49 protein-coding genes (1 of these 49 only partly in view) are annotated in these 57,528 nt (G+C 58.9%); 24 read left to right on the top strand and 25 right to left on the bottom strand.

Features of this window, described 5'->3' with window-relative positions; genetic code table 11:
- The first annotated feature begins 227 nt into the window (after positions 1–227).
- A complete protein-coding gene (locus ABH15_RS09570) occupies positions 228–4,556 on the top strand; it encodes a PAS domain S-box protein (RefSeq protein ID WP_128694110.1) in 4,329 nt (1,442 codons plus the stop codon).
- A gap of 204 nt (positions 4,557–4,760) precedes the next feature.
- Here the strand turns inward: ABH15_RS09570 and ABH15_RS09565 are convergent, their stop codons facing one another.
- Complete coding sequence (locus tag ABH15_RS09565) at positions 4,761–5,300, bottom strand: small multi-drug export protein (RefSeq protein ID WP_128694109.1); 540 nt, start codon at positions 5,298–5,300, stop codon at positions 4,761–4,763.
- A 189-nt stretch (positions 5,301–5,489) separates the two neighbouring features.
- On the opposite strand from ABH15_RS09565, the gene ABH15_RS09560 reads away from it, so the two are divergent.
- The 7 genes from ABH15_RS09560 to ABH15_RS09530 all read left to right on the top strand — a co-directional run bounded on the left by ABH15_RS09560 (position 5,490) and on the right by ABH15_RS09530 (position 11,208).
- The gene (locus ABH15_RS09560) at positions 5,490–6,041 is read left to right on the top strand and encodes an HdeD family acid-resistance protein (protein ID WP_128694108.1); all 552 of its coding nucleotides are present in this window, start codon (positions 5,490–5,492) and stop codon (positions 6,039–6,041) included.
- A gap of 186 nt (positions 6,042–6,227) precedes the next feature.
- Entirely contained in the window at positions 6,228–6,644 is a 417-nt protein-coding gene (locus ABH15_RS09555) for a hypothetical protein (protein ID WP_128694107.1), read from the top strand.
- A gap of 360 nt (positions 6,645–7,004) precedes the next feature.
- On the top strand, positions 7,005–7,361 hold the full coding sequence (locus tag ABH15_RS09550; RefSeq protein WP_128694106.1) for a DUF5518 domain-containing protein: 357 nt from the start codon (positions 7,005–7,007) through the stop codon (positions 7,359–7,361).
- An 838-nt stretch (positions 7,362–8,199) separates the two neighbouring features.
- Positions 8,200–9,051, top strand: a complete 852-nt coding sequence (gene nudC / locus ABH15_RS09545; protein WP_164913704.1) for an NAD(+) diphosphatase — start codon at positions 8,200–8,202, stop codon at positions 9,049–9,051.
- 20 nt (positions 9,052–9,071) lie between these two features.
- A complete protein-coding gene (locus tag ABH15_RS09540) occupies positions 9,072–9,674 on the top strand; it encodes a flavodoxin family protein (protein WP_128694104.1) in 603 nt (200 codons plus the stop codon).
- Entirely contained in the window at positions 9,671–10,471 is an 801-nt protein-coding gene (locus tag ABH15_RS09535; RefSeq protein WP_128694103.1) for an EFR1 family ferrodoxin, read from the top strand. Before ABH15_RS09540 ends, ABH15_RS09535 begins: the two co-directional genes overlap by 4 nt.
- A gap of 17 nt (positions 10,472–10,488) precedes the next feature.
- Entirely contained in the window at positions 10,489–11,208 is a 720-nt protein-coding gene (locus tag ABH15_RS09530; protein WP_128694102.1) for a TetR/AcrR family transcriptional regulator, read from the top strand.
- 61 nt (positions 11,209–11,269) lie between these two features.
- On the opposite strand, the gene ABH15_RS09525 is transcribed toward ABH15_RS09530, so the two are convergent.
- Positions 11,270–11,707, bottom strand: a complete 438-nt coding sequence (locus ABH15_RS09525) for an FKBP-type peptidyl-prolyl cis-trans isomerase (protein ID WP_128694101.1) — start codon at positions 11,705–11,707, stop codon at positions 11,270–11,272.
- Positions 11,708–11,920: 213 nt separating this feature from the next.
- Between ABH15_RS09525 and ABH15_RS09520 the strand changes: the two genes are divergently transcribed.
- Together ABH15_RS09520 and ABH15_RS09515 are read left to right on the top strand one after the other, a co-directional pair.
- Positions 11,921–13,564, top strand: a complete 1,644-nt coding sequence (locus ABH15_RS09520; protein WP_128694100.1) for a restriction endonuclease — start codon at positions 11,921–11,923, stop codon at positions 13,562–13,564.
- 12 nt (positions 13,565–13,576) lie between these two features.
- Positions 13,577–13,816: a winged helix-turn-helix domain-containing protein gene (locus ABH15_RS09515; protein ID WP_128694099.1), complete on the top strand. Its 240-nt coding sequence runs from the start codon at positions 13,577–13,579 to the stop codon at positions 13,814–13,816.
- Positions 13,817–13,974: 158 nt separating this feature from the next.
- Here ABH15_RS09515 and fxsT (ABH15_RS09510) read toward each other — a convergent pair whose 3' ends face one another.
- From fxsT (ABH15_RS09510) to ABH15_RS09500, 3 genes are all read right to left on the bottom strand, one after another.
- Positions 13,975–16,806 (bottom strand): FxSxx-COOH system tetratricopeptide repeat protein, encoded by a 2,832-nt coding sequence (gene fxsT, locus ABH15_RS09510; protein ID WP_128694098.1) that lies wholly within the window; start codon positions 16,804–16,806, stop codon positions 13,975–13,977.
- A 161-nt stretch (positions 16,807–16,967) separates the two neighbouring features.
- Complete coding sequence (locus ABH15_RS09505; protein ID WP_128694097.1) at positions 16,968–17,150, bottom strand: hypothetical protein; 183 nt, start codon at positions 17,148–17,150, stop codon at positions 16,968–16,970.
- A gap of 83 nt (positions 17,151–17,233) precedes the next feature.
- Entirely contained in the window at positions 17,234–17,548 is a 315-nt protein-coding gene (locus ABH15_RS09500) for a hypothetical protein (RefSeq protein ID WP_128694096.1), read from the bottom strand.
- 184 nt (positions 17,549–17,732) lie between these two features.
- Between ABH15_RS09500 and ABH15_RS13670 the strand changes: the two genes are divergently transcribed.
- The 3 genes from ABH15_RS13670 to ABH15_RS14170 all read left to right on the top strand — a co-directional run bounded on the left by ABH15_RS13670 (position 17,733) and on the right by ABH15_RS14170 (position 18,761).
- Positions 17,733–17,903, top strand: a complete 171-nt coding sequence (locus ABH15_RS13670) for a hypothetical protein (RefSeq protein ID WP_164913702.1) — start codon at positions 17,733–17,735, stop codon at positions 17,901–17,903.
- Entirely contained in the window at positions 17,900–18,148 is a 249-nt protein-coding gene (locus ABH15_RS09495; RefSeq protein ID WP_128694095.1) for a hypothetical protein, read from the top strand. Before ABH15_RS13670 ends, ABH15_RS09495 begins: the two co-directional genes overlap by 4 nt.
- A gap of 70 nt (positions 18,149–18,218) precedes the next feature.
- Positions 18,219–18,761, top strand: coding sequence for a RipA family octameric membrane protein (locus tag ABH15_RS14170; protein WP_449288777.1), 543 nt, complete (start codon positions 18,219–18,221; stop codon positions 18,759–18,761).
- Positions 18,762–19,110: 349 nt separating this feature from the next.
- Here the strand turns inward: ABH15_RS14170 and fxsT (ABH15_RS09490) are convergent, their stop codons facing one another.
- The 3 genes from fxsT (ABH15_RS09490) to ABH15_RS09480 form a co-directional block, all read right to left on the bottom strand.
- Complete coding sequence (fxsT, locus tag ABH15_RS09490) at positions 19,111–23,823, bottom strand: FxSxx-COOH system tetratricopeptide repeat protein (protein WP_128694094.1); 4,713 nt, start codon at positions 23,821–23,823, stop codon at positions 19,111–19,113.
- 135 nt (positions 23,824–23,958) lie between these two features.
- Positions 23,959–24,171, bottom strand: coding sequence for a hypothetical protein (locus tag ABH15_RS09485; protein WP_128694093.1), 213 nt, complete (start codon positions 24,169–24,171; stop codon positions 23,959–23,961).
- A gap of 89 nt (positions 24,172–24,260) precedes the next feature.
- The gene (locus ABH15_RS09480) at positions 24,261–24,518 is read right to left on the bottom strand and encodes a hypothetical protein (RefSeq protein WP_128694092.1); all 258 of its coding nucleotides are present in this window, start codon (positions 24,516–24,518) and stop codon (positions 24,261–24,263) included.
- Positions 24,519–24,678: 160 nt separating this feature from the next.
- Between ABH15_RS09480 and ABH15_RS09475 the strand changes: the two genes are divergently transcribed.
- Positions 24,679–25,083 (top strand): hypothetical protein, encoded by a 405-nt coding sequence (locus ABH15_RS09475; RefSeq protein ID WP_128694091.1) that lies wholly within the window; start codon positions 24,679–24,681, stop codon positions 25,081–25,083.
- 95 nt (positions 25,084–25,178) lie between these two features.
- Here the strand turns inward: ABH15_RS09475 and ABH15_RS09470 are convergent, their stop codons facing one another.
- The 3 genes from ABH15_RS09470 to ABH15_RS09460 form a co-directional block, all read right to left on the bottom strand.
- Positions 25,179–25,568: a hypothetical protein gene (locus tag ABH15_RS09470; protein WP_128694090.1), complete on the bottom strand. Its 390-nt coding sequence runs from the start codon at positions 25,566–25,568 to the stop codon at positions 25,179–25,181.
- A 726-nt stretch (positions 25,569–26,294) separates the two neighbouring features.
- Entirely contained in the window at positions 26,295–27,833 is a 1,539-nt protein-coding gene (locus ABH15_RS09465; RefSeq protein WP_128694089.1) for a tetratricopeptide repeat protein, read from the bottom strand.
- A gap of 207 nt (positions 27,834–28,040) precedes the next feature.
- Positions 28,041–28,262, bottom strand: a complete 222-nt coding sequence (locus ABH15_RS09460) for a hypothetical protein (protein ID WP_128694088.1) — start codon at positions 28,260–28,262, stop codon at positions 28,041–28,043.
- 374 nt (positions 28,263–28,636) lie between these two features.
- Between ABH15_RS09460 and ABH15_RS09455 the strand changes: the two genes are divergently transcribed.
- The 3 genes from ABH15_RS09455 (at position 28,637) to ABH15_RS09445 (ending at position 36,485) form a co-directional block, all read left to right on the top strand.
- Complete coding sequence (locus tag ABH15_RS09455; RefSeq protein WP_128694087.1) at positions 28,637–31,717, top strand: PD-(D/E)XK nuclease family protein; 3,081 nt, start codon at positions 28,637–28,639, stop codon at positions 31,715–31,717.
- Positions 31,708–35,166: a UvrD-helicase domain-containing protein gene (locus ABH15_RS09450; protein WP_128694086.1), complete on the top strand. Its 3,459-nt coding sequence runs from the start codon at positions 31,708–31,710 to the stop codon at positions 35,164–35,166. The genes ABH15_RS09455 and ABH15_RS09450 overlap by 10 nt, the downstream gene beginning before the upstream one ends.
- A 269-nt stretch (positions 35,167–35,435) precedes the next feature.
- A complete protein-coding gene (locus ABH15_RS09445) occupies positions 35,436–36,485 on the top strand; it encodes a DUF3089 domain-containing protein (protein WP_128694085.1) in 1,050 nt (349 codons plus the stop codon).
- A gap of 429 nt (positions 36,486–36,914) precedes the next feature.
- Here ABH15_RS09445 and ABH15_RS09440 read toward each other — a convergent pair whose 3' ends face one another.
- Positions 36,915–38,267, bottom strand: coding sequence for a phage tail sheath family protein (locus tag ABH15_RS09440; RefSeq protein ID WP_128694084.1), 1,353 nt, complete (start codon positions 38,265–38,267; stop codon positions 36,915–36,917).
- A gap of 246 nt (positions 38,268–38,513) precedes the next feature.
- On the opposite strand from ABH15_RS09440, the gene ABH15_RS09435 reads away from it, so the two are divergent.
- Both ABH15_RS09435 and ABH15_RS09430 read left to right on the top strand, forming a co-directional pair.
- A complete protein-coding gene (locus ABH15_RS09435; RefSeq protein ID WP_128694083.1) occupies positions 38,514–39,347 on the top strand; it encodes a potassium channel family protein in 834 nt (277 codons plus the stop codon).
- Positions 39,348–39,718: 371 nt separating this feature from the next.
- The gene (locus ABH15_RS09430; protein WP_128694082.1) at positions 39,719–41,329 is read left to right on the top strand and encodes an MFS transporter; all 1,611 of its coding nucleotides are present in this window, start codon (positions 39,719–39,721) and stop codon (positions 41,327–41,329) included.
- On the opposite strand, the gene ABH15_RS09425 is transcribed toward ABH15_RS09430, so the two are convergent.
- From ABH15_RS09425 to ABH15_RS14140, 3 genes are all read right to left on the bottom strand, one after another.
- Entirely contained in the window at positions 41,278–41,571 is a 294-nt protein-coding gene (locus ABH15_RS09425) for a hypothetical protein (protein WP_128694081.1), read from the bottom strand. The genes ABH15_RS09430 and ABH15_RS09425 overlap by 52 nt on opposite strands.
- A gap of 131 nt (positions 41,572–41,702) precedes the next feature.
- Positions 41,703–42,083, bottom strand: a complete 381-nt coding sequence (locus tag ABH15_RS13890; protein ID WP_206633438.1) for a PDDEXK nuclease domain-containing protein — start codon at positions 42,081–42,083, stop codon at positions 41,703–41,705.
- Positions 42,028–42,168 carry a PDDEXK nuclease domain-containing protein gene (locus ABH15_RS14140; RefSeq protein ID WP_206633437.1) on the bottom strand — a complete coding sequence of 47 codons (141 nt, stop codon included), beginning with the start codon at positions 42,166–42,168 and terminating at the stop codon, positions 42,028–42,030. Before ABH15_RS14140 ends, ABH15_RS13890 begins: the two co-directional genes overlap by 56 nt.
- Here ABH15_RS14140 and ABH15_RS13880 point away from each other — a divergent pair.
- The 3 genes from ABH15_RS13880 to ABH15_RS09410 all read left to right on the top strand — a co-directional run bounded on the left by ABH15_RS13880 (position 42,118) and on the right by ABH15_RS09410 (position 45,696).
- Positions 42,118–42,273, top strand: a complete 156-nt coding sequence (locus ABH15_RS13880; RefSeq protein WP_206633451.1) for an SEC-C metal-binding domain-containing protein — start codon at positions 42,118–42,120, stop codon at positions 42,271–42,273. The genes ABH15_RS14140 and ABH15_RS13880 overlap by 51 nt on opposite strands.
- Positions 42,274–42,347: 74 nt before the next feature.
- The gene (locus tag ABH15_RS09415; RefSeq protein WP_128694080.1) at positions 42,348–43,181 is read left to right on the top strand and encodes a potassium channel family protein; all 834 of its coding nucleotides are present in this window, start codon (positions 42,348–42,350) and stop codon (positions 43,179–43,181) included.
- A gap of 163 nt (positions 43,182–43,344) precedes the next feature.
- The gene (locus ABH15_RS09410; RefSeq protein ID WP_128694079.1) at positions 43,345–45,696 is read left to right on the top strand and encodes an arylsulfatase; all 2,352 of its coding nucleotides are present in this window, start codon (positions 43,345–43,347) and stop codon (positions 45,694–45,696) included.
- Between the two features lie 63 nt (positions 45,697–45,759).
- Here the strand turns inward: ABH15_RS09410 and ABH15_RS14005 are convergent, their stop codons facing one another.
- Positions 45,760–46,353, bottom strand: coding sequence for a HEAT repeat domain-containing protein (locus ABH15_RS14005; protein ID WP_128694078.1), 594 nt, complete (start codon positions 46,351–46,353; stop codon positions 45,760–45,762).
- Positions 46,354–46,708: 355 nt separating this feature from the next.
- On the opposite strand from ABH15_RS14005, the gene ABH15_RS09400 reads away from it, so the two are divergent.
- Positions 46,709–47,248, top strand: a complete 540-nt coding sequence (locus tag ABH15_RS09400; protein WP_128694350.1) for an LURP-one-related/scramblase family protein — start codon at positions 46,709–46,711, stop codon at positions 47,246–47,248.
- A 252-nt stretch (positions 47,249–47,500) separates the two neighbouring features.
- Here the strand turns inward: ABH15_RS09400 and ABH15_RS13865 are convergent, their stop codons facing one another.
- Positions 47,501–47,668, bottom strand: a complete 168-nt coding sequence (locus ABH15_RS13865; protein ID WP_206633436.1) for a hypothetical protein — start codon at positions 47,666–47,668, stop codon at positions 47,501–47,503.
- Positions 47,669–47,776: 108 nt separating this feature from the next.
- Positions 47,777–49,570, bottom strand: a complete 1,794-nt coding sequence (locus ABH15_RS09395; protein ID WP_164913701.1) for a DUF3821 domain-containing protein — start codon at positions 49,568–49,570, stop codon at positions 47,777–47,779.
- A gap of 460 nt (positions 49,571–50,030) precedes the next feature.
- Here ABH15_RS09395 and ABH15_RS09390 point away from each other — a divergent pair, with 460 nt between their 5' ends.
- A complete protein-coding gene (locus ABH15_RS09390; protein ID WP_128694076.1) occupies positions 50,031–52,475 on the top strand; it encodes a plasma-membrane proton-efflux P-type ATPase in 2,445 nt (814 codons plus the stop codon).
- A gap of 393 nt (positions 52,476–52,868) precedes the next feature.
- Here ABH15_RS09390 and ABH15_RS09385 read toward each other — a convergent pair whose 3' ends face one another.
- The 7 genes from ABH15_RS09385 to ABH15_RS09355 form a co-directional block, all read right to left on the bottom strand.
- Positions 52,869–53,201 carry a hypothetical protein gene (locus tag ABH15_RS09385; protein WP_128694075.1) on the bottom strand — a complete coding sequence of 111 codons (333 nt, stop codon included), beginning with the start codon at positions 53,199–53,201 and terminating at the stop codon, positions 52,869–52,871.
- Positions 53,198–53,470, bottom strand: a complete 273-nt coding sequence (locus ABH15_RS09380; RefSeq protein ID WP_128694074.1) for a hypothetical protein — start codon at positions 53,468–53,470, stop codon at positions 53,198–53,200. The genes ABH15_RS09385 and ABH15_RS09380 overlap by 4 nt, the downstream gene beginning before the upstream one ends.
- A gap of 239 nt (positions 53,471–53,709) precedes the next feature.
- Positions 53,710–53,958 (bottom strand): type II toxin-antitoxin system HicB family antitoxin, encoded by a 249-nt coding sequence (locus tag ABH15_RS09375; protein WP_128694073.1) that lies wholly within the window; start codon positions 53,956–53,958, stop codon positions 53,710–53,712.
- A complete protein-coding gene (locus tag ABH15_RS09370) occupies positions 53,955–54,314 on the bottom strand; it encodes a HepT-like ribonuclease domain-containing protein (protein WP_128694072.1) in 360 nt (119 codons plus the stop codon). Before ABH15_RS09370 ends, ABH15_RS09375 begins: the two co-directional genes overlap by 4 nt.
- The gene (locus tag ABH15_RS09365) at positions 54,304–54,624 is read right to left on the bottom strand and encodes a nucleotidyltransferase family protein (RefSeq protein ID WP_241648064.1); all 321 of its coding nucleotides are present in this window, start codon (positions 54,622–54,624) and stop codon (positions 54,304–54,306) included. Before ABH15_RS09365 ends, ABH15_RS09370 begins: the two co-directional genes overlap by 11 nt.
- Before the next feature lie 128 nt (positions 54,625–54,752).
- Positions 54,753–57,200, bottom strand: a complete 2,448-nt coding sequence (ppsA, locus tag ABH15_RS09360) for a phosphoenolpyruvate synthase (RefSeq protein WP_206633435.1) — start codon at positions 57,198–57,200, stop codon at positions 54,753–54,755.
- 12 nt (positions 57,201–57,212) lie between these two features.
- On the bottom strand, positions 57,213–57,528 hold the final stretch of the coding sequence (locus ABH15_RS09355; protein ID WP_128694069.1) for an NAD(P)-dependent oxidoreductase. It continues 740 nt past the right edge of the window; 316 of the gene's 1,056 nt are visible here — the last part of the coding sequence; its start codon lies beyond the right edge, outside the window; its stop codon occupies positions 57,213–57,215.

Genomic DNA, 57,528 nt, shown 5'->3' with positions numbered 1-57,528 from the left:
ACCGGGATACACCTGCGGGATGCAGGGCCGGTACACCGTGATCCGGGATACCTTCCGGTATCTCCGTGCTGGAAAGACCGGGCGTGAAGAGCACGACTCTATACGTGCCGTACCCCTCCGATCTCTGATTGTCGAAGGCAGGAGCGGGGGTAGATCCGTCCCGGTTAACGGACGTTCCACAACTATAAATAAACAATAACCACAGGTAATTTTGTGGAGTTCTGCCGATGACCCCGTCCCCCGGCGCTTCTGCCGAACTCTGGCCGGCCTCGCAGATTCTCGACCTGCTTGATGAGGGCGCGCTGCTGGTCGGTCAGGAGAACCGTATCGTCTGGATCAACAGAGCGCTACAGCACTGTCTCGAGGTCGATCGGGACACCCTTATCGGCAGCGACGCCGGGGAGTTCGCAGACCGGTTTCTCCTTCCCCGGATCGTCGAAGAGGAGTGCAGGGGGAAGATCTCCGCATCGCTCCGTGAGCGTGCCGATCTCTTCGACCTTGCCTGCACCATCCTGACCGCAGAAGGCCGAGAGCGGAGTATCCACTTCTCCAGCAGGGTCGAGGGGGATGGCCGCGTGCAGCTCGTCCGGCTGCAGGAACTCACCCGGCCGGAAGGCGAGCAGGAGATGCTCACAACCATCCTCTCCTACCTGCCGGAGACGGTGAACATCCTGGACAGGGATCTGCGGTACGTCTACGTGGACAGGGGGTTCGCCCGCCAGCTCGGCCGCGAACCGCACGAGATGGCGGGAAAGACCTGGGAGGAACTCGGGTTTTCGACGGAGGGGGCAGGCCCGTACTTCGAGAAGGTCAGGGAGGTCTTCACCACCGGACGACGGGTGCGGGGAGAGGTCCGCCACGCCGTCATACGGGATATCGAGTACAGCGAGTACATCTCAGTCCCGATCCCCGGCCCCTCGGGCAGGGTCGAGCGGGTCCTGACGGTCTCTCGCGACATCACCGACCGTAAACGGGCGGAGCGGGAACTGGCGCACAAGCACGAGCTCTTGCAGACGATCATCGATACGATCCCGGTGATGATCGCGATCTATGATCCGAACCTGAAGACGTTCCGGTTCAACCGGGCTCTCCGGGAGACGCTGGGCTGGACGGAGGAGGACGCAACCGGCGGCGATCTCATGGCGCTATGCTATCCCGACCCCGGGTACCGGGAGACGGTCGGGCGGTTCATGCAGTCGCTGAAACCGGGGTGGCGGGATTTTGCATTGACCGCAAAGGACGGTTCCCTCGTCGAGAGCTCCTGGGCAAACATCCGTCTCTCCGACGATACCCAGGTGGGCATTGGGATCGATATCCGGGAACGTACGGCAGGAGAGCGGGCGCTCCGGGAGAGCGAGGAACGGTTCCGCGGCATCTACGAGAGGGCCGGGATCGGTATTGCTCTCGTGGGGCTTGACGGACTTATCATCGATAGCAACCCGGCCTTCCAGGAGATGCTCGGGTACCGTCCGGATCAGCTCCTCGGCAGGCATTTTGCCGACATCACCTACCCCGACGACCTGCCGGAAGATGCGGCGCTCGCAGCGTCTCTCGTTGCCGGAGAGATCGACGCCTACCGGATGGAGAAACGCTACGTGCGAGGAGACGGGCAGATCATCTGGGTAATGCTGACGGTATCCCTCATCAGGAACGAAGAAGGGAGCCCAGAGTCCGCTATCGGCATGGTCGAGAACATCTCCGACCGCAAGCAGATTGAGGACGCCCTCCGGGAGAGCGAGGAGCGCTACCGTTCTCTTGTCGAGGTCATGCCGGATGCCGTCGTCGTGCACCGGCATGACGGCACCATCGTTTACGTGAATCCCGCCGGTGTCCAGATTGCAGGTGGGAAAGGGCCTGAAGAGATCGTGGGCAGATCGATTTATATGTTCGTCCACCCCGAGTACCGTGATTTCGTCGCCGACCGGATCCGCCAGATCTTGCAGGAGGGCACAGCTATCCCGGTATTCGAACAGGTGCTCCTGACCACCGCAGGCCAGACCATCTGGGTCGATATCACGGCGACCCCTATACGCTACCAGGGCCAGCCTTCTATTATGGTAGTTTACCGGGATATCACCGAACGTAAACAGGCCGAAGAGGCTCTGATCCTCGTGAAAGATTACAACCGGGCTCTTATCGAGGCGAGCATCGATCCGCTCGCCACCATCGATCCCGAAGGCCGGATCACCGACGTGAACGCCGCTACCGAGAAGGTGACCGGCTACTCCCGCGACGAGCTGATCGGCACGGATTTTTCCGGGTATACCACCGACCCTGACCGGGCACGTGCGGGATCGCAGAAGGCCTTTGTGGACAGCGAGCTTCGCGACTACCCGATGGAGATCCGGCACCGCGACGGGTGGACGACACCGGCGCTCTTCAATGCCGCCGTCTACCGGGACGCGCAGGGACGGGTGGCCGGCATCTTTGCAGCGGCGCGGGACATCACCGAGCGGAAACAGGCGGAGGCAGCTCTCCGGGAGCAGGCCGAAGAGCTCACCCGGGTGAACCGGGAGCTGGACGAGGCGCACCGGGAGGCGAACCTGTACCTCGATATCCTCACCCACGACGTGCGGAACGCAAACAACGTCTCCACGATGTATGCCGACCTGCTGCTCGACCTGCTGGAAGGCGAGCCGAAGACCTACGCACAGAAACTGCACGAGAGTATCTGGCGGAGCACCGAGATCCTCAGAAACGTCGCAACCATCCGCCGGATCCACCAGGAGTCGGCCGAACTATCGCCGCTGGACCTCGACGCCGTCATACGGGAAGAGATCGGAACGTTTCCGGCGGCGTCAATCCGCTATGACGGCCGGCCGGTTGTGGTCTCCGCGGACGGTCTCCTCTCGATGGTTTTTACGAACCTGATCGGGAACGCCGTCAAGTTCGGCGGCCCGGACGTCCGGATCACCGTCCGGGTGGAGGAACGGGACGGCGAGGTGCTGGTCTCGGTCGAAGACACCGGCCCCGGTATCCCGGACGAGGTGAAAGGGGTGCTCTTCCGCCGGTTCGAGCGGGGACTCGGGCACGGGAGAGGCGAAGGCCTCGGGCTCTACATCGTCCGGACGCTTGTTACGCGCTACGGCGGCAGGGTCAGGGTCGAGGATCGGGTGCCCGGAAAACCAGAGGAAGGGGCGGCGTTCCGGTTCACCCTGGTCAGGGCTCCACGGGACGAGGCGGCAGCAGTACGGATGAACCCCTCGCCACGAGAGGGGAACCCGGCAGGGAGCCATGATACGGCATGCGGCTATCTCCGCTCGATCGTCGAACTCGTGAAAGATGCCGTTCTCGTCGCGGACGATGCCGGATACCTCCGGGAGGCCAATCCTGCGGCCTGTACCCTGCTCGGGTATACCCGGGAAGAGCTGCTGCAGCGGCCGATTTTTGCTATCTGCAGAGATCGGGAAGCAGGCCGCGAGTTCTGGCAGGGGTTCCTGAAAAGAGGCGTACTGCAGGGTGAATGCGAGCTCCTCCGGAAGGACGGCACCATAATCGGCGTGGAATGCAACGCTGTGGCCCGAGTAGCACCCGACATGCATGTGGTCACCATACGGCCGGGACCCGGACAGACAGAGGTTGAGGAGATGCTGCAGTTCGAGCGCGATCAGCTCCTCTCGATCTTCGACGGCCTTGAGGAGATCGTCTACGTCACGGATCCCACAACCCATGAGATCCTGTATGCAAACCCCTTCTTTACAAAAATGCTCGGGAGGAACGTCGTCGGCGGGATATGCTACCGCGAGTTCCAGGGCCTTGAGGCGCCATGTCCGTTCTGCACCAACGATATCATCCTGCGGCAGAAACCGCAGCCCCACCGGTGGGAGTACTATAACCCGATTCTCGACGTCCACCTGGATATCGTCGACCGGATCATCCGGTGGCCCGACGGCCGGGACGTACGGCTCGAGGTTGCGATCGATATCACCGAGCGGAAGAAGACCGAGTTTGCCCTGCAGGAGAGTGAAGAGCAGTTCCGTGCGCTCCTCGATGCGACGCCCGACGCCACGACACTTATCGACCGGGACGGTACCATTCTTGCCCTGAACGAGGCGATGGCCGCACGGGTCGGGAGGACGGTGGAAGAACTCCGCGGAACGTGTGTGTACGACCTCTTCCCGCCCGATCTGGCCGCATCCCGGAGGAGGTGGGTTGACGAGGCCTTCTCCTCAGCAAGACCCGTCCAGATGACCGACGAGCATGCGGGGAGGTTCTTTGATGTCATCCTCTTCCCGGTTCAGAGCGCGGACGGGCAGGTTAAGCGGCTCGCGGTCATCTCCTCCGACGTCACCGACCGAAAGCAGGTCGAGGAGATCCGGCGGGAGGCCTACGACCGGATCGAGCGGAACATGGAGCAGTTCGCGATCCTCGGCGATCACGTCCGCCACCCGCTGCAGGTCATGCTTGCCCGGGCGGATCTTATGGACGATCCGGAGACGGCGGAGAAGATCCGCGAGCAGGTCCGGCGGATCAACGGGTATATCAAGGACCTCGACCGGGGCTGGATTGAGTCCCGAAAGATCCGGGAGTTTCTGCGGCGGAATGAGATGGTGTAGGGGCAATCAGGCCGGGGTGACGGCGACCCTCGAGGACGGGAAGAAGAGGGGAGGCGCTATTCGGCGTTCTGCCCCTATCTGCAAGCCCCGAAGCGATGATCGGGAGATATCTCCCGCGGCACAACGTCCATAACGGACAATGGTACAGAGAAACCCTATCGCCGGCAGGTGAGGCGATAATGGCGCACGCCTCCGCCGCACCCTTCAGAAGACGATACTGATAAACCCGAATGCGAGTAAGAGGACGAAGACGACCACCCCGATCCAGCCGATGGTGATGAAGAGAACCGACTGGAGCCGGTTCCACCGGAGAAGCCAGGCGATCACGATGCTGGTGTAGAGGCCGATTATCGGCAGTGCAGGGAGAACGATGAGCGAAACGGCTCCGTACCGCGATGCCCAGGGGAACTTTCGCATTCTCGCTTCGATCTTTGCGAGGAACCTGCGAACCCGCTCCGATGTCATGGCGAAGGTATCGCAGATCGTCAGGATCCCGAGAACCGCCCCGAGCTCCACCAGGGTCATGATCACGAGAATCTCCCAGGGCGCCATCCCGAGCCCCGCCCCGGCAAAGGCGCCGTTCGCCTGCAGAACGACAGTCGAACCGATCAGCGCCAGCACCCGCCCGACCGGGATGCCGGCCGCGTAGCCGAAGAGGAGCGGCAGGAGCACGGAGAGTACCAGGATGAACGCCAGTGCCTCTGCGGCCTGCCGCAGCCAGATGATCACCCCAGAGAGATTCATGTGCTGGTACCGTCCACACCCCGATCGGATTCTCTTTTCGCAGGTATAGGGAACGGCAGATAGTATAAAAGCATGCCGCATGTCCCGGCCGGGGATCCCGGTTTCGCCCGCAAACAGGCTAACGCTTCTCGGTCGGTGCAGAGCAGATATATTTATATAGCGTCACCGAACCTCTTGCCAGGTATTGTTATGGCTAACGTAAAATTCAGTGCCGGCTCTCCCGGGGCAGGCGCCGTTGCTACGCCGCCCCGCTGGCTCGTGCTGCTGCTCGGCATCATTGCGCTCCTCTTCGGCATTCTCTTCTTCGTCTACCCCATGCAGACGTTGACGTTGCTCATCACATTCCTCGGCATCTACTGGTTATTCAACGGTATCGTCGTGCTCATCAGCCTCTTTACGGATACGACCGGACGGGGCTGGAAACTCCTGATCGGTATCCTTGGTATCCTTGCAGGAGTTCTCGTGCTCGCCTATCCCCTCTACAGCGCAATCCTCATCCCGACCATCCTTGCCATATTCATCGGGGTTGAGGGGCTGATCATCGGGGCAGTCTACCTGATACAGGGTTTCTCCGGCGGCGGGCTGGGAACCGGGATTCTCGGCATCATAAGCATCATCTTCGGGCTGCTCCTGATAGCATACCCGCTCATCGCCGCCGCCGGCCTGATACTGCTCTTTGCGGGACTCGCCATCATCGGCGGCATCGCGGCGATCATCCTCGCGTTCCGGATGCCGGGGTGATAGGAAAGGGCTTTATCTCCCTTTGTATCCGCTCCTCCGGAGGGGGCGCTTCCCGTCCGTGAGGAGACGGGCACGCCCCTCGCCCGATGGGTGGAACACCGAAAAACAGGCATTCAGATACTTTTATATAATAGTCACCATTATCCGCCTCCGGGCAGTAATAGCCATTCTGCTCGGGAGATAGGTATGAAAACGTGGATATTTTTCATCGCTGGAATCCTCATTCTGGTCTGTGCCGCTGCAGGGTGCACCCAGCCGACCGAGGAAGAGGCGGAGGCACAGCTCTGCCAGGATCTTGAAACACTCGGAGTAGCACTTCAGAACATGCAGGACCTCAATGCAACCTCTTCGGTGGGAGATATTCGGGACGCACGAGATGAGGTCGCATCCGCCATGGAGGCCGTCAGGAACTCTGCTTCCGAGCTCGGTGGCGTCCGGGTCGACGAGCTCAACGCGGCGTACGATAACCTCGACCGGACCGTGCAGAGTCTTCCCGACGATGCAAGCGTCGTCGAAGCCATTCAGACCGTCCGCCCGGAGATGCAGGCCGTCCGGGACGCCCGGCGGAACCTCACTGCAGAGCTGAACTGCACACAGCAGTGAGGGGCGGGCAGGAACCCGGAGCCAAGGAACAGATGGAGCCAGCGGCCGGCCGGCGTGAAGACCGATGTACAGCAGGAGAGGTGGAGAGAGATCCGGTGGGTACCAGAGAAAGCGGTGTCCGGGATAACGGAACGCCGGGGCTTCTCTTCTCTCCATGAGCGAAGATCCGTTACGATACCCGGGAACTGCCGGTACAGCGATCCGGCCTCCATGCAGACGGGCACGCCCGTCTCTCCGGATCCCATACCCGCCGGCCGCAACAATTATAACCGCACTTTTATATCTCATTGCGAATATTCAGATTCGGTTCTCATAGCGGCATCCAGCCAGACCCGCGTGGAGAACCGGGAGATACGATAGATGCCAAAAGGGGATCCACGGACCTTCTGGGTCGGGGTGCTTATCGGGCTTGTTGCCGCACTCATCATCAATGTCCTGATAGCGATCGGCGGTGCGTTTGTCGGGGGTATTGTCGCGGGCTGGATCGCCGCGGGAGGAAAGAAGACCGGAGGAAAAGCAGGCGTCTACACCGGCCTCTTAGATGCACTCGTCCTGGCGGTGTACCTCACGGTGCTGGGCATGGAAGCCGCTCCAAGCGACCTCGTCCTTCTTCGCTTCCTCGGATCGACGCTCTTCATCACGCTGATGCTCTTCCCGCTCCTCGGCTTCGTCGGCTACCTGGGAGGGGTGCTGGGAGGTGCCCTGAAGGAGCGCTGAATCCGGAAAACCGCTCAAGGATGTGAAGGGGGTTGCATCCGGTTGGCGATGGTCATCTCCGGGCCGGATCTGCTCTTCGCCGACGGCCTTGCAGACAGGGATCTCCGGGTCACGGAGCATCGGCGTGCTGCCCGCACAGATCCTGCCCCGGGCGGCAGTCGTGATTGAGATTGCCGCAGCGATCTCCTTCATTCTCCGGCCCCTGTTCTCTGGACGAACCCTCACACGCTCTCTGGAGAAGCAGGAGTGACCTGCCGCTTCCGGAGAACCGCCCCTCCGGGAGAGGCGTTCCAGGGTCTCCTATCTGCACCGGAAGGAGAGAACGGAGAGGTTTCCTGAAGAACCCGCCAGCCCCCGTACGACCGATGCGAGAACAGGTATCCCGCATCCCGGCCTGATCGAGAGACCGGAGGATCGAACCGGCCTCGCTCCCGCTTTTTCCCAGGAGATACCTCCCCGGTGCATCTGCCGGATTGATGGATCTACCTTCAGCGGTCTTTTCGCGAGCGTGCCCGGAAGGCGCAGCCTCAATAGTATAACTTTTAGTTACTAAATAACCACAAGTTATAATATAACTCAGAGTTACACCTATCTGGCGGATCTGCCCCCGGGCAGAATCCAGGAGCGTATACCTCCCTATGGGAGAGGGATGAATCAGATGGAGACTCACCAAAAAAGGGGAATCCTGTGGAGAGAAAGGAAAGGCCAGGGCCTGATGGCAGGAAGAGTAGCGTGATACCGCTGTCTTTGATACGAACGAGTCCTGATGATGGGACTCTGCAGGATACCGGACACAGCCCTGCACCAGGGATCGGCGTTACGGGAATTGGAGTCTGCCATGGATCATACGGCGCGGTTTGCAGTCGACTGCCTGCATAAGCAGTACCCGGAACCGGACCTGCTCCCCGAAGATGCATGCCTGATCTTTGTCCGTGACGGAAGCGTCTGCGTCAGGAAAGGGAGCACGCCGACCATCCTTGAAAAGGTATCGGCGGATCTTCCGGAAGGGCTCAAGAGGGATGCCCGGTACCTCGGCCACCGGGGATCGGTTCCCTGCTATGCCGTCGAGGTCGGCGACCTGCCTCTGCCCGAAGGGCTGGCATACTCCGGTGTACGCGAACTTGCCGGGCTCATCCCGGACGAGGAACTTGCCGTTGCCGGGCTTGCGGTTCAGATAATCGACTACGACCGGACCACCCGGTTCTGCGGGAGGTGCGGCATGCCGACAGAACCTGCGAAAACCGAGCGGGCCAAAATCTGTCCGTCCTGCCGCCGGGTCACCTATCCCCGGCTCTCCCCGGCGGTCATCGTCCTCGTACGAAACGACAACGCTGTCCTCATGGTCCGGGGAACCGGGGCGGCACCCGGCAGGTACGGCCTCATCGCCGGTTTTGTCGAGCCCGGCGAGACGATCGAGGATGCCGTACGCCGCGAAGTCCGTGAGGAGGCGGGGATTGCGATCAAAAATATCCGGTATCGTGCAAGCGAACCGTGGCCGTTCCCCGATTCACTCATGCTCGGGTTCGTCGCCGACTACGACGGAGGCGAGACTGCCCCGGACGGCGTTGAGATTGAGAGCGCTGTCTGGTTCGACCGGGACCATCTCCCGGATCTTCCGCCGAAGTTCGGTATCACCCGTGCGCTCATCGACGACTGGGCAGCTGCCGTCAGCGTACCGGAATTGCAGTGAAGGAAAAAGGGTGAACAGAGATGAGAAAACCAAAAGTTGTTGCATTTAATGGGAGCCCCCGGAGAGACGGCAACACGTCCATCCTGATCCGGCATATCTTCGACGAACTTGAGCACGAAGGCATCGAGACGGAACTTGTCCGGGTCGGCGGGCAGCTGATCCGGGGATGCACGGATTGCCGGAGATGTTACGAGAACCGTGACCGCCGGTGCGTCTTTGACGACGATATCGTGAACGACTGCATCGGGAAGATGATCGACGCCGACGGGATCATCCTCGGCTCCCCGGTCTATTTCCTTGACGTCACAGCCGAGATGAAAGCCCTGATCGACCGGGCAGGCGTTGTATCCAGGGCAAACGGCGGGCTGTTCCGGCGCAAGGCGGGGACTGCCGCGGCGGCGGTGCGGCGATCCGGTGCGAACCATACCGTCGATACCCTGCTGCATTTCATGCTCTACAGCGGGATGATCGTCCCGGGAATCCCGGCGATCGGTATCGGCCGGGATATCGGCGACGTCCTGAAGGATGAAGAAGGCATAGCACGGGCAAAAGAGGTCGGAAAGAACATGGCCTGGCTACTGAAGATGATGGCACGCGCTAGTCAGACGGAGGAGATCGTATGAACATAGCATCGGTGAAACTGGTATATTTCTCACCGACGGGAACAACGAAAGCGGTGGTGCAGGGTATTGCACGAGGAATAAACCACAGCACGGTGGAACTCATCGACATTACCCTGCCGGATGCCCGGAAAGAACCGCTCAAGGCATCGGAGGATGAATTGCTGGTTGTTGCCGTGCCGGTGTATATGGGGAGAGTGCCGGCCCTCGTAATGGAGTGGCTGCAGGCACTGCAGGCTCACCATACGCCTGCGGTCTGTGTCGTCGTCTACGGGAATCGGGTCTACGACGATGCACTCCTCGAACTGACGAATACCGTAATGGAACACGGGTGTCTGCCCGTTGCCGGTGCGGCCTATATCGGAGAACACTCATTCTCAAATGCCGAGACACCGACGGCACAGGGGCGTCCCGATGAGGACGACCTGCGCCACGCAGAGATGTTCGGACGGACAATCCGGGAGAAACTGCAGTCTGCCTCGTCGGCCTCCCGGCTTTCAGGGGTGCAGGTTCCGGGCGAGTACCCCTACCGGGGAGACCCAACACTATGGACGGTCGATTTTATCGCCGTCAGTGATGCGTGTTCGCACTGCGGCGTCTGCGCAGCAGTCTGTCCGGTGGGCGCTATCGATGCAGACGATTGTACGGTGATCGATCAGGAGAGATGCATCACCTGCTGTGCGTGTATCAGGAAATGCCCGGAAAACGCCAGAACCATGAAACCAGGCCTGGTTAAGGACGCTTCAAAGAGGCTGCATACCCTGTATCAGGAACGAAAGGATCCGGAATACTTTGTATAGCAAGGTTGGGTGAGAGCATGGGAATCTCCGATAGACGACAACGGGAAAAGGAACAGCGGAAGACCGAGATCATCGATGCGGCCGAACGTCTCTTTTTTTCCCGGCGGTACGAAGACGTCTCCATGGACGATATCGCCCGTGAGGTCGAACTGAATAAGGCTACCATCTACCTCTATTTTAACAGTAAGGAGGCTCTTTTCGCCACTATCGTGCTCCGGGGCGTCCGGATCCTTACGGAAAAATACACGGAGTGCATGGATAAGCAGGTTCCCGGAGTCGTCAAGGTCGCCCTGATGGGCCAGGCGTACTACCAGTTTTCACAGGACCACCCGGAGTATCTTCGGCTGATCCACTTTTACGGATCCGAACGGTTCTCGAAAGAAAACCCGTACACCGCAGAGATCGGAAAGGGGTACGGCACCTGCCGCCTGATCCTGGCGGATGCGATCCGGGAGGGGATCGATGACGGGACGATCCGGGCCGATCTCGATCCGTTCCTGACCTCGATGTACCTTATGATCTCCTTTATGGGTATCCTCTCCCTGGAAAACAGATGGAAACTCGTGATTGAGGCGGAGGGGTTCACCTACGAGCAGTTCGCGAGTGCATTCTTCCGGTTCATTACGCCGGCAATCGCTTCGGGTGAGAAATCTCACGCCATGGATGTCACGGAGTTTGAACCGTTCGGATTCTTTTTGACCGAACCTGCATCGCCTCAGAAGAGAGAAGAATCTTAATTTTTTTTTCGCCTTTCCGCCGTTTTTCCCCGCCTGCGCATACCGGGGCGGGCTCGCCGGTCTACCCGGGACGGGGGAGGATCGCCTCAACCGTGATCGCGTAGGTGATCGTCTCTCCCGCAAGGGGGTGGTTGCCGTCGACGGTGATGCTTTTCTCGTCCACCTCAAGGACGGTTACCCGGCAGGGTTTTCCCAGCACCTCGACCGTGATGAACTCGCCGGGAACCGGTTCGCGGTCGAGTTTGAGCTTTTTGCGTTTTATCGTGACCACGAGTTTTCGCCGAAACTTCCCGTAGGCCTTCTCCGGGGGCAGCACCACGGCCACCGTCTCGCCCGGCTCTCTGCCGATCAGCGCCTCCTCAAAGAGGGGATTGATCTGCTTCGCTCCGAGGGTTACCCGGACCGGCTCGCCCGGCCGGGTATCCTCGAAGACCTCGCCGTCGGGGCGGGTGCTGGTGAAGTGCAGGAGCAGGGTATCGCCGTCTGTCACGGGTGCCATAGATGCCTGATCGGTTTGTCGGGGGGGTGCTTTAATGCACCGGGAATGCGGAGAATCTTCACCATCCCTCGCCAAAGGCTTCCGTGCAACCGCAGTTCCTACGGCAGTGGAGGGATTGTTCCGCCACGTTTACTTTATTTCCGAATTCAACACGCTCAGCTCATTTCGTTAGCTTAAAGGAGATGTAAAAGAAGCCAGATCATGTGATCCACTATGCCGAAGTTCTGTCCTGAATGCGGGACGCCATTACAACAAATGAACGCCAAATTTTGCCCCGAGTGCGGCACCGGACTAATACCCAAAACATCAGCGCCCACCGTTCCCACCATAACCCCTACCGCTCCTCCTGCAGCCGATGACTGGTCAGAGCCTATCGACTGGTCGGAAGAAGAGTATGCAGAAGAGGGATTGCAACCCTCCGTGAAAGCCTACGACCTTGGAACGAAGCTCGAAGAGATCGTCGATTCGATTTACCAGGCGGAGGGCTACAAGACCGAACGAAGGGTTAGAATGCCCGGGCAGGGGGGCTATACAAACGAGATCGATGTCGTCGCCAGGAGAGGAAAGGAGCAGGTCGCCATCGAATGTAAGAATTTTAAAGCCGCAGTCGGCATCAAAGAGTTCCGGGACTTCTCCAAGAAACTTGACGACCTCGGCCGGGGCTGGCGGGGTGTCTTCGTCGCCTTCAACGACTTCACGCTCGACGCTCAGAACTTCGCAGAGAGCAGGAACATCGAGATCCTCGGCCACGAAGACATCATGGAGAAGTGGTTCGCCGTCTCCGCTGGAAGGGTCAGCCGGAAAGGGGATCGCCTGATATTAAAATCCGCTCTGTCCGTCAAGTCCGATTACCTCATGGTAACGACGCTGCCGCTCCTGAACAAACATCTGATTGAGGTCAGTAGCGCCCGGCTCACCTTCCACCCCTATGTCAAAGTGCCGTACGCCTTCAAAGCCAAGGTCTATGATCCGACCAAGAGACTCCACACGTTTTCCGACGACGGCACCGTCGTAATCGACCTGCTCGACGGCAAGGTGCTCAACGGGCAGGCCCGCAAGGGAGGCTCGCTCTTAAACTCACTGAGTTCCTCGAAGCAGAGCGCCGATAATACTCAGACGCTCAGGACCTTCGATGAGGTGCTGAACTCCTCACCCTCGCCCGAATATACCATAACAATAGGTTCAGACTATCAGATCACCGAACTGAAACCCGAAATTACCAAGCGGGCTGTAGAGAGGGCGGCCATCGAGTATATCTCGGCGAGGAATACCGAGGATATGGCGTACACCACTGCAAAAGCGGATACCATTTTTGACACTAAACACCGGACGTTCGTTCCGCGAAGGGGTGATATAAAACTCTTCAAGAGCGAGATGGTCTTCGTTCCCAAATGGGCGATCCACTTCAACGCGTTCGGGACGATTTACACAAAAGAGGTGTTCGCTCACTCCGGCACAGTCCTTGAGAACACCATCGAGTATTGCCCGCTACACTTCAAACTCGGTGCCTTCAACGTCAAGAAAGAAACCACTGCTGTCTGTGAGGTCTGCGGCAAGGCCTATTGCAGTGAGCACATCTCACAGTGTCCTACCTGCGGGAAATGGGTCTGTAAGGATCACGCTTCGGTCTGCAGTTCGTGTGGCAAGACATTCTGCGAAGAGCACGCGAGTAAGATCTGTCGGGGGTGCCACCTGCCACTCTGCTCCGATTGTGAGGTTGAATGCCCGATCTGTCACAAACCGTACGGCGCGAATCATACCCTGATCTGCGATACGTGCGGGGCGGCGGTCTGTCCGGGATGTATCACGACATCCGGGTTATTGCGGAAGACGAGAGTTTGTAAGAATTGTTCATAGGTGAGGATCATCATGAAAATGCTTGATGCAGTGTACACTCTGCTTAAGGACGAAGGAAAGCCTCTTCACTATACTGTTATAGCTGAAGAAATTGTTCGACGAGGACTCTATCAGACGCAAGGCCATACGCTGTCAACGGCGGTGAGTTCGGATATCTCCGAAAATATGACGCTTCTTTCAGAAAAGGGCGAGAACTCTCGATTCTGCCGTGTGAAAACTGGTGTTTACGGGTTGAGTGAGTGGTATAAGTAAGAATTATTCCTTCCAATCTCCCGCTTCGGCCAGACTGCGTAGACCGGCAGCCCCACGGCCATGACCCCGACGGCCACCGCTGGGTATCACGTCGGGCCGGTGAGGCGGTATTGTTGCGGTGAAAGTGTTCTTCTCAATTGCTGTACAGGATTTGATGATCACCAAGTAGTGTGGCGTTTGATGCGGTGCGACCTGGCCTTGCATGAATTAAGCTCTATTTTTACCTGTCGTAGATTTTTTCTGATTTTCTTCACAGTCGGATGTTTTTTTCCGTAGACCTTCTCGTAGATTTGGAGCGCCCGCTCAAAGTGCCCTTTCGCGCCCTGCAGGTCGCCGAGGTCATACAGGACGCTCCCTAGGTTGTTGACAGCTTGTGCAACCTTTGGATGTTCGGTTCCGTAGACCTTCTCGTATATTTTGAGCGCCCGCTCGAAGTGCTCTTTTGCGCCCTGCTGGTCGCCGAGTGCCTTCAGGACAGTCCCGAGGTTGTTGACAGCCCGTGCAACCTCGGGATGTTCTGTTCCGTAGACCTTCTCGTCGATACTGAGCGCCCGCTCGTAGTGCTCTTTCGCGCCCTGCCGGTCGCCGAGGTCTCGTAGGACACCCCCGAGGTTGTTGAGGATCTTTGCAGCCTCTGGATGTTCTGTTCCGTAGGTATTCTCGTATATTTTGAGCGTCCGCTCGAAGCGCTCTTTCGCGCCCTGTCGGTCGCCGAGGTCATACAGGACAGTCCCGAGGTTGTTGACAACACGTGCAAACCCTGGGTGTTCTGTTCCGTAGACCTTCTCGTCGATACTGAGCGCCCGCTCAAAGTGCTCTTTCGCGCCCTGCCTGTCGCCGAGGTCTCGTAGGACACCCCCGAGGTTGTTGACAACCCGTGCAACCTCGGGATGTTCTGTTCCGTAGACCTTCTCGTATATTTTGAGCGCCCGCTCGAAGTGCTCTTTCGCACCCTGCAGATCGCCGAGGTCGTACAGGACACCCCCGAGGTTGTTGACAACCTGTGCAACCTCCGGATGGTCTGTTCCGTAGGTATTCTCGTGTACTATGAGTGCCTGCTCGAAGTGCTTTTTCGCGCCCTGCCTGTCGCCGAGGTCGTACAGGATACTCCCGAGGTTGTTGACAGTCCGTGCAACCTCGGGATGGTCTGTTCCGCAGGTATTCTCGTGTACTATGAGTGCCCGCTTGGTAATCCTCAGGGCTTCTTTGGGTTCAGCCCTCTCTCGTAAATAGGTTCCCGCCTGGTTTAACAGCCGACCGAGTTCCATCTGCGTCGGGTTCAGGTCTTCGGCATGACCTGCTACTGAAAGGACGTGTGGAAGCAGAAGAGAACACTCCGGCCAGGTTTGCGGATTTTCGCAATCGTCCGGAAAAGCAGCATCCAAAATCTGCACAGCAGCCCCGGCCCATTGACGCTGTTCGTCTCTATCCAAGCGGCTCCTGATGACCTCCTGCACCAGCCGGTGAATGGAAAGGAAGTCATCCTGTTTTTCAATGAGGGAGTATTCCCTGATCACTCCAATAGTTTCGTATAGGAGCCATTTGTCTTGGCATGCCTGAGACAGATCCGGAGGGAGATATTCAGAACCTTGAATGATAACATTGAGTGGGATGTCATCCGGGGCGAAAAATGCACAGAGGTTCAGAAGGTCACTGGCGACCTGCCCAACATCAGGTTGTTCCTGGATCTTCTGGAAGGATATTCCCCAGGTCGTTGCCACAGTGGCTGCATAGTCAAAGGCTTTCCTCCTTTCCAGAAGTGCTAGTTTCTTCTTGCGATATGCTTCCAGATAGTCCTGTATCGGCATCCCGGTTTCCTTGATGAAAGCCCCGGCCTGTTCGAGTGCGAGCGGTAGATCCCCGAGTTCACGGGCGAGTTCATCTGCAGCACTTTCGTCGTCCTGTCCTGTTCGTTTCTGAATAAACTCAAGCGACTCGGGACGTTCGAATGTGTCTATCGGGAACTCTGTTGCACATTGCCAATCCTGGTGCCTGGATGTAATGAGGACATGCCCGGTTGTTGTTGCCGGCAGGAATTGGCGGATAGCATCCGGATCGGGTGCGTTGTCAAAGATGAGGAGCCAGCCCGCACAGCGGGCAAGAAAGATCTGCACGGCTTCGATAATTTCGGGAATATTATTAACGTCCTCTACCGGTAGGTAGAGATGCTCGGCAAGCCGAGCATAATCGTCTGCGATTGTTGCAGGATCCTCTGACCGCAGCCACCAGATGATGTCGTAATCTTCCAAATGTCTGTAGGCATACTCAATGGCAAGCTGGGTTTTCCCAACACCGCCGAGACCGTTTATCGTCTGTATCAGGGCGGCATTACGGCTATTCGTCAATGTCTGCCGGAGATCCTGCAAAAGATCCTCGCGTCCCGTGAAGTTCGGGTTTCGAGGATGCTTTATATTTCGAATGGGGTATTCGGGTTCGCGGTTTTTTCCGAAGCCGCGCCTTTCTAATTCTTCTGCAGTTTTTTGGGATATTTCATCGATTTTTCGGGAAGTGTCGGCAACTGCGGCAAGCGTCTCCCCATTCTGGATGGAAAATATCGAAACAACCAGTTTGAGTTCTTCATCTTCTATCGCGTTCTTGAGGGACTCCTCGCAGCCATCAAGTGTTGCCTTCCAAAGTTTTTCAGCCACATCGGGAGATTTGGTATCATCAACGTACCGTGAACACACAGCGTTGAAGTCTTCCTGAATTAACGGTAAACTGTCTTCAGTTCGACGAGCTTTTCCTGCTAAAATCCTTTGAACAAGTTCGGACACGTCATCAGACTTCAGAAAAGCTTCGATACGATCTCGGTTTTCTGAATTTTCCAGATCGTGAACGATGGGTGATATTTGTGCTACAACCGTAGACTGAAGATCATCTATTTTCTCTCGCAGTGATGCATTACGGATATCCCCTGCGGCCCCTTCGAGCATAAAAAAGAGACCGCTTACGATAATCCCGGCAAGAATACTTTCAATGATTGCGCCCACCGCCCGTGACCTTCAAACAAGTTGAACTTGTGAATCAGGGCTGCATTAACCTTCCTAAACGCTTTTGTCTGGTAAATGTATTGGGATTATGGATTCCGGGCATATTCGGGGAGAGTCTAGAATATCTACCTGAGATTAATACTGCTTCTGAATCCGCCGCTTCACCCAGAACCCGTAGACGGGCACCCCACAACCAGCACTGCAGCACAGACCGCCGGGTACCACGTCGGGCCGGTGAGGCAGTACTGCCCGATGGCTACCGCGACCGCCGGCAGGCCGAGCCCGGGGACGAGGGCGGAGAGCCAGAGCTTCCGGGTGATGATCACTTCACAGTGCCAATCCATCACGGTGGAGGGTTGCGGCAGGGAGGGGAAAAGGGTTGTGAAACTGGATTCCGTTGGGCAGGAATTTACTAACCGAAAGAGAGTTAATTGGATTGGATAAATTCCGTCCCCTTGAGTTCTACTACAATCACTTTCCCTGAGGCCATTTTAAGTAACTCCATCATTTGCGATAACATCTTTAAAAGCGGCAATTCATCCTGAGACCTTTCTATTATTTCTATGGAGTCTCCAGAGCTCATGGAGAACAAGAGTTCATAGTAGGCACTATTTCGTTTTCTTTCCTCATCAGAATCATAATCACCAAGCTGGTGTATCTTATGCTTGACTATATGCATCCGCTCCACGTTATCCATATTTATTATCTCATTAAAAATCGGTTTCTTAGTGCTGCTGTCCATAATAGATAATTTGAGATATACCGTCATAGCCAAAAATAGGATTTTAACGGCTTAAATTTTGCTATAGGGCGTTTAAAAATCTCATTCGCAAGAACAATCCACTTTAAGCCCATTTTTAATTCAAAAACCGCGAATCGCTCCTAAAAAGCAAAACCTTATCGAATTGGAGCAAAACCGTATCTTCATGCCCGCCCTTTCCCGCAGCCGCCTCCTCTCCATCATCGCCTGCTGCATGATGATCGGGCTGCTCATCATCGCGTCGGCCTACGTGCTCAGCCCCCGGGAGGCGAACCTGAACGTATCCTTCGAGCCGCCGGGAGATATATCGGGGAGGCCAGCCGGTATGTCGGTGTGACGGTCTTTACCCTGACAAACGGGGACACGATCCCGATCCGGGAGGTTGAGTGCCGGTACCGCTACCTCGACCGGGAGAGCGGCCGGGTCATGAAGAGCGGCATCATCGAGATAGGGGATCTCGAGCCGGGGCAGGCGAAGCACTATGGGATGCCTAGATCTATGTATGACTCAACTGGTGTGAACTCGAACGCCGCAGAAGAAATTCAGATTTACGCTGCCACGCTAGCACCATACGCCGCCTGATAGCGATCTCGAAGAGAGGTGAAAATAGCAACGTATAAGCCCAGGTATCGAGTTACACTTAATTTGTCTCATGGTCAAGCCTCTAGAACTAACCGATTCCGAAATGGAAATGCTTTATTCCCAATTAGTCTCGATAAGGAATGTTGAAATTGACCAGTTCTGGAGACGCTTTATCATACTGATTGGGATTCAAGGAGTGGTTTTTCCGATATTTATCGGCAGTTTTAGCGACATAATTGGCACAAAGCACGATTTTGTCATCTTTTTAGCGATCGTTCTGGGGTTCTTATTGTCGGTGATTATTACTTTGATGGTGAGGTCGAATGCTTTCTGGAAACGCTTTTGGGAAAATAAATTGATAGAATTTGAGGAAACGAATAACTTTAAATTCAGAATCTTTGAAAAAGGACACCCTCCAAAGAAGTACGTCGCCGAAAATAAGAGTATTTCCTCGGGTTATCTCTCGGCCACTGATCTTGCATTTGCGCTTTCCGTCCTTTTTACTCTGTTTTGGCTGGTTTTGCTAGTATATTATAGTATTAAATCGAACTGTTTCAATGACTTGGCTCCGATAAATACCACAATCACATCGATCGCGAGTTCCAATACCTGATGCCGATATTTTTGGGACTTCAAATCCCTTCGAGTCGTTCTTTGAGGATGTTGAATCGGGCTGCTCTCCTACCGTAATATCGAAGATTCGGTAGTGCTCCGGTTTATAATTGAAATTAATTTCAGAGAGTTCAACTGCATTACATTGAGCAATGACCTGCGTTAATCAAAAGATCACACTGGAAGAGCGTATTCAGTATCAGTTACTTCTTAGAGCATTAACCGCGGCCATGACCCTGACGGGCACCGCCGGGTACCACGTTGGGCCGGTGAGGCAGAACTGCTTTGAGGAAAGCGTTCTTCTCAATCGGCGTACAGGATTTATGGTGGTTCAAGCGGTCAACTAGGCCTTATTGCGAATTAAGCTCTGTGTTTACAGATTGTAGATTATTTCTGATAACCTTCACAGTTGGATGTTCTGCTCCATAGGCCTTCTCGTTGATTTTGAGCGCTTGTTCGAAGTGCTCCTTCGCGCTCTGCAGTTCGCCGAGTTCCTTCTGAACACGTCCGAGGTTATTGAGGTAGATTGCAACCCTTGGGTGTTCTGTTCCGTAGACATTCTCGCTGATTTCAAGCGCCAGCTCGATGTGCTCCTTTGCTCCCTGCAGTTTTCCGAGTTCCTGCAGGACATGTCCGAGGTTGTTGAGATTTAGTGCAACATCTGGATGTTCTGTTCCGTAGATCCTTTCGTTGATTTTAACTGCCCGTTCGTAGTACTCCTTCGCCTCCTGCATTTCACCAAGATCACACAGGACACCCCCGAGGTTGCTAACACAGGTTGCAAACATTGGATATTCTGTTCCGTAGATCTCGCCGATTTCAAGCGCCCGCTCGAGGCTTTCCCTCGCTCCCTGCAGATTGCCGAGTTCCTGCTGGACACGTCCGAGGTTATTGAGGTAGAATGCAACCATTGGGTGTTCTGTTCCGCAGGTCTTTTCGACAATTTTGAGCGCCCGGTCGATGCGCTCCTTTGCTCCCTGCAGATCGCCGAGTTCGCGCAGGACGCGCCCAAGGTTGGTGAGGTCGGTGGCGACCGCTGGATGTTCTGATCCATAAACCCTCTCGTCGATTCTGAGCGCCTGCTCATAGTGCTCCTTCGCATCCTGCAGTTTGCCGAGATCCCGCAGGACACTTCCGAGGTTGTTAAGATTTCGTGCAACATCCGGATATTCTGTTCCGTAGACCTTTTCGTTGATTCTGAGCGCCCGCTCGTAGTGCTCCTTCGCGCCCTGCAGGTTGCCGAGTTCCTGCAGGACACCACTGAGGTTGCTAAGGACAGTGGCAACACCTAGATGTTCTGTTCCGTAGGCCTTTTCGAAAATTTTGAGCGCCCGCTCGTAGTGCTCTTTCGCCCCTTGGAGGTCGCCGAGCTCGCATAGGACGCGCCCGAGGTTATTGAGGCAGTTTGCAACCCTTGGGTGTTCTGTTCTGTAGACCTTCTCACCGATTTCAAGTGCCCGCTCGTAGTGCTCCTTCGCGCCCTGCAGGTCGCCGAGTTCCTGCAGGACACTCCCGAGACAGTTGAGATTTAGTGCAACATCTGGATGTTCTGTTCCGTAGGCTTTTTCGTTGATTCTGAGCGCCCGCTCGTAGTGTTCCTTCGCATCCTGCAGTTCGCCGAGATCCTGCAGGACGCTCCCGAGGTTGTCGATGATGGGAGCAACATTTGGATGTTCTGTTCCGTAGGCTTTTTCGTTGATTCTGAGCGCCCGCTCGATGCGTTCCCTCGCTCCCTGCAGGTCGCCGAGTTCCTGCTGGACACGTCCGAGGTTATTGAGGTAGGTTGCAACCATTGGGTGTTCCGTTCCGTAGGCCTTTTCGACAATTTTGAGCGCCCGCTCGTAGCGCTCCTTCGCCCCTTGGAGGTCGCCGAGTTCGCGCAGGACGCGCCCAAGGTTGTTGAGATTGGCTGCAACACTCGGATGGTCATACCCGTAGGTTTTCTCATCAATTCTGAGCGCCTGCTTGATGCGCTCCCTCGCTCCCTGCAGATCGCCGAGTTCCTGCAGGATGCTCCCGGTGTTGTTGAGGCTGGCTGCAACACTCGGATGGTCGCGCCCGTAGGTTTTCTCATTGATTCTGAGCGCCCGCTCGTAGTGTTCCTTCGCATCCTGCAGTTTGCCGAGATCCCGCAGGACACGTCCGAGGTTATTAAGATTTCGTGCAACATCTGGATGTTCTGTTCCGTAGACCTTCACATTGACGTTAAGCGCCCGCTCGTAGTGCTCCTTCGCCCCTTGGAGGTCGCCAAGTTCCTGCAGGGCACTTCCGAGGTTGCTAAGGACGGTGGCAACATTTGGATGTTCTGTTCCGTAGGTCTTTTCGACAATTTCGAGCGCCCACTCGTGGTGCACCTTCGCATCCTGCAGTTTGCCGAGATCCCGCAGGACACTTCCGAGGTTGCTAAGGACGGTGGCACCATCTGGATGTTCTGTTCCGTAGGTCTTTTCGACAATTTTGAGCGCCCGCTCGTAGTGCTCCTTCGCCCCTTGGAGGTCGCCGAGTTCGCGCAGGACGCGCCCGAGGTTGTTGATGGTAAGGGCAACGTCCGGATGTTCTGTTCTGTAGACCTTCACATTGACGTTAAGCGCCCGTTCGAAGTGCTCCTTCGCTCCCTGCAGGTCGCCGAGTTCCTGGCGGACAAGTCCGAGGTTATTGAGGTAGGTTGCAACCGTTGGGTGTTCTGTTCCGTAGGTCTTTTCGACAATTTTGAGCGCCCGCTCGTAGTGCTCCTTCGCTCCCTGCAGGTCGCCGAGACCCTGAAAGATACGTCCAAGGCTGTTGATGTCTCGTGCTATTGTGTGATAGTCATCCCCGTAGGTTTTCTCATCGATTCTGAGCGCCCGCTCGAAGTGCTTCTTCGCTCCCTGCAGGTCGCCGAGATCCCGCAGGACACTCCCAAGATTGTCAAGGTTAGTGGTAATCATCGAATGGTCTTGTCCATAGACTGTCTCATTGATGTTAAGCGCCCGCTCGAAGTGCTCCTTCGCGCCCTGCAGGTCGCCGAGATCCCGAAAGATACGTCCAAGATTATTGAGATATATTGCAATCATTGAATGCTCTGTTCCGTGGAGCTCGGCGATTTCAAGCGCCCGCTCGATGTGTTCCTTTGCTCCCTGCAGGTCGCCGAGCTCCAGTAGGGCACCCCCGAGGTTGTTGATGATATGGGCAACCTCCGGTTGGTCATGCCCGTAGACTTTCTCGCTGATGTTAAGCGCCCGTTCGAGATACTTTTGCGATTCATCGAATTCGGCTCTTGCCCATAAGTAGGATCCCGCATTGTTCAATAACTGACCAAGATCCTTCTGAGCGGTGTTCAACTCTTCAGCATGACCTGCTACGGGAAGAACATGCGGAAGCAGAGAGGAACATTCTGGCCATTTTCGCGGATCGTTGGCATCATTGGGAAAAGCAGCATTCAAGATCCGAACTGCTGCTTCAGCCCACTGCTGTTGTGCATCTCTATCCAAGCGGCTCCTGATGACTTCCTGCACCAGCCGGTGGATGGAAAGAAGATCTTCGTGATTTTCGATGAGAGAATATTTCCTGATTTCTCCAATGGAGTCATACAGGAGTGAAATATCTTGGCACGCCTGAGACAGATCTGGAGGCAGACGTTCGGCGCCTTGAATGATAAGATTGAGGGGGATCTCGTCCGGGGCAAAGAATGCACAGAGGTTCAGAAGACCGCCGGCGACCAGTCCAATCTCAGGCTGGTTCCGGATCTTCTGGAAGGATATTTCCCAGGTCGTCGCTACAGTGGCTCCATAACCTGAGGCCCCTCTCTTTTCCAGCTGTTTTAGTCTCTTTTTCTTATATTCTCTCAGATATGTCCGTATCGGCATCCCGGTTTCCGCGATGTAAGCTCCCGCCTGTTCAAGTGCGAGCGGCAGATTCCCTAGTTCGTCGGCAAGCTTGCCTGCAGCCATTTTGTCGTTCTGCCCTGTCCTATCTTGGATGAAATCAATCGATTCATTACGTTTGAACGGAACTACTTTGATCTCTGTTGCGTATGACCAATGCCGATGCTTGGATGTAATGAGGATGTGCCCTGCTGTGGTTACCGGCAGGAACCGGCGGGTAGCATCTGGATCCGGTGCGTTGTCAAAGATGAGGAGCCATCTGGCACAGCAGGCAAGAAACTCCTGAACTGCTTCTATCACCGACTGAATATTTTCAGGTTCTTTTGGCTGCAGATAGAGACGTTCGGCAAGTCGAGCATAGTCATCTGCGATTGTTGCAGGGTCTTCGGCTCTCAGCCACCAAATGATCTTGTACTCGTTCTTATACCTATACGCATGCTCAACGGCGAGCTGAGTCTTGCCAACCCCGCCAAAGCCACGTATTGTTTGTATCTGGACGGCGTTGCGGCTGTCCCCTAGGGCCTTCTGGAGATTCTCCAGGTGTCCCTTGCGTCCTGTGAAATTCGGGTTGCGGTGATGCTTTACGCCCCAAATAGGGTACTGAGGTTCACGGTATTTTCCGAATCCGCGCCTTGCGAGTTCCTCTGCAGTTCTCCGGGGGAGTTCGTCGATTTTCCGAGAAGTATCGCTAACGGCGGTGAGAATTTCCTCATGCTGGATGGTAAGTATTGAAGCAAGCACCTTCAGCTCTTCATCCTCCATAGCAGCCTTGAGGAACTCCTCGCAGCCGTCGAGTGTTGCCTGCCAGAGTTTTTCAGCCACATCGGGAGATTCGGTATCACCAAAGTACCGTGAACACACCGCGTTGAAGTCCTCCTGAATTGATGGTAAGCTGTTGTCGCTTCGGTGAATTTTCCTTGTTAAAATCCTTTGAACAAGTTCGGACACGTCCTCAGACTTCAGAAGCGCTTCGATACGATCCCGGTTTCCCGATTCTTCCAGATCATGAACGATGGGAAATATTCGTGTTGCAATCGCAGACTGCAGTTCCTCTTTATGGGTGCTTACCTTTTCCCGTAGGTTGAGATTGTGGGTATCTTTTGCAACCCCATCGATGATGTAAAAAAGACTGCTTATGGCAAGCCCGGTAAGATTGCTTACAATAACTTCTGCAAGACTGGCTTCAATGATTGCGCCCACCGCCTGTGACCTTCACACGAATTGAAAATGCGAATTAGGGCTGTATTAAGCTTCCTAAACGGTTTTGTCCGATTAAAGTATTGATATTTATGGATTCCAGGCTTATTCGGGTCGCATCTAGAATTTTACCTGAAATTAATACTGCCTCTCTAACTCCTGCTTCACCCAGACCGCGTAGATGGGCACCCCCACAACCAGCACTGCAGCACAGACCGCCAGGTACCACGTCGGGCCGGTGAGGCAGTACTGCCCGATGGCTAACGCGACCACCGGGAGGGCGAGCCCGGGGACGAGGGCGGAGAGCCAGAGCTTCGGGGTGAAGGTTACCTCCCGGTGCCAGTCTGTCACGATGAAGGATTGCGGCGGGAAGGGAGAAAGGGTTGTGAGACGGGATTTTACAGGACAGGAAGGTATTCCTTTAGAAGCCGGAAAACAGGTTAATTAGACGGAACAAACATCGTTCCGTTGTTTTCTACAACTATCACCGTTCCAGATGCTCTCTGCATAAATTGTATTAGCTGGTACTGCATCTGTTTAAGAGTCACTTCACTATCCGATTCCGCTAAAACTAAAGCGTTATTTTCATGGCTAGATTCAGCCAAAAGCTCAAATTTGTTGCCTGGCTTTGAAATAGAGATTTTCCACGCCAGATCCATATTGATAAGTGTGTTTTTTACTCTTACATAGAGCGTCATATGCAGAAGTAGGATTTCTCCATCATTAAATTTTCCATTCAGTAGCCCTGAATCCCCATTTTGGTTAAAGAATATATTTAAGCTCGCAATTTTCCCCTATTGAAAGCCAAAATGCCTATTTGCAATGAGATTTATTTCACCTAAACCGAATTTTATTGTAATGCCAGCCTTCGCCCGCGGCACCCTCCCGTACCTCGTCGCCGGCTGTGCCCTGGTCGGGCTGCTCGTTATCGCGTCGGCCTACGTGCTCAGCCCCGGAGAGGTGAGTCTGAACGTATCCTTCGATCCGCCGGCGGGATACATCGAAGAGGACGGCCGGTATGTCGGCGTGACGGTCTTTACCCTGACCAACGAGAACACAATCCCGGTCCGGAAGGTCGAGTGCCGGTATCGCTACCTCGACCGGGAGAGCGACCGGGTCGTGAAGAGCGGCATCATCGAGGTCGGGGATCTCGACCCGGGGCAGGCAAAGCACTATGCTGTATCGTGCCCGATGGAGGAGGGGGGGCGGTATGATATACGGCTGGATCTGCGATATTGGCGGGTGTTGAAGATCGAGGTCTAGATCGACAGCAGTACTGGTTGTTACGACGGGGAATCGGAACAGGGAAGGAAAAAGGTTTGTCAATAGACGCCATCTCGGGAACGCCCGATCAAGCTTCAAGACTGTGCTCTTACTATTAACCCCACAATTACAGCCAAAAGTGAAAGAACCATGCTGCCTACTACTGAAGACACAGCTGACGACATTAAGACAGGCGCAGTTAAGGTCATTATTAAAATTAGCCCCACAAGATACCCTACTGTAAATTCAGGCGGTGCCTGAAAACCAATGAGGAAGCAGATTATAAGCCCACCGAGTGCAATTAGAAGAAAACTGAGTGAACCGGCGTTTAGAAATGATTGAGCTGCTTCAGACCCGGGCACGGATGAGAAACTCGTACGAAAAGCATCCAGGAACGTCTTTCCAAAGAATAACTCTAGTTCGGCTCCCAACACCGCGACTCCTGCGACACATCCTGCACTGAATTTAGCAATAATTTCTTTCATATACTTTCCTTATCAGACAATAACCAGGTCTCAAAAGCAGGCATCCAGATGATGGGGGAGTCGATCCCTGATAATAGCACTATTGAAGTATCTCATTTAGTACTCCCTCGCGATTACGTTGCATACTGCTTCTCAATCTCCCTGTTCAGCCAGTCCCAGTAGATCGGCAGCCCCACGGCCACCACTGCCCCGGTCGCCGTTGGTGCCGGTCTGTCACGATGGAGGATTGCGGCGGGGAGGGGAAAAGGGTTATGGAACGGGTTTTGCCTCGAAATAGCTTAACTAATACCGTAACGTTCCGGTTCTGCCACCCGTAATCTTTTTACTTTCATAGTGGTCTTAGGGTGGCGGTGGTGGTGATGGGAAAGAAATGGAAGTGTGCGAATCCGCATTGTGGCTATGAGGGCGAACCTGATGAATATGGACTTTGCCCGAAGTGTGCTTGGGAAATGAAAGAAGGTGTCAATGATCAGGGTTCGGCTGCTAGAGATATCCTTAGGCACGCTCGCCCTAGTTCTCTGGACTTGAGTAAACTTTTAAAATAATTCTGTTGAGGCGCTGTTGAGTTGAAGCGGGGAACTGTTACGGATAGCCCAAATATTTTTCAAGGCCATATGATAAGGGGTATAAACCAATAAAACCCCCAAAAAGGCGAGAACGTCTCACATTTGCTGTAAAACCCTTTCCTCTGCCCCCTTGCTTGATCACTTTCCATTATCAAATAATTTATTTCATTTGAATTGGGGCATATTCAGGGTTTAATTCCTTTTCCATTTTTCCTTTATTTGCAATATCCCCTTCACCGGACTCACCCGGTTCACCACCCGATCCACTCCTATCTGTTGGGACCCATTTTAGCGGGAAGCATACTTTCCTCGGTAATTTATTTATTTCAGGGCATTTTCGAGTGCCTTTTTTATTATCCACGGTGCAATATGTCTCAATCATATGGACGGCTTCTCGCGTAATAGCATGAAGATCTTCATGAACTACTTTAATGTCCTCCCAATCTTGACTTTTACCTTCGTCGGCCTTTTGAGCGAATAACATTTGGGCTGCGTAGAGTGTATATACCCAATCGAAATAAGACATCATCCATTGAGCGAAATCTACTCGATTGTCTTGTATTCTCAGCGGTGATGTAAAGATTGCTGATGTGACAATTGTGAGTCCGCCAGCCGCACCGAGGATATAGGTTAAAGTAGCGCTATATCCGGCCACGTTTAGCAAAACAGCCCCCAGCAATATACCTATTCCCACGACAAACTGGACAATAAACATATATTGGGCGCTGTTTAGTCCGAAGGTGAAGTCACTAAGTACTCTTCCAAGATACTCTTGCGACAGCTCCTGGACTCTCTGTTGTGATTTCAATAAAGATTTCCGGAACTTCTTAAGTTCATCTTTATAGTCTTTGGTTTTCGTTTCGAGCTGCTTTACTGCATCTCGTACTATAAAACATCCTGCATTATGTGGATCTGATGCTAAAGCTTGGTTGAAGCAAATTTGCGCTTCCTCATACTGGCTACTATTTGCAAGCGCGGATCCCTTGTATAAATACAGATCGATATCACTAGGAAGGTAATCTAGTGCCTCATCGAAGAATTCAATTGCCCTGGAGTAATTGCCTGAAGATGCGAGGGCAACTCCTTTATTCCTTAAAGTAACTGCGTATTGTTTTCTTGTAACAGGTTTTGCAGACCAGCCTTCCTTGTTAGTAATTGTGCTAATCGCTTTATCAAATTCAGCAATGGCCCTATCATAGAGATTTTTACGATAAAAGATATATCCTCTATTCATTTGCGAAGGGACATTGTCTGGATCAATGCTTATAGCCTCATTGAGACAATCCAATGCCTCATCGAATCTACCGAATTTTACATACTCATATGCCTTATTGTTCAACGCTTCAACTTTTATGGTTGCATCGCATGCTCCGCACGTTAAGGCTTGATCATAATAGTAGAAAGATAAACCCAAATCATTAAGATCACCTGTAACGCCTCCTAATCCTGAAAGAACTTTGGCGTTATTAGGATCTAGTTTTAAAGCGCTTAGATACAGCTCTTTTGCAGAGATATATTCCTCTAGTCCCCAGAGTGCCTCCCCAAGACCACAATAAATACAGATCTGCTCTTCTTTTGGGTACTGATGACAAGTCGGCAACCATTTTTTAAAAGTAGAATGGGCTTCTAAGTATTCGCCGTTATTGATGTGCATTTTGCCTGTTTCAATATCGGATTGAATGTTTCCAGGGGATACCATAGCGATGCCCCCCTACTGACGCAGGGTATATAATAAGATCTTTGCTTATGCAAATGCAATTTAATGGCGTATCAGAAAATGGCTAGGATGAATTGAAATCGAGTTACCCACAACTTATCCGCACATAATGGTCAAAATCCAGGCGATTTCGATGATTTTATTTCTGCGTCCCGTTTGGATAATTCTGTAAAATAGGTGGAGAATCTATCACACTTTGACGACAGCCTGCGGCATGACAGCAGGTTGTTCGACCTGAATGTTCATGCCGCGTAAGTGGTTTTCGAGGGCGATATTCACCGTGTTGTGCCGATCGAGGCCGCGGAGCTCCATGGCGATCAGGAGCTCCTTCTCGATCCGGATCGGTGCGGTAACCCGGTTCTTCTTCTCAAAGCGGAGAATCCGCCGCATTACCATGCTGCGTACCGACATTCGCCCTCTCTCCTACCACTCAATTTCTGTGCAGGGTACTTAAACCTAGCGCGGCGATTCGCTTAACTTGCGGCTCTTTTTCCGGCGACGGGTGCCGGGTTTGGGCGGTTCTTCCACGATGAGCCGCCGGGCGCCTCTGTTGTTCGCCAGGGTCATGCCTCCTTGAAGATTGCCAAGAGATCCGCCTTCGTCCGGTCGTCGAGGAGGCCGAGGAGATTACTTGAGAGGGTGGGGGCGGCTCCATCGGTCACCTCGCCTTCTTCACGTTTTGATACCCCAAGCCAGGGTAGGGAACTCTGGCGGCAGCCCCCCGGTACAAATAACAACACTCATCGCCCACAAGCCCGCAATCTCTCACCAGGAGAGACCACCGGATGCCCCGCGTCGTTCTGTACCGTCATATCCCGGGAACTCTGCTGGACGAGTTCATCCGGCAATTCACGCACGCCGCCGCCCGCGACCCCTTCGGCACCGTCTTCATCGTCCCGACGTCGCACCTCGCCCGTGAGGTCACCCGCCGCCTCGAGGAGGAGGGCGTCCCCATCGTCGCCGACGCGATCACCACCCTTTCGGGGTTTGCCCGGAAGATCTTCGAGGATCAGCAAGCGGCAGAGACGCTGATCTCGGATGCCGAATCCCGGCTCATCCTCGCCCGGATCCTCACCGCACATCCGGCCAGGTTCCCCCTGCTCGCCGACGCCGGAGCCGTCGACGACCTCGCGACGCTCTTTTCGGTCCTCATCATGCGGAAGGTCGACTACCCGGGCGCCCTCGGCGACCTGCAGAGCGCGAAGAGCGCCGAGATCAGCGACCTCTTCAACGCCTACCTCCGATTCCTGGACGACCACGCCCTCCTCGACGGCGCCACCCTCTTTCCCTGGGCGGCCCGGCGACCAGGGCGGTTCCGGACGGTCTTCGTCTACGGGCTCTTCGAGCCGGTGCCGTGCGAGCGTGACCTCCTCCTCGCTCTCCGGGACTCCGCCGAGGAGTTCCACTACGCCCTGCCCTCCGCGGAGAACCCGGCCGTCTTCGCCGACGACGGTGAGTGGCTGCACCCGGACACTGTCATTCCGGCGGAGACGCCCGACGAGCGGCAGTCAGCCGTCGCCGCCCTCTTCTCCCGGCGACAACCGTGGAACAGCGAGGGATTCGTCCGTATCGCCGAACGCCGCGACCGGAAGGGTGAGGTCAGAGCGATCGCCCAGGAGATCCGCGACCTGATCGCCGGCGGCGTCCGGCCGGGCGATATCGCGGTCGCGTTCCCCGACTTCGAGCCCGCGATCCCGTACGTGGAGGAGGTCTTCACCGACTTCGGGATACCCTACGCCGCATCCAGCGGCGAGGCGCTGCTCCGCTCCCCGCTTGTCCAGGCACTGCTCAACGTGCCGGCCGTCCCGGTCTCCGGCTACCGGCGGGAGGACGTCGTCGCCCTGCTCGCGAGCCCCTATATCCGGTTCTCCTGGCCGGCCCGGGAGGTCGACCTCCTCACCCGCGAAGCCCGGATCGTCGCCGGTGCGGATGCCTGGGATACGAGGCTCGCGGGGCTTGCCGCAGCTCTTGAGGAGGAGCGGGCGCTGCCGGAGACCCCGGAGCACGCCCGGCAGCGGCTCGAAACGAAGATCGCCACTATCGCAGCGGTGCAGGACGGCCTCTGCACCCTCTTCGCCGACCTTGCGAGCCTCGAAGGGAAAAAGACCATCGCCGAACACCTCGCCGCGTACCGCTCAATCCTCGAGCGCCGGCACTGGCCGGCGATGCCGGAGGAGGGGGACGCCGGCGTGCTGGAACGGGAGGGGCGCGACCTCCGGGCGTTTGCCGATCTCCTCGCGACCCTCGAGGGATTCACCCGGGTGCTGCCGGAGGAGAGGATGCCGCTTTCCGAGTTCGCCTCCCTGCTCGGGCTCCTCGCCGCCGAGACCCGCCCGCCCCGGAAGCGGAACCACAGCGCCGTCCAGGTCGTCGGCGTCCGGGAGCTCGCCCACCTCGCTGTCCCCTACCTCTTCGTCGCCGACCTCGTCGAGGGCGTGATGCCGCGGCTGACCACCCGCCTTTCGTTCACCACCGACCTCGAGACCCGGCGGCTCGGGACGCGCTCGAAGGCGGATATCCTGCGGGAAGAACGCTACCACTTCACCGCGGCGCTCCTCGCCGCCACCGAGCGGGTCTACCTCAGCTACCCCTCGGCCGACGGGGGGTCGCCGGTGATACGCTCCGGGTTCGTCGACGCGGTCCGGGCGAGCATCGCCGCCGAGCCCTGGGGGAGCGATGCGTTCCCCGCGTCACGGATCGCGGCAGCCCGGAAGGCAGGCGCCCTGCTCGCCCGGGGGGAGGCTGCGCCGGCTAGCTACGCCGAAGCCGCACGCCGGCTCACCATCGAGAACTGCCACCGCACAGGTGCGTACGATTCGCCCTACGACTGCCTGCTCACCGATGAACCGGCGATCACGGCGGCGCTCGCGGAGCGGTACGGGGCTACCGCCGTCTTCTCCCCGACGGCGCTCGAGACCTACGCCGACTGCCCGTTCCGGTTCTACCTTGCCAGGGTGCTCGGGCTTGCGCCGCTCCCGGCGGTCGACCTCGACCTCACCGCCCTCGAGCGGGGGAGCCTCGTCCACCGGATCGCCTTCCGGTTCTACGCCGGGTGGCGGGGAGACGGGAACGGGGCGATCACCGAGGAGCACTACCCGGAGGCGCTCGGCCGGATCCTCGCGATCGGCCGGGACGAGGCAGACCGGTTCGCCTTCGGCAGCCCGGCGTGGGCTGTGGAACGGGAGCACCTCCTCGGGTCGCCGGCGGCCGGGCGGGGGCTGCTCGAGCGGTTCCTCTCCCACGAGACGGCGACCGCGTCCTCGACCTTCGTCCCGGCAGCCTTCGAGCTCTCGTTCGGCCTCCCGGTGGCGGGAGACTGCGATCCGGCGTCGGCACCGGACGCGGTCGCGATACCCCTTCCCGGGACGGGCGATGAGGTTCTCCGCATCCGGGGCAGGATCGACCGGGTCGACTGTCTGCCCGACGGGCGGTTCCTGATCACCGACTACAAGACCGGAAGTTCGCACCCCTCGCTCAAGGATATCGTGGCGGGCACGGCACTCCAGCTCCCGCTCTACCTCCGGGCGGCCGAGACGCTGACCGGAATGCAGGGGGTCGCGGGGAGCTACTACGCCCTCCGGCACGGGGAGATCCGGAACAAGCCGATCTTCTGGGATGCGAGCCTGAAGGACCGGTTCAAACCGTTCTCGGTATCGTCGCGAAGCAGCGTCGAGGACGTCCGGGCGCTGGTCGACGCCTCCCTCGCCCATGTCTCGCGCTACCTCGAAGGGATACGGGGCGGGCGGTTCGCACCCCGGTCTGACCCAGGCCCCTGCCCCGGCTACTGCGATTTCAAGACGGTCTGCCGGTTCGACAGCCTGCGGCTGCTCGCCGCCGCCGAGGAGGTGGCGTTACAATGGGACTGACCGACCGGCAGAAGCAGGCCGCCCTCGACCACGCGAGGAGCAAGTGCGTCACCGCCGGCGCCGGCACCGGGAAGACGCACGTCCTCGTGCGGAAGTACATCGACCTCCTCGAGAGCCGGGACGACCTCGGCGTCGCCAACATCCTCGCCCTGACCTTCACCGAAAAAGCGGCCGCCGAGATGAAGATCCGCGTCAGGGAGGCGCTCGCAGAGAAGGAGGGGCCTCGGTGGGACAAACTCCGCGACGAGTTCCTCTGGGCGAATATCTCGACTTTCCACTCCTTCTGCGCCCAGGTGCTCCGGGAGTTCCCGCTCGAGAGCGGCGTCGCCCCCGGGTTCGCCGTCCTCGACGAGCGGGAGGCCGGGCGGCTCCGGGACGAGACGATCGAGGCGTTCGTCTACGGCGAGCCGCCGAAAGCCTGCCGGGACGCGCTGATCGGCGTCCTCCGGGCGGTCGGGGCATACGAGCTCAAGAACTCCCTGGAACGGCTCTCCAGGCGGCGCGATGCGGCGGAGCAGTTCTTCGCAGCCCTCGCGGAGAACGAGAAAGCGGTGCTCGACGCCTGGCAGGCGGCCGTGGAACGGTGCCGGGATGAGGAATTCGCGACGTTCGCGGCCGCCGCCGCCCCCTCGCTCGAAACGCTGCAGGACCTCGCCGCCCGCTACCCCGGCGACGCCGACCCGGGCGAGATCTACCTCCGCGCCGTCGAGCCGCTCCTCCCCTCCCTCGCCGCAGGAGAGTCCGGGGCCGCCGCCGCGATTGTGGCGATCCACAGTGAAAAGCAGTTCACTGCCCGGATGGGGAGAAAGCAAAACTGGGCAGGAGACGACCTCGACAGGCTCCGCGAAGCCTACAAAGATCTCAACAACCGCATCAAAGAGCATGGCGGAATCCTCGCGCTCGCGATCGACCCGGACGACCCCTTCACCCGGGCGACGCTCGACTACCTCCGCGACCTCGGCACGGTCTTCCGTGCCTTCTCCGATACGGTCGAGGCCGAGAAGCGGCGGCGGGGCGCACTCGACTTCACCGACCTGATCGACCGCACCCACCGGCTCTTTTGTGACCACGACGGAACCGTAGCGGCGCACTTCCGGGAGCGGTTCCAGTTCGTCCTGGTCGACGAGTTCCAGGACACCGATCCCGTGCAGATCGGGATCGTCTGCGCAATCCTCGGCGATCTTCTGCAGGCGTCGGCGAAGCTCTTCGTCGTCGGCGACCCGAAGCAGTCGATCTACCTCTTCCGGGACGCCGACGTCACGCAGTTTCGGCGCACCCGCGACCTGATCGAGCAGCACCTCGGCGGGGAGGCCGTCCCGCTCGACGTCAACTTCCGGAGCACGCCCGCGGTCGTCGGGTTCGTTAACGCCGTCTTCGGCGCCCTGATGGAAGAGTCGGGGCGCCCCTGGGAGTTTTTGTACGAACCGCTGGAAGCGCACCGGACGGATGATACGGGCTCGGTCGAGCTCCTCCTCGTCCCGAAGGCCGACGACAGGGCGGCCGGCCGGCGCGGTGAGGCGGAGCTGGTCGCCCGGAAGATCAAAAACCTCGTCGAGCACGAACAGCGGCGTGTGTACTGGAACCAGGAGGGAAAGCACCTCGACGAGCCCCGGCCGGCGGAGTACCGCGATATCGCGATCCTCCTCGAGCGGCGGACGAACCTCGCCGCCTACGAGTGGGCGCTCGCCCGCTACGGTATCCCCTACCACGTCCACGCGGGGCTCGGGTTCTACGGGCGGCAGGAGGTCTACGACCTCTACAACATCCTCCGGTTCCTCGAGAACGACCGGGACGACGTCGCGCTCTACGGCCTCTTGCGGTCGCCCTACTGCGGGTTCTCCGACGCCCGGCTCTACACCATCGCCCGGTCGGGTTCCCCGGAAGGCTCTCTCTGGGAGCGGCTGGCAGAGTTCGCGTCCGGGCAGCCTGACCCGGACGTCACGGCTGCGGTGCAGCTCCTTCGGTCCTGGCTCCTGCACGCCCGCCGGGTCCCGCCCGCAGCCCTCCTCGCCCGGGTTGTCGCCGAGTCGGGGATCGCCGTCGTCTTCGGCGGGCTACCGGGCGGCGAGCAGGCGGCTGCGAACGTCGAGAAGGTGATCGCCCTCGTCCGAACTATGGAGGCGAGGGGCGCCGGCACGCTCGCCGGGGTCGTCCGGGAGCTTGGCACCTGCATCGACGACGGCGAGCGGGAGGGCGACGCGGCACTCGACCTGACGAGCGCAAACGCCGTCTCGATCATGACGGTGCACGCCTCAAAGGGGCTCGAGTTCCCGATCGTCGTCGTCCCCGACCTCGCCGAGCCGCCCCGCGCCGGCGGCGGCACCGTCATGGTGGAGGACGCCCTCCGGCTCGGGGTCACCATACCGAACCCGGGAAGCGACCACGAGCGCGAGGAGACGCCCGTCCTCACGATCCTCAAGCGGGAGTACCGGCAGAAGGAGCAGGCCGAGCAGAAACGGCTCTTCTACGTCGCCGCGACGCGGGCGAAGGACCACCTGATCCTCTGCGGCGAGCTGCCGGTCGAGATTCCGGCGACCCTGGAAGACGGGAAGACCCGGATGGCCTGGCTCGCCCGCTGCCTCGGGCTCTGCGGCGACGTCTACGCACGGGGAGCGGCCGCGATCAGCCTCCCGTGTAAGGGCGAAACGCTCTCCATTCCAATCGCCACCGACCCCGCGGCGATCTCCGCCGAACCGCACCGGACCTGCGCACCTCTGCCGGACGGCGGGATTGCGGAGGAGGTGCCGGCAAGCGATCTCCCGGTCGTGGTCGACGAAGAAGAGCACACCTACTCGGCGAGCGAGATCGGCCGATACCTCCGCTGCCCGCTCGAGTACGAACGCATCTACCGGCTCGGCCGTACCGCGCAGCCGATCCGGGCGGCCTTTGGGGCGGAGGACGGAGCGACCCGCGGGCTGATCGTCCACGAGGTCTTCCGCGGCAGAGACCCCGCCGCGGTGCTCCGGCGCTACGGGCTCGAGGACGCCGGCCGGGCGCGGGAATACGCAGGACTCTACGACCGGTTCCGTGCGGCGGAGGTGATGAGAGGGGCGACGAGCGACCACCGCGAGGTGCCGTTCCGGGCGACTATCGGCGGCGTTCCGTTCAAGGGCGCCATCGACCGGCTCGTCCGGCGGCCGGACGGCACCTGGGTGCTCATCGACTACAAGACAGGGGCGGCCGGCGAGGACGCTCTCCCGCGAAAGGTCGAGGAGTACGCGGTCCAGATGACGGTCTACCGCCGCGCCGCCGAGGCGATCCTGGGGCAGGCGGTCACGCCGTACCTCTACTTCGTCGACGCCGACCGCTGGGTGGAGGCCCGGGTGGACGAAGAAAGGGTTCTCGACGCTATCCGCAGTGCGGTAGACGGGATCGAGCGGCAGCGGTTCCGGCTGCCGGCGTGCGAGGGGTGCGGGGGAGCGACTGCCGGGCGGTGCCGTGGGGCGTGATGCTCTCCGGGAGTGCAGGAGTGATCGCCGGTCTCAAGGCCAGCTCCAGTGATATGGACATCTGTTGTGGAGCATAATCGCACGGATCGCGGCGCCTGCATTGCAGCCGCGATACACAACGGCTCCATCCCCACTCACAGAGGTTCACGGGGGAAAAGAGTCTCTCCTGCCGGGTCAACGGTGAAAAGGAGCCCCGGGACAATCTCGTTATCGTTAACAAAGATGATGCCCCATAGTCTTCTGAATTCTACGGATTTGGAGGATTTACGATGATAAGAAAGGCTCATTTTCTGCTATGCCTCATCATCACGATTGGGGTCTGTTTCATTCTCACCAGCGGTTGTTTGACCGGAGAGGCGTCCACCCCGCAGGACGAAGAGGCTGTTCCGACAAGCACCGTCGGGCCCGATCCGGCTCCGGATTATAACGATTCGTACTACTGGCTCTCACTGCCGTCAGTGGGAAAAACGGTTGACGTATTTTACGTCTATCCGACGGTCAGCAGCAGCCCGACCGGGTCCATGGATATCACCAGCGACGAGGAACGGGCGCTGGCGCAGGGCATTTTTAACGCACAGGCAAGCGTGTTTGCATCGCATGCCAACGTCTTCGCCCCGTACTACCGGCAGATGTCGACCCAGGTCGCGATGGGCCCGGATGAGCTCGCAACCGATACTGCAGAGTTCAAGCAGGGTGCTGTCGATGTGGAAGCGGCCTTCGACTACTACATCGCCAATCTCAACCAGGGCCGCCCGTTCATTATCGCAGGCCACAGCCAGGGCACGATGGCACTCATCGAACTGATAAAGAACCGGTTCGGGAGTGATGCAGACCTTCGGAGCCGCCTGGTCGCCGCCTATCTTATCGGCTATACCGTGACGGATGCCGATCTGGAGGCAGCAGGACTTACGGCGGCGCAGGGTGCGAACGATACGGGAGTCGTGATCACCTACAACACGCAGTCGGTGACATCCGCCGGCGGCCCCATGCTGATGCCCGGGGCACACTGCATCAATCCGCTCACCTGGACGACCGACGCTGCCGACGCTCCCGCCTCGGAGAACCTCGGTGCACGGTTCTACAACGATTCGACCGGCGAACTGCTGCGCGAGGTAGCGAACTACTCCGACGCACGGATTAACCCGGAGACCGGAGCGCTCACGACGACGATACCGGCAGGCGAAGACCTGGATATCGGCCCGTACTCCGAAGGCGTGTACCACCGCTACGACTACGCATTCTGGTATCGGAACCTCGAGCAGAACGTCGGCGACAGGATCGCTGCGTTTCTGAACGCGACGGATAGTTCGAGACCGTGACCGGAAACCCGTAACGAGCGGCAGAGCCGGGTGTACGCCGGAAGACCTGCGGGGAAAGGAGCCCGGCGCTTCCGTAACGCTGCCTCGTTTCGATCCCGACAGGGACAGGCCAAAACCCGGGCGGGGGGAACCACCCTCCCTCCGGCTAAAAATACATCCAAATTGCCGTTCTTTTCCGATTTTACCGCTGCTTTCGGATCACGGATTTCAGCACTCCGGATACCCTGCAGAGATCGCCCCGATTCCTGAAACCCGGACGAATCGCCGGGCTATAACGGCCGTATGAAGAGCGGTAATTTTTTGAGGAGAGATACCCTTACCGGCAGGGAGAACAGCCGTCTGCGGGCTTCTGTGCGGGTCGGTTTTTTGCGGGTTTTGGCGAAAAACAGGCCATTTAAAGATTGCCGAACCCGGAGGTGCCGGCCGGCTTCAGCCGATCTCGTCCCGCTCCCAGTCCCCGTGCTCCAGGGTGAGCGTCGCGATACCGGCGGGGTTGCCGCCGGCATCCAGCTCCGGCAGAGCCTCGTAGGGGGATGCCCGGCCGACACCGGCGACCCTGACGGGTATCCGGAGCACGACGAACGCTCTCGGTCTCGCCGGTGCAAACCCGACGAGCAGGGTGACAATCCCCCGCTCGCTCTCGGCCGGGGTCGTCGTCTCCCGGTCGCACTTCACGAACCAGGCATCTTCCGGACGGCTGCCCGCAAACGCCCCCTGCCGCCGGAGGCCGTCCATGAACGCACCGGCGGCGGTGCGTACCGCTGCCCGGAGCGGTTCGCCGTCCGGTTCAAAGGCTGTCCAGGCAAGCCCGCGAAGGAGGCTCTCCTCGATGAAGAGCGCGAGCCTTCGGACGGGGATGTGCGCGAACTCGTCGGTCGGCCGATCGCCCCCCGAGAGCGTCCGGGCGCCCCGGATACAGATCCCGACTCCCGGGAGCAAGCGGAGAGGGTTGATGCCCGCCGGGCGCAGGGTTCCGCTATCGGCCTCGGAGAGATCGGCCTGCAAGCCCGCGACGCCGGGCAGCACCGCCCCGGTACCTGCGGGCGCTTTCCAGACCCCCCGCTGGGCATCGGTCCGGGCGATGACGCCGGCGACGGCCCCGCACGGTGCGAAGGTCTCGAGCCGCCCCTGCCGCTCCGGGTCGGGCTGCCGGATACGCGGAAAGAAGAGCGTCGCGTTCCTCATCCCGGCACCGGTCAGCCCGAGGTTCCGCACCCCGTCCCGGGCTCTTCCGGCAGCGCCTTCTCCCTCGCCCCACTCCCGATCGGGGTCGACTATCAGCATGGCCCGCCGGCGGCAGCAGTACTCCGCCGCTCGTCTGATGACGGTCGGCGGGAGATTCCCGTCCCGGGTATCGGGCGGGATGCAGAGGAGGTTGAAGAGGTCGGCCTTTTCGAGGGCGTAGAGCCCCCGCTCTTCGGCTTCGTGGCCGATGTAATCGTCGACGGTCAGGGGAGCGCCGCCGGGGGCGGCTCTCACCGCTCGCCGCCCGATCCCCGGTGCCGCCCTGCCTGTGCCCGCCAGCCGGACGATAAGAGCCCGGCCGCCGCCGTTTGCGAAGAAGTCACGGACCGCATACGCCAGCGGGCAGTCGGCATGCAGCCCGCCGAACCGGTTCTCGAACCCGGTAAAGGAGGCGACGGCGGTCGGTTCATCGACCGGCCCCTGCAGCGCCCGCCCGACGAACGCCGTGACGGACGTTGGGACTCCCCGGATCGGCCGGGCGGATAGCGGGACGTCTCCGGTGAAGACGCCGGGGCGGATAGGGGGGGTCGTGGGCATGCAAGCGGCTCCTGTTCGGCTGAGAGCCGGGGGTGTACTGCAGAGGAACTTGACCCCTGACGATGAAAGTCTTCCGGAACCGGGGTTTACCTGCGGGGTGCGAGGGGCGGTGAGACGGCTACGAGGGTCTGCCGGCAGCGTCCCGATCAGTTCGAAGTGCTGCGGGAGGTGAATGGTGCGCCGAAACACTGATGACTCTTAAGGACGGTGGGGGTATCATCATACACCACACGTCTGGAGTTTTCTATGAAGGAGGAATCGGAGTGTCCTGTCGGCTTCAAGGGGTCGAGTTACGAGGGATTCATCCTGTTCCTCTCCCTCCTGTCGGTCTTCAACATCGTCTTCCTCGTCTTCCCCGCCCTCAATCCTGATGCGACCAGGGTCGTTTTCGTCGTAGATCTCTTCTTATCGTCCGTATTCCTGCTGGACTTTCTCTTCAGGTTGTTCACTGCCGAATCGAAGTTGCAGTACTTCCTTCAGGACCGGGGCTGGGCGGATCTCCTCTCCTCGGTGCCTCTCCCCGGCATGAAGATCTTCCGTCTCTCCCGGATTGCACAAGTGGTCTGGCTGATGCGCACATTCGGTATCAGACGGCTGAAATATGACTTTTCTGAACAACGGGCAGAAGGAGCACTCTTTTTCGTCTTTTTCTTCATCATTCTCCTCGTCGAGGTGAGTGCCATACTCGTACTCGGTGCAGAGCGCACGGCCCCGGGTGCAAACATCCGGACGGCGGGAGACGCACTCTGGTGGGCGTACGTCACAATCGCGACGGTGGGTTACGGTGATCAGTACCCCGTCACCGCACAGGGGCGGATTGTGGGCATCGTCATTATGACCGCGGGAGTAAGCGTGTTTGGAACGCTCGCCGGGTTCCTCTCGAACAAACTGACGGCACCCCGGGAGAGACATTCGGAGCAAACCATCCCCATGCAAGGCCGGCAGGGCGAGGCAATGAGCGAGCTTCGGGACATGGTGGCTCACCAGGAGGAACGGTATCGGGATATCGTCACGCGGCTGGAGAGGATTGAGCAGGCAGTGAAGATCGAGAAGGGCGAAGAAAAAGAGCGGCTGCCATGAGCGGCCGGTCGGCCGATACGCGGACCTGGAGATCCACCCCCACCCCGCGTATCCGGTTGGAGATGAGCAGCAGAGTCCTCTCACGGCGTATTGCCGAGCCACTGGTACTCTCCCCTCCGGAATAACGGATGATGAGAATCCGGACTGATGCGCTCCGTTCACCATCCCGGAATAGCGCTACAGGAAGAGGCGTTCACGATCTGTAAGCCATACGGCAGCATGTCAGAGAAGAACTGCAGAACCTTCGTGGATCGCACTATAGGGCATATTCTCCCGATTGTGGCAACATATATATGGCAGCAGGGAGTCACTGCCCAATATCATCCTATTACAGCACGATCGGGCAGTAAGAAGGGGGGAGGAAGATCTGTATGTCGAAGTGGACCGTACTTGTAGCCCTTTCGCTGGCCATGTTCATCCTGGTCATCGATACCACCATCATGAATGTCTCCATAAGCACGCTCATTGACGACTTCGACACCACGGTGACGATTGTGCAGGGGGTCATCACCATGTATGCGCTGGTCATGGCGGCGTTCATGATCACGGGAGGCAAGCTCGGCGACATCTGGGGTCGCCTTCTCACATTCCGGCGGGGATTGGTTGTCTATGGCACCGGCTCGCTGATCACCGCGCTGAGCCCCACCATCGGCGTGCTCTTTATCGGGTGGTCGATCCTCGAGGGGCTCGGGGCTGTTCTGGTGATGCCTGCTCTCCAGACCCTCGTCACCTCGAACTACGAGGGCGCCGACCGTGCGCTGGCATATGGGTTAATCGGCGGGGTGGTTGCGAGCGGGCTCGCGCTTGGCCCTATCATCGGCGGATGGCTGACCACCGCCTACACCTGGCGGCTCGCCTTTGCCGCGGAAGTCGTCATCGTTCTCATCGTGCTCTGGCTCTCCCGACAGATCCGGGATGCGCCGGTAGAGCCCAGTGAGCGACCGACGCTCGATATCGTCGGCACCATCCTCTCGGCACTCGGGATGGGAGCCATCGTCTACGGCATCCTGCTCGCCGGCGCCTATGGGTGGTGGCAGGCCCGCATCCCCTTCGATATCGCCGGCATACCGTTCAACCCCCTTGGCCTCTCCCCCACCCCCATCTTCATCGGTATCGGCATCCTCACCCTGCTCATCTTCCTCGCCTGGGAGCGGCATGTCGTTGCGTCCGGCAGGGAGCCGCTCGTACACGTCTCCCTGCTCAGGATGAGAAGTTTTACCTCCGGAATGGGCATACAACTCGTACAGACCCTGGTTATGGGCGGCATTCTCTTCGCAATGTCGCTCTTCTTCCAGATTGCACTGGGGCTTACCGCCATGCAGACGGGATTCCTCTACCTCCCCCTCTCAATCCCGCTGCTCGTCGCCTCGCTGACCGGGGCGAGGCTAGCCGTAAGGATTCCTCCCCGCCGGATCATCCAGGCCGGACTGATCGGGGCGATTGCTGGCCTGCTCCTGATCATCGCCGCGCTTGACGTCGAGATAACCGGAATCGAGGTCTCCATCGGGTTCGCCGTCCTCGGACTCGGCATCGGGCTTATGGGATCACAGATCATGAACCTGGCGCTCTCGATTGTTTCTCCTGAACGGACGAGCGAGGCGGCGGCGCTCATGGCCACGTCCCAGAACCTCGGCATGTCCCTGGGGACGGCTCTGCTGGGTGCCATGCTGCTTGCCGGACTTGCCGTCAGTGCTGTCGCGATGATCGAAGAGAGCCCCGTGCTCCCGGACGAAATTAAGAGCGAGGTCATCGTCGCTGTGGAAGACAGCGTAGAGTTCGTGAGCGACGATCAGCTGAAAGAGGTCCTGCAGGATGTTCCCCCCGATATTGCCGATGAGATTCTCAACATCAATGAAGCGGCCAGGATTCAGGGGATCAGAACAGCACTCTGGGCGGCCGTGATTATCGCGGTGCTCGGCCAGATTCCCGCCTATTTCCTTCCGAGGAGAAAACTCGTTGCTGACGTACAGAATGATGCCTGATCATCCCGTCTCGATGCGCCGTCCTTCGCCTCCTGCGGTTTGAAGACGGCTATCAGCTGGTTGCCCGGCACCGACCCGTGAGCCTGCCGGAGTTTCTCAAGCGTCAGGGACGGCAGGGACGATAGACCACTTTCCCCGTATCGCAGACGTGCACCGCCCGAGTTCGACGCCCCCCGCTCGAACGTCCGGTGATCAAGCAGCCCGGGCAGCGGCTGGAAGCCGGTTGCAGTACGACGTTGCATACGGATTACATGCCCGTTACATATCCTAAATCAAGAGCCAGAGGGAGAGAAACCAAAAATGAGCCCGGTAGTCAGACCTCTCCGTCTGGAGAATCACACCGTGCCCCGGCATGAATTACATGCCGCCGCCGTCATTCTTTCCCCCGGCCAAGCTCCCCTTCCAGTTCGTCGACCGTCGGCAGCGTCCCGAGCAATTCGTCCGGCAGGGAAGAGGTCAGCGCATACCCCGCAACCCCGATCGGTTTGGTCATATCCTTCAGTGCGTACTCGGCGATGATGCGATTCTTCGTCTTGCAGCGAACAATCCCGATGCTCGGGTTGTCCGCAGGGTGGGCGAGGAGGTCGTCGACCGCCGATAGGGAGAAGTTCATCTTCCCGGCGTATTCGGGGATGAACGCGCCCACCTTCAGGTCGATCGCAACAAACGACCTGAGCCGGAGGTGGTGGAAGAGCAGATCAGATCGTACTCCTGCCCCCCGACCGCCAGATGGTACCGGCTCCCACGAACGCAAACCCCACCCCGAGCTCCAGGAGAAACTCGCAGATGTGATCGATCAGGCCCCGCTCGAGTTCACGCTCCCGCACCGACTCTCCCATCTCGAGAAAGTGATGGAGGGGTATTTTATCGTCTGGATGGCGAGATTGGGCTGCTCCGGCGGGGGCGGGAGCGGGCTGAAGTACAAAAAGTGCTGCGGGAGGTGAATGGTGCGCCGAAACACTGATGACCCTTAAGGACGGTGGGGGTATCATCATACACCGCACGTCTGGAGTTTTCTATGAAGGAGGAATCGGAGTGTCCTGTCGGCTTCAAGGGGTCGAGTTACGAGGGATTCATCCTGTTCCTCTCCCTCCTGTCGGTCTTCAACATCGTCTTCCTCGTCTTCCCCGCCCTCAATCCTGATGCGACCAGGGTCGTTTTCGTCGTAGATCTCTTCTTATCGTCCGTATTCCTGCTGGACTTTCTCTTCAGGTTGTTCACTGCCGAATCGAAGTTGCAGTACTTCCTTCAGGACCGGGGCTGGGCGGATCTCCTCTCCTCGGTGCCTCTCCCCGGCATGAAGATCTTCCGTCTCTCCCGGATTGCACAAGTGGTCTGGCTGATGCGCACATTCGGTATCAGACGGCTGAAATATGACTTTTCTGAACAGCGGGCAGAAGGAGCACTCTTTTTCGTCTTTTTCTTCATCATTCTCCTCGTCGAGGTGAGTGCCATACTCGTACTCGGTGCAGAGCGCACGGCCCCGGGTGCAAACATCCGGACGGCGGGAGACGCACTCTGGTGGGCGTACGTCACAATCGCGACGGTGGGCTACGGTGATCAGTACCCCGTCACCACATGGGGGCGGATTGTGGGCATCGTCATTATGACCGCGGGAGTAAGCGTGTTTGGAACGCTTGCCGGGTTCCTCTCGAATAAACTGACGGCACCCCGGGAGAGACATTCGGAGCAAACCATCCCCATGCAAAGCCGGCAGGGCGAGGCAATGAGCGAGCTTCGGGACATGGTGGCTCACCAGGAGGAGCTGTATCGGGATATCGTTACGCGGCTGGAGAGGATTGAGCAGGCAGTGAAGATCGAGAAGGGCGAAGAAAAAGAGCGGCCGCCATGAGCGGCCGATCGGCCGATACGCGGACCTGGAGATCCACCCCACCCCGCATATCCGGCCAATATAGCGGGGAGCGCCCCGCCAACCAATTATTCTGGGATAAATATAATTAGATCCAGATTCATTGCCTGGCATCCACTCATAGATTCGAGGGGGGAAGGAAGATATGCCTGAAGAATGGAAGGGTGTCATCAATGTCGATTCCCGGGACTCGGTCCCGGACTGGACGCCGTATAAAGAACCGAAAGCGCCCGAAGGTGCCCCGAATGTCCTGATGATCGTGCTCGACGACATCGGGTTCTCCGCCATGTCCTGCTACGGCGGACTGATCGAAACGCCGAACATCGACCGCCTGGCAGATAACGGCCTGCTGTATACCCAGTGGCACACGACGGCACTCTGTTCGCCGACCAGGGCCTGCCTGCTGACCGGCAGGAACCATACCACCGTCGGCATGGCCTGCATCGCAGAGGCGACCACGGGGTTCCCGAACTCCAACGGGCATATCCCGTTCGAGTGCGCCACCCTTGCAGAGGTGCTGGTCGAGCAGGGCTACAACACCTACATGCTGGGGAAGTGGCACCTCTGCCCGCAGGAAGAGATGCATCTGGCCTCGACCAAACGGAACTGGCCGGGCGGCCGGGGGTTCGAACGGTATTACGGTTTCCTGGGAGGCGAGACCAACCAGTGGTATCCGGCCCTGGTCTACGATAATCACCCGGTCGAGCAGCCGAAAATTCCCGAAGAAGGCTACCACCTGACCGAAGATCTCACAGACACCGCGATCGAGTTCATCCGGGACGCCAAGCAGATCAACCCGGACAAACCCTTCTTCATGTACTACTGCCCCGGGGCAACGCACGCTCCGCACCATGCTCCGAAAGAGTGGATCGAGAAGTACCGGGGCAGGTTCGACATGGGCTATGAGCGCTACCGGGAGCTGGTTCTTGCACGGCAGAAGCAGATGGGGATCGTTCCCGAGAATACCGAGCTGCCGCCGATCAACCCTATCGGCACACCGGAGACAAGGACGGGGCCCGAAGGGAAGCCATACCCGGAAACGGACACTGTCAAGCCCTGGGACTCGCTCAACGATGCGGAAAAGCGTCTCTTCACGCGGATGGCCGAGGTGTACGCCGGGTTCCTCGCCCACACCGACGCCCAGATCGGCCGGCTCATCGATTTCCTGGAGGAGAGCGGCGAACTCGACAACACCCTGATCGTGCTCGTCTCCGACAACGGTGCCAGTGCCGAGGGCGGGCCTAACGGCTCGGTCAACGAGAACAAATTCTTCAACGGCATTCCGGATTCTCTCGAAGAAAACCTGCGGATGCTTGACGACCTCGGGAGCCCGAAGACCTACAACCACTACTGCTCGGGGTGGGCGATGGCGTTCAACACCCCGTTCAAGATGTGGAAACGCTACTGCTACGCCGGCGGCATCGCGGATGCCTGCATATTCCACTGGCCGCGGGGAATTCAGGCAAAAGGAGAGAAACGTCACCAGTATCACCATGCCATCGATATAGCGCCCACCATCCTGGAATGCATCGGCATCCCGATGCCCGACGTGGTGAAAGGCTACACCCAGTGGCCGATCGAGGGCATCAGCATGCGCTACACCTACGCGAATAGCGATGCTCCAACAGAGCGGCACACCCAGTTCTACTCCATGCTCGGGTCCCGCGGCTCCTGGCACGATGGCTGGAAGGCGGTGACCACCCATCCGACCATCTCCGGGTGGGGGCACTTCACCGAGGACACCTGGGAGCTCTACCACATCGATGAAGACCGTTCCGAGACCCGCAATCTGGCCGAACAGCACCCGCACAAACTCCTTGAACTGGTAGCACTCTGGTGGCACGAGGCCGGAAAGCACCAGGGGCTGCCGCTCGATGATCGCACAGCACCGGAAGTTCTGACCTCGCCACGGCCCCAGCCCGCGCCGCAACGCAACCTCTTCGTCTACTATCCGAACACCGCCCCGATTCCTGAAGGCGTGGCCGTGAATATCCGCAACCGATCCTATGCCATCGCCGCTGACGTCGATATACCGGGAGGTGGTGCTGAAGGAGTGCTCCTCGCCCTCGGGACCAGGTTCGGTGGCCATGCCCTCTACGTCAGGGACAACCGCCTGCATTACGTCTACAACTTCGTGGGGAGCCTCGAGCAGCATATCGTCTCGGAAGCTCTGGTTCCGGCCGGCAGGAGTATTCTCTCTGCCTCGTTCGCCAAAGACGGCGAAGAACCGCGAGGAACAGCTCACGGGACCCTGACCCTCTATATCAACGACATAAAGGTGGGCGAAGGCAGGATCAAGACCCAACCGGCGTACTTCGATCTCGCCGGCAAAGGGCTTTCTATCGGGCGACAACAGGGCGAGGCGGTGACCGACGACTATCCGGGCAAACCTCCGTGGACATTCACCGGGACGGTCCACAAGATTATGGTGGATGTCACCGGTGAACCGTACGTCCACCTCGAGAAAGAGGCAGCAGCGATGATGGCCCGGGAGTAAGGGGGGCGGCAGTAGGGGAGCGATTGCCAGAGCGAGCGTCTCCCTACAACCGCCTGTCCGCTTTTACTGGGGATTCACCGTCTGTTCGGGAGCAGACCCGAGCTTTTCGAGCGCCCGCTCGATGGGCGTTTCCGGTGCGTGGAAGGTCATCACGGTGACGCAGTCGAGGACGGCAAATTCCACCCGGTCGGGAAACTCCTCGGGCGGGGAGGGACGCCCGGGAGCCCACACGCACTCGAATTCACCCCGCTGCAGCGCCGCTCTGAGAGGGGCGACTGCCCGTGTATCCCCGATCTCTCCGAGTGCCCAGGCTGCAATCCAGACGAAATCGTCGCAGGTACTCGAGAGTGCCCCGATGAGCGGTTCGACCGCCCGCGGATCTTTGAGCCTCCCGAGTGCCCAGGCAGCAACCATGTTCAGGGTAAACGCATCTTCTCCCGAAGCATACGGCCGCGAAAAGTCCAGCGAGGCGATCAGGGGATCGACCGCACGCGCATCTCCGAGGTTGCCGAGGCTGAAGGCCGCTTTCCAGCGCACTTTGGGATTTTCATCGCCCAGTTTTACGATAAGAGACGGTACCGGGTCGTCGCCGAGATCGGAAAATTCCTCCCGCCAGTCCCAGCAGCCTTCTCCAGGTTCTTCCGGTGAGGGGCTCATGTCCGTGGATAGGGCGTGCCTGCATATATGTTTAGCCGGGCATCGCGTGACCCCGGGACGGGGTACGGGATCGAAACCTCCGTCGTCTCCTGCTCAGGGCCAACGGAATCCTGCAATGTTCTGTTTACCGAGCATTTCTACACCGGTCTGATACGATCTGTCGATTTCGGCAGTATAGTGTGGAGCGTTCATTTTTATCGATAAATATAATTAACAGACGATATAATTGGCGCCGGTAGCTGTTCGCCCTGCCTGCCCTCGCCCGCCCGAATACCGGATCATGCGGCCCTACGGTGAACCGGAACAGGCGAGGGGGCACGGGGACGGCGGCTCACCGGTATATGAGGCGATGGCCATGATGCGAAGAAGAGCGGAAGGCGGTCCACGGGGCCGCGAAGAGGCCGGCGGCACGCACCGGTATAAGATGCGTGAAAAACTCGTCTCTATCGGGGACGACTTCTGGATCGAGAACGCAGCGGGAGAGCGGGCGTTCAAGGTGGACGGCAAAGCACTCCGCATCCGGAACACCCTCGTCATCCAGAGCAGGGAAGGGCAGGACCTCTACACGATCCAGGAGCGGATGCTCCGGATCAAGGACACCATGGAGATCGAACGGGGGGGCGGCGGCACCGCCGCGACGATCAAGAAGGCGCTGATCGCACCGCTCCGGGACCGCTGGACGGTGAGTATCCCCGGGGAGGAGGACTGGGATGTGCAGGGCAATATCCTCGACCACGAGTACCATATCGACGCCGGGCGGCGGAACCGGGTTGCGGAGGTCTCCAAAAAGTGGTTCCGGATCCGGGATACCTACGGCGTTGAGGTGGAGCCGGGGCACGACGACGCGCTCGTCCTCACCGTGACGGCGGCGATCGACCAGATGGCGCACGATTAGAACACGAAGAAGAGAGCGACGAGCGTGCCGGAGGGCACGGAGCCGGATCAGGGAGGAATGGATGACAGGATCCGGACATTCAGGCTTACCTGGATTATAGAGATACCATTTGGACCGAGCACACCCCGGACGTTCGACCCGGGTGAAGGTGTGGAGGGAAGAAGGCAGATTCATCCGCGTAACCCGTCGTCGACTGCAGGCAACCGACCATCCCTACTCGACCCGCTCCCCGGAAGGTTTCAGCCGCCCGAACTATTCGATGATCCGTTTCGCCTCCTCCCCGGCATCCCCGATCTCCCGCCTGATATCGATGATGAGCACCTCCCCTTCCTTCGCTCCCTCCGGCGGGAGGTGCAACCGGCATCGCCATGCCGACCGACTCGTCGCCCTCGGGGAGGAGAAACGCCTGACCGTCCTCAATCCTATCCAGCGTCACCGAAAAGTTTCCTCGGGGAGTCGTCCTCGATATCGGCGGGCATGGTAATATGCCGCACGGTGGGCGGCACCAGGCCGCCCATAGGATCACCTTCAGCCGGACGGGAGCCCGGGGGTCGGGACGGTACTCTCGACGACCCGGAAGGCAGCACTCCGGGAAGCTTCGGGCGATACCGATTCAACCGTCACGGTATACTCGCCGGTCTCCAGCGCCGACGCATCGACCTCGAGCGACCACGTGTTGTCCGCTGCCCCCTCCCCGACCAGCACGCTTCCTGACACCACGGTGAGGTCGGATACGTCCGTGACCCTCACCAGCAGCCTCTCATCGACAGCCAGGCTGGTCGTGCCGTCGATCCGGAACGCGGTGTCGACGACCCGGTCACCGATCGGGTTTACTGCAATCCAGGATTCACCGATCCGGAACGTGACCTCCACATAGGTGTCGTCGACGCCGGGTGTGGTGAAAGCATCCAGGAGTGCAGCCCTGGCGGCGGACGGCGTCAGGCTCGCCAGATCGACCGGCGCCGTGCCGGGCACGCGGATGGAACCCGGCGGCACGAAGCAGACGCTCTGCTCTTCGTCCATCATCGGGTGCTGGATGACGGCATCGTACCGCCCGGGGGCCAGGTTGGCGGTGGAGGCCGGATTTAACGTGTAGGCAAAGGTGCCGTTCGCTGCAACGCCCACGGGATCGCTGAAGACGCGGAGGTTCTGCCCGAAGATCCAGACATAGACGTTCCCCGGGTTTCCCGAGGCGTTGCCGGAGATGACGACCGGATCGCCCGGGATGACCGATGCGGGGCGTGCCTCCGCGGTCACCGTCGGCATCGCAAAGACGACACCCGCCGCTGCGTGCTCTGCAGGGCTCGCATAGTCCCGGGGTACCGGTGCTGCAGAGATCGTATAGATACCGGGATCGATCACCGCATGGACGGTGGAGGTATCCCACCGGTACTCCCAGGTACCGTTCGCTTCGACGAGAACCTCGGTGAAGGTCGTCGCAGTGCCGTTCACCACCGGACCGTTCATATCGAGCCTCTCGCCATTCCCGAGGTTCGGGCCGGTCAGGAAGAGGTACACGGCAGTGCTGCCGTCACACGTCCCGCTGATCACGATCTCGTCACCGAGAGCATAGGTGCCGGAACCCGAGACCTCCATCGTGACATCGGCCGAAGCAGGATCGAGAATCTCGAATCTGACGGTGTTCGAGTCGTAACCCTTGCCCTCGAGGCCGGTTCCGTCCGTCCACGTCGCCTGAACCGTATAGGTGCCCGGTTCGGCGCCGGCGAGGTCGATAGCGGGTATCAAAAGGGTGGGCGTACGGAGGGGGACTGAAGAGAGATTGACACCCCCGAAGGCGAGCACCTTCGTGCCGTTCGGCAGGCCGGTTTCGACAGCCAGAGAGGCGAGCGGCGGCTCCGCATACAGCCCTTCCAGGTTATTATCGAGTCTGAACGCGAGAGGGCGGTCACGGGTGACGGTTCTGCCGTTCACGGAGCGGGCTGTACCGTTCAGGACGACATCGAGGGTCACGGACGGATTTTCGACAACGACGAACGGACTGCCGGCGGCAGGGCCGGTCGCGTCCCACGCAGAGTAGGTGCCGGTGACGTCATCGACATCGGTCGCAGTCAGGTCAAAGTCGTCCGGGTTCGCCACATCGATGCTGTTGTTGCCCGACCCCGCCGCACCGGCGCCGTCGTGGACAAGGCGGACGACCGCCGGGTCGAGCCCCGTCAGGTTCAGGCTCTCTTCGCCGACGTATATGGTATCGCCGTTCTGAATGCCTTTCAGCCCGGTCCGCGCTGCGGCGGGGGCACAGAGAAGACCCGCCACCATCAGGAGAACTGATCCGACGACAAGCGACGTTCGATACGAGTCCATGCAAGTCCACCACTCCGGAGCAGCTAGTGACCGGGGAAGAGCGGGAGGCAACCTCTGAGTGCTGTGGTTAGAACAGCACAATCTCCCGCACGAGACCGCCGCCGGATCGTCCACGAGCCCTGCAGAGAGAACGCATGCTCTATCGTCTGCAGGAATCGCGATGCGTGCTTCCAATGCAGCGTGGTTACAGAGGGAGATCATATTAATTCATTTCGAATCTTTGGCCACCAGGAAGAACGATTACGAGTGCCAGTACTACCAGAACCCCACGCGCTTTCGCCGTGGGAGTAGGGCAGATCTTCCACCGGCGCACACCCCGCGGGTCATACTTAACGATTTGCCCCGTACCCGATTCTGTTTCTTCCCGCTCGAAAATGACGGGGATTTTTCCGTATGTGCCCACCCCGGACGACCGTTACTGTTTATATAGGATGGTTCGAAGAGAGTGCCGCGAAGCGGCATGGCGGGTCAGAAGATTACGACGGAGGAGGCCAAAGGCAAAACCATCGACGATCTCTTCGAGAAGCTCTCGTCGCAACGGGACGGGCTGACTGGGTCCGAGGCGCAAAGCCGCGTTCAGACCTACGGGTATAACGAGATTCCGGAGAAGAAAGAGAACCCGCTCCTCACGTTCCTGAAGTACTTCTGGGGCCCGATCCCGTGGATGATCGAAGCGGCGCTCATCATCTCGGCCGTCATCCGGCGCTGGGAGGACTTCGCGATCATCTTCTCGCTGCTCCTCATCAACGCGATCGTCGGTTTCTGGCAGGAACGCCAGGCGGGAAACGCCATTGCGATGCTGAAACAGCGGCTTGCACTCGAAGCTCGGGTGCTGCGCGACGGCTCGTGGCAGAAACTCTCCGCACGCGAACTCGTGCCCGGCGACATCGTCCGCGTGCGGCTCGGGGACGTCGTTCCCGCGGACATCAAGTTCATCGAGGGAGATTACCTCTCGGCAGACGAATCCGCACTGACCGGGGAGTCGATGCCGGTCGATAAACATCTCTCGGACGTCGGGTATTCCGGCTCCATCGTGAAGCAGGGTGAAATGACCGGACTTGTCGTAGCCACGGGACTAGATACCTTCTTCGGCAAAACCGCCCGGCTCGCCGAAGAGGCGGTGACGGTCAGCCACTTTCAGAAAGCCGTTATCAAAATCGGGGACTATCTCATCGTCATGGCGGTCGCCCTGGTTGCCGTCACCTTCATCGTCTCGATCTTCCGGCAGGAGAACCTGCTCGAAGCGCTCCAGTTCGCCCTTGTCCTGATCGTGGCGGCGATTCCGGCGGCAATGCCGGCCGTCCTCTCCATCACCATGGCAGTCGGGGCAATGGCGCTCGCCCGGAAAGAGGCCATCGTCAGCAGACTGGTTGCCATCGAGGAGATGGCCGGGGTCGACATCCTCTGCTCCGATAAAACCGGAACGATAACGGAGAACCGCCTCACCCTCTCCGATATCGTGCCGTTCGAAGCGGCCTCGAAGGAGGATGTGCTGCTGGACGCCGTACTCGCATCGAGGGAAGAAGATCAGGATACCATCGATATGGCGATCATCACGTCGGAACAGGCGAAAAGCCGGCGGGAAAAAGCCGCAACATACAAAGTTCTGAATTTCAAACCCTTCGATCCGGTCGTTAAGCGCACGGAAGCCGCCGTTCAGGATCCGGACGGCAACCGCTTTACCGTGGCAAAGGGTGCGCCGCAGGTGATCCTGCAGCTGACGGGCGGGAGCAGGGGTTTCGAAGAGCGCATCGACGAGCTCTCGAACGACTTTGCGAAGAGGGGGTTTCGGATGCTCGGCGTGGCGAGGAGCGATGCCGAAGGCGCCTGGTCGTATGCCGGCGTGCTCGGCCTCTACGATCCGCCCCGCGACGATTCGGCGGCAACCATCAAAACCGCACAGGAGATGGGACTTGAGATCAAGATGGTCACCGGCGACCATGTGGCAATCGCGAAGGAGATTGCACGGGAAGTGAACCTGAAGTCCGAGATCGTCACCGCCGACGCCTTCTTAAAAGAGCACGACGCCGAGGCGGGAGAGATCGTGGAAAAGGCGGACGGGTTTGCCGAGGTCTTTCCCGAACATAAGTACCGGATCGTCTCGCTCTTGCAGGGGCGGAGGCATATCGTCGGCATGACCGGCGACGGCGTGAACGATGCGCCTGCCCTCAAAAAGGCGGACGTCGGCATCGCGGTTGCCGGCGCCACGGATGCGGCGAAATCGGCGGCCTCGATCGTCTTCACAAAACCGGGGCTCTCGGTCATCATCGATGCGATACAGGAGAGCCGGAAGATATTCCAGCGGATGAACCACTACGTCATCTACCGTATTACCGAGACAATTCGGGTGCTCTTCTTCGTCACCCTCTCCATTCTGCTCTTCACCTTCTTCCCGATCACCGCTCTCATGATCGTGCTGCTGGCGCTCCTGAACGATATTCCGATCATGACCATCGCCTACGACAACGTCATCTCCTCGCCATCCCCTGAAAAATGGAAGATGCAGGAGATCCTCACCCTCTCGACGATCCTCGGATTCGTAGGAGTCGTCTTTTCATTCACCCTCCTGTACATCGCACAGGGGCCGCTGCACCTGAGCCTTCCGGTCATTCAGTCGCTTATTTTTCTGAAACTGGCGGTGGCGGGGCACCTCACCATCTTCGTCACCCGCACGAGGGGCCCCTTCTGGTCGATCAGGCCGGGAGCGGCGCTGCTCTGGTCGGCGATCATTACAAAGATCATCGCGACAATCATCGTGGTGTACGGGATCTTCGTCACGCCGATCGGCTGGTACCTGGCAGGGTTCGTCTGGCTCTATGCCATCGTCGGATTCCTGGTTCTGGATTTCATCAAGGTCGAGACGTACAGGATCATCGACCATAGCGGGATACGGTTCTCCCGGTAGGGCGGGTGTGCCGCCGGGGCCGCAGGCGAGCGTCCCCGGTTCATAGGCACGTGTTCAGGGGATGGTGTTTGGAGATTGACAGGCGGTAAAGACGTGAGAGCCAAAAATGTGGGTTTGCCTCGAAGATGCTCCTGCGATGCATGCGGATCGATTCGGCTCCGGGGAACGGTGGCCAGTTCGTGAAGCGCCGGTTGGCCATCTGCTCGCGGGCGGCGCCCCTCCCGGCGAGGATGGCCGCGAGGTGCTCCCGGCCGCTCGGCTCCGGGATCTCCCGCCCTTTTTGCCCGGTGGCACCGCTTCGGTCGTAGCCGACGCCCGGGCGTCCCGGCAGATGACTGTCTACGGGTAGGCTGGGAGCGAATGGATGCCGGCACCATCGCGGCAGGTTTGTACTCAGTACCCAAAGCGGCGATCGTAGCCGGTATGATCCAACCACTCGATGATGACCGCGATCGTGTCGCCGTCGCTGGCCACGGTATACATCAGTCTCCATGACCGGGAGAGGTTGTACTTCCAGAGGTTCTGTATCGGAGGCTGCCGCTGCAGGTAGACCTTCGGGATCTGCCTCTTCGGGACCTGCGTGCCGCAAAAAGCGTTGGCTGCTATCGCATCGAGGGCTCTGTCCAGGAGGGCGGCCAGTTCCTGTTCGTCCGTGCGGGTCGAGGCCTTCAGAGCCTCAAAGGCTCCTTTTACCTTTGCATCTGCAAAATAGATCGCGGCCTTCATCTGATCCGCAGGTCCTCGCGGGCCAGGTACCACCGGGCGAGATCCGGGTTGTAGATCCAGCAGACCTTCCCCCGTGCATCGATGGCGATCTTGTTTGACTCCAGGAGGTATTCGATGACCGTCTTGAACGTCTGATACATCACCTTTCGCGGCAGGCGCTCCCATAGCGCCCGGCGGCGGTATTCGCCGCTGTGCTCCCGGATAAAATCTTCGACCATTCTGATCGTATCGAGGGTGGGGGAATGGGCGGACCCGGCGCTCGCAGACATGATCTCACTGTTGTTGTATGGAGATATATAACAAACGGATCCGACAACCGCTGGGACTCGTTTGCCGATCTTCCGTCTCCCGGTGCCAGCAGATACTGCTTCTCGGAGGCTTTGACGTCGGCCGGGGTTACGGGTCGCGGTTTTCATTTCATCCGGAACATCGGACTTGCCCGGCCGTTCGCCATAGGTCTACCGACATGATTCATCGGGCAGGCGAAAAATGGAGATCGTTACCGGGATCACACCATCTGCTCGCGGGCGGCGCCCTTCCCGGCAAGGATGGCCGCGAGGATCTCCCGGCCGCCCGGCTCCGGGATCTCCCGCCCCTCTTCGTAGGCGGTCTTTAGCCAGAGGTCGACAGCCACCTTCACTTCAGCGAGCGCCTCCTCTTCGGTCTCGCCGAACGCGGAACAGCCGGGAAGCTCCAAAGCGACGGCGATGAACCCCTCGTCCTCGTCGCTCGGGACGATCCAGATCGAATAGGTCATCGATCGCGCCCCTCTTCCGAGAGCAACGCCGAATAGACTGCCTGTATCTTCGGCTTGGCTGCCGGAACCTCGTTCTGCACCACATCCAGAACGAGTTCCCACCTGACGCTAAAGTACCCGTGGATCAGTCTGTCCCGCATCCGTGCCATACCGTTCCAGGGAATGTCGGGATACCGTGCCCTGACCTCGGGGGAGAGGTTCTTCGACGCCTCCCCGATGACCTCAAGGCTCCGGAGAACCGATCGCTTCATCACCTCATCCCGGACGATCTCCTCGAAGGATCGGCCGGAGAAGTAGGCCTCGATAAACTCCATCTCCTCGAGGATGTGGGCGAGGTACACGGAGTCACGCTTCACACCAGACCACCTCGCTCTCCACATCCTGCCGGATGAGAGGATCGAGCCCTCCGACGGTGAGCAGATCGACCTTCCGCCCGTAGAGGTCCTCCAGGAAATCGGCGAGCGCTGAAAAGTTCCGGAACGTGAGGCAGTCCGGCGACAGCTCGACCAGCACATCCACGTCGCTCTCCGGCCGGTCGTCGCCCCGGGCGGTCGACCCGAAGATGCCGATCTTCGTTACGCCGAACCGCTCCCGGAGCAGCGGGAGCACTTCTTCGAGCTGAGCGACGAACGTGCTCTTCTCCCCACGCTGCGCCCGGACCGTCATACGGATTCTGCTCGCCTCCTGATCGTATCTGGGGGTGAGGAGATGATGAAGATTGCCCCTCCCGGGGCAGGCGGTGAGCATCAGAGTTCGCCCTTCCGCTTCTTCTTCTCGATCAGCTCGTTCGGCAGTTACCGGGGCACCGGGGCAACCCTCTCCCTCCCCTTTTCCGCTTTCATCCGCTCCTCCGTCTCCACCACCCGGAGCGTGATCTTCAGCAGTGCGTCCGGGTTGACCGAGATGGAGTTGATGCCCTGCTCGACCAGAAAGTCGGCGAACTCGGGAAAATCGCTCGGCGCCTGGCCGCACAGCCCGCTGTGCCGGCCGTTCCGCCGGCACCCCTCGACGGCCACGGCAACCATCTTCTCGACACCCGGGTCGCGTTCGTCGAACTCCTGCACGATGATCGCGGAGTCGCGGTCGACGCCGAGCGTCAGCTGGGTTAGGTCGTTCGACCCGATCGAAAACCCGTCGAAGAACTCGCTGAACTCGTCGATCAAAACGATGTTGTTCGGGATTTCGCACATCTGGTAGACCTGAAGGCCGTTCTCGCCGCGCCGAAGACCGTTCTTCCCGAGTTCCTCGATGACCCGCTTTGCCTCCTCGACCCGCCGGCAGAAGGGGATCATGATGATCAGGTTCACAAGCCCCATCTCGTCCCGGACGCGTTTCATCGCCCGGCACTCGAGCGCAAAGCCCTCCCGGTACCGCTCGTCGTAGTACCTGACCGCGCCGCGGAAACCGAGCATCGGGTTGGCCTCCTCCGGCTCGAAGTACTCCCCCCCGAGCAGGTTCGCGTACTCGTTGGTCTTGAAGTCGCTCATCCGGACGACGACGGGGTTCGGGTAGAAGGCCGCGGCAATAGTGCCGGCGCCTTCTGCAAGTTTCTCGACGAAATAGTCCGCTTTATCGGCGTAACCGGAGGTGAGATCGTCGATCTCTTCCCGGACAGCCGCATTCTCGACCTTATCCTGGTGAATGAGCGCCATCGGATGGACTTTGATAGAGCTTGCGATGATAAACTCCATCCTGGCAAGCCCTATGCCGTCGTTTGGGATCATCGCAAGCCCGAACGCCTCGTCCGGGTTCCCGAGGTTCATCATCATCTCGGTCCTCGGCCGCTTGAGGCCTTTCAGGCTGGTCTTTTCGACGTGGAACTTTAAGATCCCGCTGTAGACATAGCCCTCCTCGCCCTCGGCGCAGCTGACCGTCACGTCGGTGCCGGTCGGGATCTTCTCGGTCGCATCTCCCGTGCCGACGACGGCGGGAATGCCGAGTTCGCGGCTGACGATGGCGGCGTGCGAGGTTCTCCCCCCGCGGTTCGTGACGATAGCCCCGGCCGTCTTCATCACCGGTTCCCAGTCCGGCGTCGTGGTGTCGGAGATCAGGATCTCACCCGGTTTGAAGGTCGAGAGCCTCGAGACGTCCGTGATGACGCGGGCCTTCCCCGCGGCGATCGCATCACCGATGCTCTTTCCCGTCACCAGGACTTCGCCCCGTTCGTCCATCCGGAACGTCTCGAGGATATCCCCGGTCTTCTGCGACTGCACCGTCTCGGGACGGGCCTGGACGATGAAGAGCTCTCCGGTCTCGCCATCTTTCGCCCACTCGATATCCATCGGCACCAGCTTGCCGGCTTTCTCCGAGTAGTGATCCTCGATGGTGAGCGCGTATCCGGCGAGCGTCAGCACGTCGTCGTCCGTGATACAGAACGTCTTCCGATCGGCCTCCGGCACCTCGACGTTCCGGGTCACCTCCTTGGCCCCGCCGCGGCCGTAGATTAGCTTCATCTTTTTATCGCCGAGGTTCTTCCGGACGAGCGCCCGGTATCCCTTCCGGAAGGTCGGCTTGAAGACATAGAACTCGTCAGGGTTGACGGCACCCTGGACGATGTTCTCGCCAAGGCCGTACGACCCGGTGACGAGCACCACGTCCCGGAATCCGGTATCGGTGTCGAGCGTGAAGATGACCCCGCTCGAAGATAAGTCCGAGCGGACCATCTTCATGACGCCGACCGAGAGGGCGACCTTGAACTGGTCGAACCGGTTGTCCACCCGGTAGGCGATCGCCCGGTCGGTGAAGAGGGAGGCAAGACATTTGCTGACCGCTTCCCGCAGCGCCTGGTAGCCGCGGATGTTCAGGTAGGTCTCCTGCTGGCCGGCAAACGACGCCGTGGGGAGGTCCTCCGCCGTGGCCGAGCTCCGGACGGCAACGTCCGTCTCCGCGCCGTACTCGTCGCAGAGCATATCGTACGCGCCCTTCACTTCGGCCCAGAGATCGTCCGGAATGCCTGCCCCGAGGATGAGGTCGCGTGCACGTTTCCCCCGGGTCGCGAGATCGGTGACATTGTTCCGATCCAGCCCTTCCATGGCAGACTTCATCTCGTCGAGGATTCCCCCGGACTTCAGCACGTGCCAGTAGCCGTCGGCGGTAATGGCGAACCCGTCCGGGATCTTCACGCCTTTCGCGGTCAGTTCACTGTACATCTCTCCGAGCGAGGCGTTCTTTCCGCCGACCAGAGGAACATCTTCGTTTCTGATATCCTCGAACCAGCGGATATACTGCGCATTCTGTTTCATATTCATCTCCTCCTACCGTGCCGCCGGTGCAGCTCGCGCCGCCGGCTTATGGTATGTCTCGGCAACCACGTTCTGCGGGTTGCCGGCAAAGAACGCCCTGATATTGTCGGCACTGGTGGCCAGTATCCGCTCCAGGGCCTCCGCCGTGTTGTAGGCGTTATGCGGGGTGAGGATCGCGCGATCGGAGTGCAGGATGGAGAAACTCTCCATCGCCTCCCGCAGCACGATCGCGGCGACATCATCCCTTTTTAAGAATTCTTCTTCGATCCAGACCTGTTCCCCTTCAAAGGTATCGAGTGCGACCCCGCCGAGGCGCCCGTCCCGCAGG

Origin of the sequence: Methanoculleus taiwanensis (assembly GCF_004102725.1) — an archaeon.
GTDB lineage: Archaea > Halobacteriota > Methanomicrobia > Methanomicrobiales > Methanoculleaceae > Methanoculleus_A > Methanoculleus_A taiwanensis.
The sequence above is the reverse complement of the archived record's forward strand: the minus strand, read 5'-3'. Positions and strand labels throughout refer to the sequence as shown.

What these genes read in the sequence shown, in the direction of transcription:
- ABH15_RS09570 (WP_128694110.1), top strand. Translation starts at nt 228, where the DNA reads ATGACCCCGTCCCCCGGCGCTTCTGCCGAACTCTGGCCGGCCTCGCAG.
- ABH15_RS09565 (WP_128694109.1), bottom strand. Translation starts at nt 5,300, where the DNA reads ATGAATCTCTCTGGGGTGATCATCTGGCTGCGGCAGGCCGCAGAGGCA.
- ABH15_RS09560 (WP_128694108.1), top strand. Translation starts at nt 5,490, where the DNA reads ATGGCTAACGTAAAATTCAGTGCCGGCTCTCCCGGGGCAGGCGCCGTT.
- ABH15_RS09555 (WP_128694107.1), top strand. Translation starts at nt 6,228, where the DNA reads ATGAAAACGTGGATATTTTTCATCGCTGGAATCCTCATTCTGGTCTGT.
- ABH15_RS09550 (WP_128694106.1), top strand. Translation starts at nt 7,005, where the DNA reads ATGCCAAAAGGGGATCCACGGACCTTCTGGGTCGGGGTGCTTATCGGG.
- nudC (WP_164913704.1), top strand. Translation starts at nt 8,200, where the DNA reads ATGGATCATACGGCGCGGTTTGCAGTCGACTGCCTGCATAAGCAGTAC.
- ABH15_RS09540 (WP_128694104.1), top strand. Translation starts at nt 9,072, where the DNA reads ATGAGAAAACCAAAAGTTGTTGCATTTAATGGGAGCCCCCGGAGAGAC.
- ABH15_RS09535 (WP_128694103.1), top strand. Translation starts at nt 9,671, where the DNA reads ATGAACATAGCATCGGTGAAACTGGTATATTTCTCACCGACGGGAACA.
- ABH15_RS09530 (WP_128694102.1), top strand. Translation starts at nt 10,489, where the DNA reads ATGGGAATCTCCGATAGACGACAACGGGAAAAGGAACAGCGGAAGACC.
- ABH15_RS09525 (WP_128694101.1), bottom strand. Translation starts at nt 11,707, where the DNA reads ATGGCACCCGTGACAGACGGCGATACCCTGCTCCTGCACTTCACCAGC.
- ABH15_RS09520 (WP_128694100.1), top strand. Translation starts at nt 11,921, where the DNA reads ATGCCGAAGTTCTGTCCTGAATGCGGGACGCCATTACAACAAATGAAC.
- ABH15_RS09515 (WP_128694099.1), top strand. Translation starts at nt 13,577, where the DNA reads ATGAAAATGCTTGATGCAGTGTACACTCTGCTTAAGGACGAAGGAAAG.
- ABH15_RS09505 (WP_128694097.1), bottom strand. Translation starts at nt 17,150, where the DNA reads ATGGATTGGCACTGTGAAGTGATCATCACCCGGAAGCTCTGGCTCTCC.
- ABH15_RS09500 (WP_128694096.1), bottom strand. Translation starts at nt 17,548, where the DNA reads ATGGACAGCAGCACTAAGAAACCGATTTTTAATGAGATAATAAATATG.
- ABH15_RS13670 (WP_164913702.1), top strand. Translation starts at nt 17,733, where the DNA reads ATGCCCGCCCTTTCCCGCAGCCGCCTCCTCTCCATCATCGCCTGCTGC.
- ABH15_RS14170 (WP_449288777.1), top strand. Translation starts at nt 18,219, where the DNA reads ATGGTCAAGCCTCTAGAACTAACCGATTCCGAAATGGAAATGCTTTAT.
- ABH15_RS09480 (WP_128694092.1), bottom strand. Translation starts at nt 24,518, where the DNA reads ATGACGCTCTATGTAAGAGTAAAAAACACACTTATCAATATGGATCTG.
- ABH15_RS09475 (WP_128694091.1), top strand. Translation starts at nt 24,679, where the DNA reads ATGCCAGCCTTCGCCCGCGGCACCCTCCCGTACCTCGTCGCCGGCTGT.
- ABH15_RS09470 (WP_128694090.1), bottom strand. Translation starts at nt 25,568, where the DNA reads ATGAAAGAAATTATTGCTAAATTCAGTGCAGGATGTGTCGCAGGAGTC.
- ABH15_RS09465 (WP_128694089.1), bottom strand. Translation starts at nt 27,833, where the DNA reads ATGGTATCCCCTGGAAACATTCAATCCGATATTGAAACAGGCAAAATG.
- ABH15_RS09460 (WP_128694088.1), bottom strand. Translation starts at nt 28,262, where the DNA reads ATGTCGGTACGCAGCATGGTAATGCGGCGGATTCTCCGCTTTGAGAAG.
- ABH15_RS09455 (WP_128694087.1), top strand. Translation starts at nt 28,637, where the DNA reads ATGCCCCGCGTCGTTCTGTACCGTCATATCCCGGGAACTCTGCTGGAC.
- ABH15_RS09450 (WP_128694086.1), top strand. Translation starts at nt 31,708, where the DNA reads ATGGGACTGACCGACCGGCAGAAGCAGGCCGCCCTCGACCACGCGAGG.
- ABH15_RS09445 (WP_128694085.1), top strand. Translation starts at nt 35,436, where the DNA reads ATGATAAGAAAGGCTCATTTTCTGCTATGCCTCATCATCACGATTGGG.
- ABH15_RS09440 (WP_128694084.1), bottom strand. Translation starts at nt 38,267, where the DNA reads ATGCCCACGACCCCCCCTATCCGCCCCGGCGTCTTCACCGGAGACGTC.
- ABH15_RS09435 (WP_128694083.1), top strand. Translation starts at nt 38,514, where the DNA reads ATGAAGGAGGAATCGGAGTGTCCTGTCGGCTTCAAGGGGTCGAGTTAC.
- ABH15_RS09430 (WP_128694082.1), top strand. Translation starts at nt 39,719, where the DNA reads ATGTCGAAGTGGACCGTACTTGTAGCCCTTTCGCTGGCCATGTTCATC.
- ABH15_RS09425 (WP_128694081.1), bottom strand. Translation starts at nt 41,571, where the DNA reads ATGCAACGTCGTACTGCAACCGGCTTCCAGCCGCTGCCCGGGCTGCTT.
- ABH15_RS14140 (WP_206633437.1), bottom strand. Translation starts at nt 42,168, where the DNA reads ATGGGAGAGTCGGTGCGGGAGCGTGAACTCGAGCGGGGCCTGATCGAT.
- ABH15_RS09415 (WP_128694080.1), top strand. Translation starts at nt 42,348, where the DNA reads ATGAAGGAGGAATCGGAGTGTCCTGTCGGCTTCAAGGGGTCGAGTTAC.
- ABH15_RS09410 (WP_128694079.1), top strand. Translation starts at nt 43,345, where the DNA reads ATGCCTGAAGAATGGAAGGGTGTCATCAATGTCGATTCCCGGGACTCG.
- ABH15_RS14005 (WP_128694078.1), bottom strand. Translation starts at nt 46,353, where the DNA reads ATGAGCCCCTCACCGGAAGAACCTGGAGAAGGCTGCTGGGACTGGCGG.
- ABH15_RS09400 (WP_128694350.1), top strand. Translation starts at nt 46,709, where the DNA reads ATGATGCGAAGAAGAGCGGAAGGCGGTCCACGGGGCCGCGAAGAGGCC.
- ABH15_RS09395 (WP_164913701.1), bottom strand. Translation starts at nt 49,570, where the DNA reads ATGGACTCGTATCGAACGTCGCTTGTCGTCGGATCAGTTCTCCTGATG.
- ABH15_RS09390 (WP_128694076.1), top strand. Translation starts at nt 50,031, where the DNA reads ATGGCGGGTCAGAAGATTACGACGGAGGAGGCCAAAGGCAAAACCATC.
- ABH15_RS09385 (WP_128694075.1), bottom strand. Translation starts at nt 53,201, where the DNA reads ATGAAGGCCGCGATCTATTTTGCAGATGCAAAGGTAAAAGGAGCCTTT.
- ABH15_RS09380 (WP_128694074.1), bottom strand. Translation starts at nt 53,470, where the DNA reads ATGTCTGCGAGCGCCGGGTCCGCCCATTCCCCCACCCTCGATACGATC.
- ABH15_RS09375 (WP_128694073.1), bottom strand. Translation starts at nt 53,958, where the DNA reads ATGACCTATTCGATCTGGATCGTCCCGAGCGACGAGGACGAGGGGTTC.
- ABH15_RS09365 (WP_241648064.1), bottom strand. Translation starts at nt 54,624, where the DNA reads ATGACGGTCCGGGCGCAGCGTGGGGAGAAGAGCACGTTCGTCGCTCAG.
- ppsA (WP_206633435.1), bottom strand. Translation starts at nt 57,200, where the DNA reads ATGAAACAGAATGCGCAGTATATCCGCTGGTTCGAGGATATCAGAAAC.